The 57,488-nt window shown below is 71.9% G+C and carries 49 protein-coding genes and 1 tRNA gene (1 of these 50 cut by a window edge); 28 read left to right on the top strand and 22 right to left on the bottom strand.

The features are described 5' to 3' along the window. The 4 genes from PS271_RS05835 to pepN all read left to right on the top strand — a co-directional run. Positions 1-426: the 3' portion of an endo-alpha-N-acetylgalactosaminidase family protein gene (locus PS271_RS05835; protein ID WP_398380671.1), read on the top strand. Its footprint begins 2,673 nt before the window's first position; the window shows 426 of its 3,099 coding nt (coding positions 2,674-3,099); its start codon lies off the left edge, out of view; its stop codon occupies positions 424-426. Between the two features lie 73 nt (positions 427-499). After that, entirely contained in the window at positions 500-1,390 is an 891-nt protein-coding gene (locus tag PS271_RS05830) for a helix-turn-helix domain-containing protein (protein WP_398380669.1), read from the top strand. A gap of 11 nt (positions 1,391-1,401) precedes the next feature. Continuing rightward, positions 1,402-1,707, top strand: a complete 306-nt coding sequence (locus PS271_RS05825; RefSeq protein WP_030364772.1) for a chorismate mutase — start codon at positions 1,402-1,404, stop codon at positions 1,705-1,707. 354 nt (positions 1,708-2,061) lie between these two features. After that, entirely contained in the window at positions 2,062-4,593 is a 2,532-nt protein-coding gene (pepN, locus tag PS271_RS05820; protein ID WP_398380667.1) for an aminopeptidase N, read from the top strand. 87 nt (positions 4,594-4,680) lie between these two features. Here pepN and atpF read toward each other — a convergent pair whose 3' ends face one another. After that, positions 4,681-5,235, bottom strand: a complete 555-nt coding sequence (gene atpF, locus PS271_RS05815) for a F0F1 ATP synthase subunit B (protein WP_120754170.1) — start codon at positions 5,233-5,235, stop codon at positions 4,681-4,683. A 220-nt stretch (positions 5,236-5,455) separates the two neighbouring features. On the opposite strand from atpF, the gene PS271_RS05810 reads away from it, so the two are divergent. After that, a complete protein-coding gene (locus PS271_RS05810) occupies positions 5,456-6,928 on the top strand; it encodes a pyridoxal phosphate-dependent decarboxylase family protein (protein ID WP_398380664.1) in 1,473 nt (490 codons plus the stop codon). Further along, positions 6,925-8,448, top strand: a complete 1,524-nt coding sequence (locus PS271_RS05805; protein WP_398380662.1) for a lysine N(6)-hydroxylase/L-ornithine N(5)-oxygenase family protein — start codon at positions 6,925-6,927, stop codon at positions 8,446-8,448. Before PS271_RS05810 ends, PS271_RS05805 begins: the two co-directional genes overlap by 4 nt. Here the strand turns inward: PS271_RS05805 and PS271_RS05800 are convergent. Next, on the bottom strand, positions 8,404-10,218 hold the full coding sequence (locus tag PS271_RS05800; RefSeq protein ID WP_398386693.1) for a bifunctional metallophosphatase/5'-nucleotidase: 1,815 nt from the start codon (positions 10,216-10,218) through the stop codon (positions 8,404-8,406). The genes PS271_RS05805 and PS271_RS05800 overlap by 45 nt on opposite strands. Positions 10,219-10,357: 139 nt before the next feature. On the opposite strand from PS271_RS05800, the gene PS271_RS05795 reads away from it, so the two are divergent. Then, positions 10,358-11,062, top strand: coding sequence for an SIMPL domain-containing protein (locus PS271_RS05795; protein WP_398380660.1), 705 nt, complete (start codon positions 10,358-10,360; stop codon positions 11,060-11,062). A gap of 120 nt (positions 11,063-11,182) precedes the next feature. Beyond that, positions 11,183-12,604: a pyruvate kinase gene (gene pyk, locus PS271_RS05790; RefSeq protein WP_398380658.1), complete on the top strand. Its 1,422-nt coding sequence runs from the start codon at positions 11,183-11,185 to the stop codon at positions 12,602-12,604. Positions 12,605-12,614: 10 nt separating this feature from the next. Here pyk and PS271_RS05785 read toward each other — a convergent pair whose 3' ends face one another. Both PS271_RS05785 and PS271_RS05780 read right to left on the bottom strand, forming a co-directional pair. After that, positions 12,615-13,376 carry a transcriptional regulator gene (locus PS271_RS05785; protein ID WP_398380656.1) on the bottom strand — a complete coding sequence of 254 codons (762 nt, stop codon included), beginning with the start codon at positions 13,374-13,376 and terminating at the stop codon, positions 12,615-12,617. 119 nt (positions 13,377-13,495) lie between these two features. After that, positions 13,496-13,570, bottom strand: a tRNA-Leu gene (locus PS271_RS05780). 95 nt (positions 13,571-13,665) lie between these two features. On the opposite strand from PS271_RS05780, the gene PS271_RS05775 reads away from it, so the two are divergent. Further along, positions 13,666-14,316 carry an ANTAR domain-containing response regulator gene (locus PS271_RS05775; RefSeq protein ID WP_398380654.1) on the top strand — a complete coding sequence of 217 codons (651 nt, stop codon included), beginning with the start codon at positions 13,666-13,668 and terminating at the stop codon, positions 14,314-14,316. Between the two features lie 57 nt (positions 14,317-14,373). Here PS271_RS05775 and PS271_RS05770 read toward each other — a convergent pair whose 3' ends face one another. The 8 genes from PS271_RS05770 to PS271_RS05735 all read right to left on the bottom strand — a co-directional run bounded on the left by PS271_RS05770 (position 14,374) and on the right by PS271_RS05735 (position 23,898). Beyond that, the gene (locus tag PS271_RS05770; protein ID WP_398380652.1) at positions 14,374-15,090 is read right to left on the bottom strand and encodes an ABC transporter ATP-binding protein; all 717 of its coding nucleotides are present in this window, start codon (positions 15,088-15,090) and stop codon (positions 14,374-14,376) included. Continuing rightward, a complete protein-coding gene (locus tag PS271_RS05765) occupies positions 15,087-15,965 on the bottom strand; it encodes an ABC transporter ATP-binding protein (RefSeq protein ID WP_398380650.1) in 879 nt (292 codons plus the stop codon). Before PS271_RS05765 ends, PS271_RS05770 begins: the two co-directional genes overlap by 4 nt. Beyond that, a complete protein-coding gene (locus PS271_RS05760; protein WP_398380647.1) occupies positions 15,962-17,785 on the bottom strand; it encodes a branched-chain amino acid ABC transporter permease in 1,824 nt (607 codons plus the stop codon). The genes PS271_RS05765 and PS271_RS05760 overlap by 4 nt, the downstream gene beginning before the upstream one ends. Before the next feature lie 5 nt (positions 17,786-17,790). Further along, complete coding sequence (locus PS271_RS05755) at positions 17,791-18,723, bottom strand: branched-chain amino acid ABC transporter permease (RefSeq protein ID WP_398380645.1); 933 nt, start codon at positions 18,721-18,723, stop codon at positions 17,791-17,793. 177 nt (positions 18,724-18,900) lie between these two features. Further along, positions 18,901-20,142: a branched-chain amino acid ABC transporter substrate-binding protein gene (locus tag PS271_RS05750; protein ID WP_398380643.1), complete on the bottom strand. Its 1,242-nt coding sequence runs from the start codon at positions 20,140-20,142 to the stop codon at positions 18,901-18,903. A 302-nt stretch (positions 20,143-20,444) separates the two neighbouring features. After that, positions 20,445-20,828: a hypothetical protein gene (locus PS271_RS05745; protein ID WP_398380641.1), complete on the bottom strand. Its 384-nt coding sequence runs from the start codon at positions 20,826-20,828 to the stop codon at positions 20,445-20,447. A gap of 239 nt (positions 20,829-21,067) precedes the next feature. After that, entirely contained in the window at positions 21,068-21,523 is a 456-nt protein-coding gene (locus PS271_RS05740) for a PaaI family thioesterase (RefSeq protein ID WP_398380639.1), read from the bottom strand. A gap of 86 nt (positions 21,524-21,609) precedes the next feature. Continuing rightward, positions 21,610-23,898, bottom strand: coding sequence for an FdhF/YdeP family oxidoreductase (locus tag PS271_RS05735; RefSeq protein ID WP_398380637.1), 2,289 nt, complete (start codon positions 23,896-23,898; stop codon positions 21,610-21,612). A 299-nt stretch (positions 23,899-24,197) separates the two neighbouring features. Between PS271_RS05735 and polA the strand changes: the two genes are divergently transcribed. The 4 genes from polA to PS271_RS05715 all read left to right on the top strand — a co-directional run bounded on the left by polA (position 24,198) and on the right by PS271_RS05715 (position 28,406). Then, a complete protein-coding gene (gene polA / locus PS271_RS05730) occupies positions 24,198-26,855 on the top strand; it encodes a DNA polymerase I (protein ID WP_398386691.1) in 2,658 nt (885 codons plus the stop codon). Between the two features lie 166 nt (positions 26,856-27,021). After that, positions 27,022-27,156 (top strand): SPW_0924 family protein, encoded by a 135-nt coding sequence (locus PS271_RS05725; protein WP_398380635.1) that lies wholly within the window; start codon positions 27,022-27,024, stop codon positions 27,154-27,156. Positions 27,157-27,171: 15 nt separating this feature from the next. Then, on the top strand, positions 27,172-28,203 hold the full coding sequence (gene pgfA, locus PS271_RS05720) for a cell envelope lipid trafficking protein PgfA (RefSeq protein WP_398380633.1): 1,032 nt from the start codon (positions 27,172-27,174) through the stop codon (positions 28,201-28,203). Continuing rightward, a complete protein-coding gene (locus PS271_RS05715; protein ID WP_398380631.1) occupies positions 28,200-28,406 on the top strand; it encodes a hypothetical protein in 207 nt (68 codons plus the stop codon). The genes pgfA and PS271_RS05715 overlap by 4 nt, the downstream gene beginning before the upstream one ends. A 193-nt stretch (positions 28,407-28,599) precedes the next feature. Here the strand turns inward: PS271_RS05715 and hrpB are convergent, their stop codons facing one another. Continuing rightward, positions 28,600-31,134, bottom strand: coding sequence for an ATP-dependent helicase HrpB (gene hrpB / locus PS271_RS05710; protein WP_398380629.1), 2,535 nt, complete (start codon positions 31,132-31,134; stop codon positions 28,600-28,602). Positions 31,135-31,211: 77 nt separating this feature from the next. After that, a complete protein-coding gene (locus PS271_RS05705) occupies positions 31,212-32,015 on the bottom strand; it encodes a class I SAM-dependent methyltransferase (RefSeq protein ID WP_398380627.1) in 804 nt (267 codons plus the stop codon). Positions 32,016-32,458: 443 nt separating this feature from the next. Here PS271_RS05705 and rpsA point away from each other — a divergent pair, with 443 nt between their 5' ends. The 7 genes from rpsA to PS271_RS05670 all read left to right on the top strand — a co-directional run bounded on the left by rpsA (position 32,459) and on the right by PS271_RS05670 (position 38,010). Further along, entirely contained in the window at positions 32,459-33,961 is a 1,503-nt protein-coding gene (rpsA, locus tag PS271_RS05700; protein WP_058044905.1) for a 30S ribosomal protein S1, read from the top strand. A gap of 187 nt (positions 33,962-34,148) precedes the next feature. Beyond that, entirely contained in the window at positions 34,149-35,093 is a 945-nt protein-coding gene (locus PS271_RS05695) for a PAC2 family protein (protein ID WP_398380625.1), read from the top strand. A gap of 25 nt (positions 35,094-35,118) precedes the next feature. After that, entirely contained in the window at positions 35,119-35,724 is a 606-nt protein-coding gene (coaE, locus tag PS271_RS05690) for a dephospho-CoA kinase (RefSeq protein WP_398380623.1), read from the top strand. A 261-nt stretch (positions 35,725-35,985) separates the two neighbouring features. After that, positions 35,986-36,576 (top strand): hypothetical protein, encoded by a 591-nt coding sequence (locus PS271_RS05685; RefSeq protein WP_398380621.1) that lies wholly within the window; start codon positions 35,986-35,988, stop codon positions 36,574-36,576. A gap of 9 nt (positions 36,577-36,585) precedes the next feature. After that, entirely contained in the window at positions 36,586-36,906 is a 321-nt protein-coding gene (locus tag PS271_RS05680; RefSeq protein WP_398380619.1) for a WXG100 family type VII secretion target, read from the top strand. Continuing rightward, a complete protein-coding gene (locus PS271_RS05675; RefSeq protein ID WP_398380618.1) occupies positions 36,903-37,634 on the top strand; it encodes a hypothetical protein in 732 nt (243 codons plus the stop codon). Before PS271_RS05680 ends, PS271_RS05675 begins: the two co-directional genes overlap by 4 nt. Positions 37,635-37,659: 25 nt before the next feature. Then, positions 37,660-38,010 (top strand): HMG-box domain-containing protein, encoded by a 351-nt coding sequence (locus tag PS271_RS05670; RefSeq protein WP_398380617.1) that lies wholly within the window; start codon positions 37,660-37,662, stop codon positions 38,008-38,010. 84 nt (positions 38,011-38,094) lie between these two features. On the opposite strand, the gene PS271_RS05665 is transcribed toward PS271_RS05670, so the two are convergent. The 4 genes from PS271_RS05665 to PS271_RS05650 form a co-directional block, all read right to left on the bottom strand. Beyond that, entirely contained in the window at positions 38,095-38,409 is a 315-nt protein-coding gene (locus PS271_RS05665) for a DUF6343 family protein (protein ID WP_398380615.1), read from the bottom strand. Positions 38,410-38,508: 99 nt separating this feature from the next. Beyond that, a complete protein-coding gene (locus PS271_RS05660; protein WP_398380613.1) occupies positions 38,509-39,939 on the bottom strand; it encodes a WGR domain-containing protein in 1,431 nt (476 codons plus the stop codon). Positions 39,940-40,064: 125 nt separating this feature from the next. Then, a complete protein-coding gene (locus tag PS271_RS05655) occupies positions 40,065-40,646 on the bottom strand; it encodes a methylated-DNA--[protein]-cysteine S-methyltransferase (protein WP_398380612.1) in 582 nt (193 codons plus the stop codon). Between the two features lie 123 nt (positions 40,647-40,769). Then, positions 40,770-41,735 (bottom strand): glycerophosphodiester phosphodiesterase, encoded by a 966-nt coding sequence (locus tag PS271_RS05650; RefSeq protein ID WP_398380610.1) that lies wholly within the window; start codon positions 41,733-41,735, stop codon positions 40,770-40,772. Positions 41,736-41,959: 224 nt separating this feature from the next. Between PS271_RS05650 and uvrB the strand changes: the two genes are divergently transcribed. The 4 genes from uvrB (at position 41,960) to PS271_RS05630 (ending at position 47,998) form a co-directional block, all read left to right on the top strand. Continuing rightward, entirely contained in the window at positions 41,960-44,104 is a 2,145-nt protein-coding gene (uvrB, locus tag PS271_RS05645; RefSeq protein WP_398380608.1) for an excinuclease ABC subunit UvrB, read from the top strand. 187 nt (positions 44,105-44,291) lie between these two features. Beyond that, entirely contained in the window at positions 44,292-44,870 is a 579-nt protein-coding gene (locus tag PS271_RS05640; RefSeq protein ID WP_398380606.1) for a TerD family protein, read from the top strand. Between the two features lie 107 nt (positions 44,871-44,977). After that, positions 44,978-46,852, top strand: a complete 1,875-nt coding sequence (locus PS271_RS05635) for a TerD family protein (RefSeq protein ID WP_398380604.1) — start codon at positions 44,978-44,980, stop codon at positions 46,850-46,852. A 111-nt stretch (positions 46,853-46,963) separates the two neighbouring features. Beyond that, positions 46,964-47,998 (top strand): TerC family protein, encoded by a 1,035-nt coding sequence (locus tag PS271_RS05630; protein WP_398380602.1) that lies wholly within the window; start codon positions 46,964-46,966, stop codon positions 47,996-47,998. 38 nt (positions 47,999-48,036) lie between these two features. Here PS271_RS05630 and PS271_RS05625 read toward each other — a convergent pair whose 3' ends face one another. From PS271_RS05625 to PS271_RS05615, 3 genes are all read right to left on the bottom strand, one after another. Continuing rightward, positions 48,037-49,320: an MFS transporter gene (locus PS271_RS05625; protein ID WP_398386689.1), complete on the bottom strand. Its 1,284-nt coding sequence runs from the start codon at positions 49,318-49,320 to the stop codon at positions 48,037-48,039. Between the two features lie 324 nt (positions 49,321-49,644). Further along, positions 49,645-50,301, bottom strand: coding sequence for an MBL fold metallo-hydrolase (locus PS271_RS05620; RefSeq protein ID WP_398380600.1), 657 nt, complete (start codon positions 50,299-50,301; stop codon positions 49,645-49,647). Between the two features lie 39 nt (positions 50,302-50,340). Next, a complete protein-coding gene (locus PS271_RS05615; protein WP_398380598.1) occupies positions 50,341-51,033 on the bottom strand; it encodes a maleylpyruvate isomerase family mycothiol-dependent enzyme in 693 nt (230 codons plus the stop codon). 252 nt (positions 51,034-51,285) lie between these two features. Between PS271_RS05615 and uvrA the strand changes: the two genes are divergently transcribed. Both uvrA and PS271_RS05605 read left to right on the top strand, forming a co-directional pair. Further along, the gene (gene uvrA / locus PS271_RS05610) at positions 51,286-54,198 is read left to right on the top strand and encodes an excinuclease ABC subunit UvrA (RefSeq protein ID WP_398380596.1); all 2,913 of its coding nucleotides are present in this window, start codon (positions 51,286-51,288) and stop codon (positions 54,196-54,198) included. A 127-nt stretch (positions 54,199-54,325) separates the two neighbouring features. Continuing rightward, entirely contained in the window at positions 54,326-54,778 is a 453-nt protein-coding gene (locus PS271_RS05605; RefSeq protein WP_398380594.1) for a Rieske (2Fe-2S) protein, read from the top strand. 18 nt (positions 54,779-54,796) lie between these two features. Here the strand turns inward: PS271_RS05605 and PS271_RS05600 are convergent, their stop codons facing one another. Further along, a complete protein-coding gene (locus PS271_RS05600) occupies positions 54,797-55,759 on the bottom strand; it encodes a hypothetical protein (RefSeq protein ID WP_398380592.1) in 963 nt (320 codons plus the stop codon). Between the two features lie 236 nt (positions 55,760-55,995). Here PS271_RS05600 and PS271_RS05595 point away from each other — a divergent pair, with 236 nt between their 5' ends. Continuing rightward, positions 55,996-56,622 carry a papain-like cysteine protease family protein gene (locus tag PS271_RS05595; protein WP_398380591.1) on the top strand — a complete coding sequence of 209 codons (627 nt, stop codon included), beginning with the start codon at positions 55,996-55,998 and terminating at the stop codon, positions 56,620-56,622. 16 nt (positions 56,623-56,638) lie between these two features. After that, a complete protein-coding gene (locus PS271_RS05590; protein ID WP_398380589.1) occupies positions 56,639-57,481 on the top strand; it encodes a hypothetical protein in 843 nt (280 codons plus the stop codon). Positions 57,482-57,488: the final 7 nt, after the last annotated feature.

Below are 57,488 nucleotides of genomic sequence, written 5' to 3'. Positions count from 1 at the left end.
CACATCGCCCAGCGGCACGCCCCGTACACGCAGCGGGGCTGGAACGGCAAGGCGATAGACGACGTCATCGACGGCACGCAGTCCCTGAAGTCCCGCGGCGAGAACACCGGGCTCGTCTACCGCACCGTGCCCCACACCGTGCGCTTCCGGCCCGGGCGGCGCTACCGGATCGCGTTCCGCTACGAGAACGAGGCCGACGGGCAGTACGCGTGGATCACCGGCGTGGACGCGCCCGAGGGCCGCGAACTGCACCGCACGCCCCTGCCCGCCGCCCATGCCCCGGCCACGCACACGTACGAGTTCACGGCGCCGGAGGCGGGCGAGGCGTGGGTCGGGCTGCGCAAGACCGGCGACAGCGGGACGGCGGAGTTCGTCCTGGACGGCTTCACGGTGTACGAGACGGGTGAGGCTCCCGGACTCTCGTGAAGCACTCTGGTGAAGCACACCCCCATGCGCGAAGATCGGCCCACTGCGCCGACACCGCGGGAGGCCGGGACCCATGTACCAGACATGGATGCGCTACTTCACCCCCGGCCCCGTCCACCACCGCCTCGGCCTCGTGTGCCTCGGCGTCGGCCTCCAGCACGGCGCGCTGCCGGCCGTCGGGCCCCGCACCCTCGACCACCACGTCGCCGTCGTCATCCACGCCGGCAGCGGGTGGCTGTGCACCCCCGACGGCCACCACCGTACGGTCACGGCCCCCGCGCTGCTCTGGCTGGCCCCCGGCGTCCCCCACCACTACGGCGCCGCCGACGGCACCGGCTGGGACGAGAGCTTCGTCGACTTCACCGGCCCCGCCGTCGCCGCCTACACGGAACTCGGCTGCATCGAACCCCACCGGCCCCTCGTGCCCCTCACCGACACCACGGCCGCACGCACCGCCGTCCACCGCATCGCCCGCGCGGCGCGCCGCGGCAACCCGCTCCTGGAGATCGAGACGTCCGCGGCCGTCCACGAACTCCTCGTCGCCCTGCGCCGCGCCCGTGCCGACACCACGCCCGGCGGCGAACCCGTGCTCCAGGCCCTCGCCCGGGACGCCTTCCTCCCCCTGACCGTCGCCCAGCACGCCGCCCGGCACGGCATGACCCCCGCCGAACTGCGCGCCGCGGTGCGCCGCGGGGCCGGGTGCAGCCCCAAGGACTACCTCCTGAACATCCGCCTCGGCCGCGCCAAGGAGCTCCTCGCCGCCACCGAACTGCCCGTCGCCGCCGTCGCCCGCCGCGTCGGCTACGCCGACCCCGCCTACTTCAGCCGCCTCTTCACCCGCCGGGTCGGCACCGCGCCCGTCCGCTTCCGCGCCCGGCAGGGGCGCGCGGTGCCCGGCGGGTGGAGCGCGCGGATCCCCGATCCGGACCACCCGCCGGTGATCGCACCCCGTCCGTCCGCATAGGCTCGGTGACCATGAGCAACAGTTCCATGGACGAGTCCGTACGGGCCGAGCTGGGCCGGCTGCGCGACAGCATCGACAACATCGACGCGGCGGTGATCCACATGCTCGCCGAGCGCTTCAAGGCCACCCAGCAGGTCGGCCACCTCAAGGCCGCCCACAAACTGCCCCCCGCCGACCCCGCGCGCGAGGCCCGCCAGATCGCCCGCCTCCGCGAACTGGCCGAGAACGCCAAGCTCGACCCCGCGTTCGCGGAGAAGTTCCTGAACTTCATCATCGCCGAGGTAATCCGCCACCACGAAACGATCGCCCGCGCGTAACGCTTCCAGCGCGGCAGCCCGACAACGGCGCTCACCGGCCCCGCGGTGCCCCGGCTTGCCCTTCCTCCCGCCGCAGCGGTGCTCAGCCCCCATGGCGCGTGTCGGCGGTGCCGGACTGACCTGCGCCCCGGCCGGGCACCGCCGGTTTCCGCCGCGGTGGTTGCGCGCCGCTGCGGCGGGGGTGAGGGGGCGATCCGCGTCCCCTCCTTCCGCCGCAGCGGTGATCAGCGCCCATGGCGCGTCCCGGCGGGGGAGAAGGGGCGAGGCCCCCTCATCGGTGAGGTGAGGCGAACGGCGGACGCACCCCGGAATCCAGCCTCGGCACAGCGCCCAGCGACCCGGCAGGATGTGGCCATGCCCGTACTCACCCGCGCCGAAGCCCGTACCCGCGCCCGCCTCCTCGACGTGCACCGTTACGCCGTCGCCCTCGACCTCACCCGCGGCGACGAGCTCTTCGCCTCCACCACCCGCATCCGCTTCACCGCGCGCGAAGCCGGCGACACCTTCGTCGAGGTCAAGCCCGCCGCCCTGCGCCGCGCCGTCCTCGACGGCCGCCCCCTCGATCCGGCCGCGCTGGACGGCAACCGGCTGCCGCTCTCCCTCACCGCCGGCGAGCACGAGCTGCTCATAGAGGCGGACATGCGCTACTCCCGTACGGGCGAGGGCATGCACCGCTTCACCGACCCCGCCGACGGCGAGACGTACGTCTACACCCAGGCCTTCCTCGAGGACAGCCAGCGCGTCTTCGCGTCCTTCGACCAGCCCGACCTGAAGGCCGTCTTCGACGCCACCGTCACCGCCCCGCCGCACTGGACCGTCCTCGGCAACGCCGTGGCGACCCGCACGCGCGACCCGGCCGGAGGCGACGGCCGCTGGGAGTTCGCCACGACCCAGCCCCTCAGCACGTACTTCGTGGCGTTCGCCGCCGGCCCCTGGCACACCGTCCGCACCGAGCACGCCGGCCTGCCGTTCGCCCTGCACTGCCGCCGCTCCCTCGCCCCGCACCTCGACGCGGACGCCGGCGAGCTCCTGGACATCACGCGCCGCTGCTTCGACCGCTTCCACGAGATCTTCGACGAGCCGTACCCGTTCGACTCCTACGACCAGGCGTTCGTGCCCGAGTTCAACGCCGGCGCCATGGAGAACCCGGGCCTGGTCACCTTCCGCGACGAGTACGTCTTCCGGTCGGCCGTCACGGACACCGAGCGCGAGACCCGCGGCGTGACGATCGCCCACGAGATGGCCCACATGTGGTTCGGCGACCTCGTCACCCTCCGCTGGTGGGACGACATCTGGCTGAACGAGTCGTTCGCCGAGTACATGGGCTACCAGGTCCTCGCGGAAGCGACCCGCTTCGGCGGCGCCTGGACCGACTTCGCCTGCGCCCGCAAGGGCTGGGGCTACGACGCCGACCAGCGCCCCTCGACCCACCCCGTCGCCCCCGACCCCGCCGCCGTCCCGGACACCGCCTCCGCGCTCCTGAACTTCGACGGCATCTCGTACGCCAAGGGCGCCTCCGCCCTGCGCCAGCTCGTCGCGTGGCTGGGTGAGAAGGACTTCCTGGCGGGCATCAACGACCACTTCGCCCGCCACCGCTTCGGCAACGCCGCGCTCGCCGACTTCCTCGACTCCCTGGCCCGCCGCACGGACCGCGACGTCCACGCCTGGGCGGACCGCTGGCTGCGCACCAGCGGCGTCGACACCCTCACCGCGGTCACCGGCGAGGCCGGCGGACACTGGCAGCTCACCGTCGGCCAGGACGGCACCCGCCCGCACCGCATCGCCGTCGGCGCGTACGACCGGGACCCGGCGGACCCCGCGCGCCTCACGCTCCGCGACCGCTTCGAACTGGACGTGCCGCAGACGGGACCCGCCAAGTCCTTCCCCGGCGCCCGCCCCGACCTGCTCCTCCTCAACGACGGCGACCTCACGTACGCCAAGGTCCGCCTCGACGCCGCGTCCTGGGACACCGCCCTGCGCTCCCTGCACGGCCTGCCCGACCCGCTGAACCGCGCCGTCCTGTGGAACGCCGCCCGCGACATGGTCCGCGACGGCGAACTCGCCCCCGCCGCCTACCTGAACGCCGCCCGCACCCACCTGCCCCACGAGAGCGACGTGGCCATCGCCGGAGCCGTCCTCACGTTCGCCCGCGGGCAGGTCGCCGACCGCTACGTCACCCCCGCCGACCGCCCCGCGGCCCTGGCCGGCCTCACCGCCCTCGCCCAGGAGCTCCTCGACCGCACCCGGGACCGGGGCGAGGACACCGCCGCACAGGGCCTGCGCCTGACGGCCGTCCGCACCTTCATCGACAGCACCACCGCCCCGGACACCCTCCACGCCTGGCTCCGCGACGGCACCGTCCCCGGCGGCCCCGCCCTCGACCCCGCCCTGCGCTGGCGCGCCCTCGCCCGCCTCGCTGTCCTCGGCGCCACCACCGCCGAGGAGGTCGGCGCCGAGCTCGCCCGCGACCCCAGCGCCACCGGCCAGGAGGGCGCGGCCCGCTGCCGCGCCGCCCTGCCGGACCCGGCCGCCAAGGAAGCCGCCTGGCAGGCCATGTACGACCCGGGGCACCGCCCCGAACTCTCCAACTACCTCTTCACCGCCACCGCCCAGGGCTTCTGGCAGCCCGAGCAGCACTCCCTCGTCCGCCCCTACCTGGACCGCTACTACCCCGCGGCCGTCGCCCTCGCCGCCCGCCGCGGCCCGGCCCTGGCCACCGCCGCGGGCGCCGCCGGCTTCCCCCGCCCCCTCGTCGAGCAGCGCACCCTCGACCTCGGCGAGGAGTGCCTGAGCGCCGCGGACCCCGTCCCCGCCCTGCGCCGCAGGCTCACCGACGAGCTCGACGACCTGCGCCGCGCCCTGCGCATCAGGGCGATCGGGGCGTAGGAACGCCGGAACGCCGAAGGCTCCGCACCCCGGAAAGGGGAGCGGAGCCTTCGGCGTCCGAGAATGTCCCAGCGGCGGCGGCCTGCGTCAGCCGCGCGCCTCGCGGGCGGCGTCGGAGGCCTGCGCGGTGCGCAGCTCCTCCATGAAGCGGTCCACCGTGCCGTTGTCGCGAGCGGACTGGGCGACGTCCTCACCGACGATGCGGCCCGCCAGCTCCGTGGCCAGCACGCCGACCTGCTCGCGCAGCTCGGCCTCGGCGACCGCGCGCTCGGCGTCGATCACCGCGTGACCCGCGGAGATGATCTCCTCGCGCTGGCGCTGGCCCTCGGCCCGCAGCTCGGCGACGATCGCGGTGCCCTGCTCGGTCGCCTCCTGGCGCAGGCGCGCGGCCTCGTGCCGGGCCTCCGCCAGCAGCTCCTGGTACTCGGCGTGGACGCGGGCCGCCTCGGCGCGCGTCTCCTCCGCCTCGTCGAAGCGGCCCTCGGTGGCCTTCTCGCGCTCGACGAGGACCTTGTTGATCCGGGGCAGCAGCACCTTCGCCATCAGGGCGAAGGTGATGAAGAACAGCACCGCGCCGAGGACGAGCGGCGCGGGCTCGGGCTTGAGCGGCCCTACGTCGAGAGCGAGAAAGTTCATGGCCATGGGGTGCAGATTAGTCGACGGAAGAGGGTGCGTCCGCCCCGGACCCCATTAGCAGACACAACTCACGCCCGTCGCACGGCCGTACCACCATCGAGCGAAACCCGCCCCTACGCCGGTCACCGACCGTGCGCCGAACGTAACTTGTTGCAGTTGCTGCTCGTCACCGCCCGCAAGCGACCGCACAGCACGCGCACGAAGTCAACCCAAAAGGGGCAAAGTCATGCCTGCGTCCGCCGGCCCCACCGTCGCCTCACCCCGCGAGGCCGCGGAGGACACCCCTGTCCCACTCGCCGGCGGATCCCACGGCCCGCACGCCCTCCACCCGCTCCTGGACACCACCCTCGACGCCCTCGCCCAGGGCGCCGCCACCCGCGCAGGCCCCTTCCCGGCCGGCGGCCCCGAAGCCGTCACCGCCCGCCTGCGCGCCCTGGCCGCCCCCGCCCTCCCCGAGAGCGGCACCGGCGCCCACGAAGCGCTCCACACCCTCGTCAGCGCCCTCGCCGAAGGCGCCGCCGACCCCGCGCACCCCCACTGCGCCGCGCACCTCCACTGCCCGCCGCTGGCCCTGGCCGCCGCGGCCGACCTCGCGGCCGCCGCCCTCAACCCCTCCCTCGACTCCTGGGACCAGGCCCCGGCGGCCACCGCCCTCGAAGCGCTCACCACCCGCGCCCTGGCCGCCCTCGCCTACCCGGGCCGCCCCGCCCCGGACGCCCTGGTGACCACCGGCGGCACCGAGTCCAACCAGCTCGCACTGCTCCTGGCGAGGGAAGCGGCCGGGGGACAGGCCGAGGGGCAGGCCAAGACGCAAGCCCCCGCGCCCCTCCGCGTCGTCTGCGGCGCCAACGCCCACCACAGCATCCACCGCGCCGCCTGGCTCCTCGGCCTCCCCGCCCCCCTCACCCTCCCCACCCCCACCGGCGTCCTCGACCCCGCCACCCTCCGCACAGCCCTCACCGAGCTCACCGCCACGGGCACCCCCACCCTCGTCGTCGCCACCGCCGGCACCACCGACACCGGCCGCATCGACCCCCTGCCCGCCGTCGCCGAGCTCTGCCGCACCCACGGCGCCCGCCTCCACGCCGACGCCTCCTACGGCGGCCCGCTCCTCTTCAGCGACACCCTCCGCCCCGCCCTCGACGGCCTCGACCAGGCCCACACCATCGCGATCGACCTCCACAAACTCGGCTGGCAGCCCGTCGCCGCCGGCCTCCTCGCCGTCCCCGACACCACCGCCCTCGCCCCCCTCGCCCACCACGCCGACTACCTCAACGCCCCCGACGACACCCGCGCCGGCCTCCCCGACCTGCTCGGCCGCTCCCTGCGCACCACCCGCCGCCCCGACATCCTCAAGATCGCCGTCACCCTCCGCGCCCTCGGCCGCCGCGGCATCGGCGAGCTCGTCGAGCGCGTCTGCGCCGCCGCACAGCACCTCGCCGACCTCATCGAGGCCCACCCCTCCTTCGACCTCCACGCGCGCCCCGCCCTCAGCACCGTCCTCTTCCGCCCCACCGGCACCGACGACCGCACCACCGCCGCACTCCGGCGCACCCTCCTCCACCACGGTCACGCCGTCCTCGGCCGCACCACCACCCCCGAGGGCCTCTGGCTCAAGGCCACCCTCCTCAACCCCCACACCACCCCCGACGACCTCCGCACACTCCTCACCCTCGTGGAAGGCCAGGTACGCCGATGAAGACCCCGCCACCCCCCAACAACCCCCCGGAGAACACCCCCGGCACCCCGCCGCCGCCCCCGTCCGACCCAGGACGCCGGGCCCAGGCGTCCCCCTCGCCGGCGGAAGCGCCCCAGACCACCCCCGACCAGCCGCTCGACATCGCCGGCATCGGCATCGGCCCCTTCAACCTCTCCCTCGCCGCCCTCGCCCACGGCGTCCCCGGCCTCCGCACCGCCTGCTACGACCAGAACCACACCTTCCGCTGGCACGCCGGCCTGCTCATCGACGGCACGACTCTCCAGGTCCCCTTCCTCGCCGACCTCGTCACCCTCGCGGACCCCACCAGCCCCTGGAGCTTCCTCAACTACCTCAAATCACGCGAACGCCTCTACCCCTTCTACTTCGCCGAGCGCTTCCACATCCAGCGCGCCGAATACGACGCCTACTGCCGCTGGGTCAGCCAGCACCTCCCCGGCCTCCACTTCGGCCACCAGATCGACGCCATCCGCTGGAACCCCGAGCGCAGCCTCTTCGAAATCGACTTCACCCAGCTCGACTCCGACGGCGAGGCCGAAGCCCTCGGCCGCACCTACACCCGCAACCTCGTCCTCGGCGTCGGCACCGCCCCCCACGTCCCCGACCCCCTGCGCCCCCTCGTCGACGCCCCGGCCGTCCCCGTCATCCACTCCGCCGACTACCTCGACCACCGCGAGCGCATCCTCGCCGCCGAGCACATCACCGTCATCGGCTCGGGCCAGTCCGGCGCCGAGGTCTTCCTCGACCTCCTCCGCAACCGCCCCGCCGGCCGCGAGAAGCTCCACTGGCTCGCCCGTACGCCCGCGTTCGCGCCCATGGAGTACAGCAAGCTCGGCCTCGAACAGTTCACCCCCGACTACACCCGCTACTTCCACGCCCTCCCCGAAGCCGTCCGCAACCAGCTCCTGCCCCAGCAGTGGCAGCTCCACAAGGGCATCGCCGCCGAGACCCTCGCCGACATCCACGACGAGCTCTACCGCCGCAGCCTCCACGGCGGCTGGCCCGACACCGTCCTCACCCCCGGCGTCTTCGTCCGCACCGCGGGCCGCGTCGGCACCACCCGCGTCGAGCTCCACCTCGAACACGCCCAGCAGGGCACCCGCTCCCGCATCACCACCGACGCCGTCATCCTCGCCACCGGCTACCGCGAGCGCCCCGTCGACACCCTCCTCGCCGCCCTCGACCCCTACATCCGCCGCGACCACAGCGAGCGCCCCCGCATCGACGAGAACCACCGCCTCGTCCTCGACCCCCTCGTCCGCGGCGCCATCCACGTCCAGAACGCCGAGCGCCACACCCACGGCGTCGGCACTCCCGACCTCGGCCTCGCCGCCTGGCGCAGCGCCACGATCCTCAACGCCATCACGGGAAAGGCGGTCTACCCCCTCCCGGAGCGGACCGCCTTCACCACGTTCGGCCTGGAGCCGCGGTCTCAGCCGCGACCCCGCAGCGCGGGATCAGAAGACCGGCGCACCATCCCGCGTCAGCTTCCAGTCCACTGATGCGAAGCGCGCCACGTCGATCGACCCCTGCGCCTTCACCCAGGAAATGATCGTGTTACGGATCTCCTCCGAGTTGGCCCACACCTGCTTCGCCCGCGCCACATGCGGGAAATTGCCCCCGCCACTGGCCCGGTAATTGTTCACCGCCAGGACGAACTCGGCCGCGTCGTCCAGCGGCTTCCCGTCGAACATCAGCTTCGTGACCCGCGCGCCCGGCGCCTTCGCGATGTCGATCTCGTACGAGAGGCCGCTGACCACGTCATAGTTGTAATCCGGAATGCTCTCCGCATTCGTCAGCTTCGCCGGATCCACCGGAGCACCGGCCGCCGTCCGCACGTAATAGTGCGCCGAGAACTCCAGATAATCCCGCAGCTGCGCGCCCGTCAGCACCCGGGCCTCCAGCGTGTTCTCGAACGGATACAGCCCCGCCACCTCACGGATCGTGACCTTCCCCGCCGGCACCGCCGCCGTCCGCGAGAAGCACGACGCCTGCGACAGCACGGGCAGCGCCGCGTGGGCCGTTCCGGCCAGCGCCGCCTTCACGGTCTCCTTCTGCACGTGGTTGATGAAGTCGATGACCGGAGTGTCCTTGTACGCCGCCTCGGCCGCGCTCATCGCCGCCGTCGACGTACCGATCACCTGGTTGACGTACGTCACGACCTTCTCGTGCTCGTCCCGCAGCAGGCGGGTGATCTTCTTGTCCTCGGGCACCGTGTTCGAGTTCAGCACCTTCGCCGACACCGACTCCACCTGCCAGCGGCCCCGCTCCCACACCAGCCCGAAGTCGAAGAGCGTCAGCCGCTGCCCCCACTTCAACGGCTCGGACAGCACCACCTGCTTGCCCGTCTTCTTGTTCGCCACCCGGTACTCCGGGATCTCCGTGTGCGCGTGGCCCACCAGGATCGCGTCGATCCCCGGCACCTGCTCCGCCACCAGCGCCGCCGCGTTCTCGACGTACGGCAGCTGATCACCGTACGAAGACGTCCCGCTCGAACCCGAATGCGCGGAGACGATCACCACGTCCGCACCCATCGAACGCAGCCGCGGCACCCACTTCGCCGCCTGCTCCTCCAGGCCCGGGAACACCATCTTCCCCTGGACATTCGCCTTGTCCCAGATCGCAATGCCCGGATTCGTCAGCCCCAGGATCGCGACCTTCACATCACGGCCGAACGGCGTGCACACCCGCTTCATCACATACGGCGCGAACGCCGGCCGCAGCGACTTCGCATCCAGCGCGTTCGCCCCCAGCAGCGGGAAGTCGCACTGCTCCTCGAACTTCCGCAGCACCGGAATGCCGTAATTGAACTCGTGGTTCCCGAGCGCCGCCGCGTCGTACCCGATCGCGTTCATCGCCTGCGCCATCGGATGCACCGGGCCGTGCGCCTTGGTGATCGGATCCACCTTGGCGTAGTAGTACGACAGCTGGGTGCCCTGGATGGTGTCGCCCGCATCGATCAGCAGGGTGTTCCGGCGCCCCTTCTCCGCCCGCACCTGATTCACCAGCGTCGAGATCTTCGCCAGACCCACGTCGTTGTGCGCCTTGTCGTCGAACTCGGCGTCGGTGAAGTAATCCCAGTTGAAGACGTTCCCGTGCAGATCCGTCGTCCCCATCACGGTGAAGGAGTACTTCCGCTTCCCCCGGCCGCCCGCGAGACCCGCATCCACCCCCTGCGCCTCGGCCGTCCCGGCACCCACCGCCCCCACGAGCGCGACCCCCGCGCCCGTCGCGGCGGTACGCTCCAGAAAGTTCCTCCGGTTCAGCGGCACTTCTTCTCCCCAAGTCGCAATGCTGACAACGCGCGTAGATTCTGACCCGGCCCACCCCGGCCGCGACACCCTCCCAAGGTTGCGATCCGGTGACTCCCGGGTAACCCCGGCCGGAGGGCCGCAAGGCCACACTGGAGCCATGACCACACCCGAATCCGCCGCCCTGCCCTACGGCACCCCCGACACCCCCCGCGTCTCCGTCCGGGGCGAAGCCCGCCTCGAAGTCGACCCCGAAATCGCCCTCATCCACATCGCCGTCACCGCACGCAACACCGACCGCACCACCACCCTCGAAGAACTCACGCTCCGCAACACCCGGGCCCTCGACCTCGTCAAGTCCTACGGCGACGCCGTCGAGAAGCTCGAAACGGGCCTGGTCACCGTGGCCCCGCAGTTCGCCGACAAGGGCCGCCACGAGCGCGTGCGCTCCTACCACGGCAGCGTCTACGTCACCGCCACCCTCAACGACTTCACCGTTCTCGGCGAACTCACCACCCGCATCGCCGACCTCCCCCTCACGAGCATCACCGGCCCCTGGTGGTCCCTCCGCCCCGACTCACCCGCGCACCGCGAAGCCCGCCGCCTGGCCGTGCAGGAAGCCGTGCAGCGCGCCCGCGAATACGCCGAGGCCCTCGGCGCCCGCCTCACCGCCCTCCTGGAACTCGCCGACGACGGTGCCGAGAGCTTCGGCTACCCCGCCCCGGCCGGCATGGCCGGCGGCATGGCCCGCGGCGGCTACGGAGCCGCCGCCGCCCCCGAGCCCGAACTGGATCTCGAACCCCAGCGCCAGACCGTCCACGCCCAGGTCAACGCCCGCTTCACCATGACGCCGCCCCGGCTCTGAACCGCTCATCGGAGCGCGCACGCGCACGTTCATGCGTTGTCAAAAACCTTTTACCGAAAGGCCGTTGGGCTGTCGCCGGCGACGGATCCACTACCCACCGGTAGGTCATAAGGTCGAGCCATGCGCCGAGCAAAAATCGTCTGCACCCTCGGGCCCGCCACCGACTCGTACGAGCAGATCAAGGCACTCGTCGACGCCGGCATGGACGTAGCCCGCTTCAACCTCAGCCACGGCACCTACGCCGACCACGAGGCCCGCTACCAGCGCGTACGCAAGGCGGCCGAGGAGGCCGGCCGCAGCGTCGGCGTCCTCGCCGACCTTCAAGGCCCGAAGATCCGCCTCGGCCGCTTCCGCGAAGGTCCCGTACTCCTTGAACGGGGCGATGAATTCACCATCACCGTCGAGCCCGTCGAGGGCGACCGCCACACCTGCGGCACCACCTACGACGGCCTCGCCGCCGACGTCAGCCGGGGCGAGCGCATCCTCGTCGACGACGGCCGCGTCACCCTGGAGGTCACCGAGGTCGACGGCCCGCGCGTGCGGACCATCGTCATCGAGGGCGGCATGGTCTCCGACCACAAGGGCCTCAACCTCCCCGGCGTCGCCGTCTCCGTCCCCGCCCTCTCCGGCAAGGACGTCGAGGACCTGCGCTGGGCCCTGGGCATCGGTGCCGACATCATCGCCCTGTCCTTCGTCCGCAGCGCGGACGACGTCGCCGACGTCCACCGCGTCATGGACGAGGAGGGCCGCCGCCGCCCCGTCATCGCCAAGATCGAGAAACCGCAGGCCGTGGAGAACCTCGACGGCATCGTCGCCGCCTTCGACGGCATCATGGTCGCCCGCGGTGACCTCGGCGTCGAAATGCCGCTGGAAACGGTCCCGATCGTGCAGAAGCGCGCCATCAAGCTGGCCAGGCGCAATGCGAAGCCGGTCATCGTGGCGACCCAGATGCTCGACTCGATGATCGACGCCTCCCGCCCCACCCGCGCGGAGGCCTCCGACGTCGCCAACGCCGTCATCGACGGCACGGACGCGGTGATGCTCAGCGGCGAGACGAGCGTGGGCAAGTACCCCGTCGAGACGGTCAAGACCATGGGCCGCATCGTGGCCGCGGCGGAGGAGGACCTCCTCGCGAAGGGCCTCCCGCCCCTGACCGAACGCAGCAAGCCCCGCACCCAGGGCGGCTCCGTGGCCCGCGCCGCGGCCGAAATGGGTGACTTCCTGGAGGCGAAGTTCCTGGTCGCCTTCACCCAGTCCGGCGACACGGTCCGCCGCCTGTCCCGCTACCGCTCCCCGATCCCCCTCCTGGCCTTCACGCCGGAGGCGTCAACGGCGGCTCAGCTGAGCCTGACGTGGGGAGTGGAGACGTTCCTGGGCCCGATGGTGCAGACGACGGACGAGATGGTCGACCAGGTCGACGAGTACCTCCTGAGGATCGGCCGCTGCCGGAGGGGAGACCGGGTGATCATCACGGCGGGCTCGCCCCCCGGGACCCCGGGCACGACGAACATGGTGCGGGTCCACCACATCGGGGAGGAGTAGGACGACTACGTCAGTGCTTGGGGCCGATGTGGGTGTCCATGAGGGCTACGGATGCCTTGCGGGCGACGGAGATGTTGAAGGCGTTCGGCTGCTTCCACTCGACGCCCACGGCGTCGAGCGTGTCTGTGTAGAGCTTCCGGATGTCCGCGGACTTGTTGGTGAAGAAGTATCGCGGGTACTCGTAGCGCTTGGGCGCTCCGTTGACGAGGCGAGTCGTCCAGTTAGTGATGCGGCATCCGTCAGAGTGGATGAGTCCGCGTAGCAACTCCCAGGGGTAGGAGTCCACGAGACGTTGCTGCCAGGGCTCCAGCGCGATCGCCCGTTCGTGCTTCTTTCCCGCTCCGTGCTGGGGGAAGAGGCAGGGCCAGTGCTTGCTGGTGCTGGTGACCATCACGCAGCCTTGCCTCTGCGCGATGAACACGCTGTTCTCGGGCCGGACTCTCTTGATCGCCTCTCGGCAGGATGTGATGAGCCCGGGCCAGTCGTTTGCGCACGCGATGCGTAACGCGTAGACGCCGCGCCGGCCAGCACTCAGGCAGCCATCCCCGAGGTAGAGGCCGAGCAGGTAGACGTATGTGGCGGGGCTGTGGGGTGGCTGGAAGGTTGGGCCGCATCTTTCACATGGTGCGGCCGTGCGTGACAGGGGTTCGATCCTGGCCTGCCATGAGCGGATCGCATACCGGGATATCCCGGTCTCCTTGCTCACGGAGTTGAGACTGCGTCCTTGGCGGACGAGGGCCAGTGCGCGATGCCGCGTTTCGAGGTCGTACACACCTGCGAGCGTGTGGGAGCGCTTGCAGCGGACGGGTGGATTCGGAGAAATGTTCACCGTGGTGAGTGAAGATCGCCAACGGTTTGGCGCCTTAGGTGACCTTCGAATCGAAGGTAAAGTGCCCCGGGTCGGACTCGAACCGACACTGTATGGGTTTTGAATCCATTGCCTGCTGCCAATTGGGCTACCGGGGCCTTGTAATCCAAGGGAAGTCTATACCCCCTCAGTGCTCAAAACTACATGACGTAGGTAGGCTCATGCAGCAGCACCTGCCCTACCGAGGAGACCCGTGACCGCCGCCGAGCCCACGCCGCCCGTCGACGACGAGCCGCAGCACACCCCTCCCCACATCACCCGCGTCGTGATCGCCGAGGACGAGGCCCTCATCCGGCTCGACCTCAAAGAGATGCTCGAGGAAGAGGGCTACTCCGTCGTGGGCGAGGCGGGCGACGGCGAGACCGCGGTCGCGCTGGCCCGGGAGCACCGGCCGGATCTGGTGATCCTCGATGTGAAGATGCCCGTCCTGGACGGGATCTCCGCCGCCGAGCAGATCGCCCGCGACTCGATCGCGCCCGTGCTGATGCTGACCGCGTTCTCGCAGCGCGAGCTCGTCGAGCGGGCCCGGGACGCCGGGGCCATGGCGTATCTGGTGAAGCCGTTCAGCAAGAGCGACGTCGTCCCGGCCATCGAGATGGCCGTCTCCCGCTTCACGGAGCTGAAGGCCCTGGAGAAGGAGGTCGCGGACCTCTCGCAGCGGCTGGAGACGCGGAAGCTGGTCGACCGGGCGAAGAGCGTCCTGCAGACGCAGTACGGCCTGACCGAGCCGGCGGCCTTCCGCTGGATCCAGAAGACGTCGATGGACCGCCGCCTGTCGATGCAGCAGGTCGCCGAGGCGGTCATCGAGGACGCCGAGGAGAAGAAGGCGGCGAAGGGGCAGTAGCCCCGTCCGTTTCCTGAGAGGGGCCCGTGTCCGGTTCGCGCCGGCGCGGGCCCCTCGTCAGTCCTCGCCCAGGTACGCCTTGCGCACCGACTCGTCGTGGAGGAGGTCCGCCCCCGTCCCGGAGAGGACGATCTTCCCGATCTCCATCACGTGGCCGTGGTCGGCCAGGGAGAGCGCGGCCCGGGCGTTCTGCTCGACGAGCAGGATGGTCGTCCCGGAGGCCTTGAGCTCGGTGATCGTGGCCATGATCCGCTGCATCATGATCGGCGAGAGACCCATGGAGGGCTCGTCCAGCATGAGGAGCTTGGGGCGGGACATCAGGGCGCGGCCCATGGCGAGCATCTGCTGTTCGCCGCCGGAGAGGGTGCCGGCGGCCTGGCGGGCGCGTTCGCCGAGGATGGGGAAGAGGTCGTAGACGCGTCGTACGTCGTCGGCGATGCCGCCGGTGTCCTTCCGGAGGAACGCTCCCAGCTGGAGGTTCTCCGCGATGGTGAGGCGGGGGAAGATGTGGCGGCCTTCGGGGGAGTGGGCGAGGCCGAGGGCGACGATGCGGTGGGCGGGGACGCCGGTCAGGGGGCGGCCGTCGAAGCGGACGGTGCCGGCGAGGGGCTTGAGGAGCCCGGAGAGGGTGCGCAGGGTGGTGGTCTTGCCCGCGCCGTTGGTGCCGATGAGGGTGACGATCCGGCCCGCCTCGACGCTGAAGCTGATGCCTTTGACGGCTTCGATCTTGCCGTAGGCGACGCGGAGGTTCTCGACTTCGAGGAGGGCGGTCACCGGTTCTCCTCCCCTTCTTCGGTGCGTGCTTCGGCCGCGGCGACTTCCGCCGCTTCTTCTTCTCCCGGCGCGCCTTCGAAGGGCGTGCCGAGGTACGCGGCGATGACGCGTTCGTCGGCCTGGACGGCCTCCGAGGTGCCTTCGGTGAGTTTTTCGCCCTGGACGAGGACGGCGACGCGGTCGCAGAGGGCGAAGATGAAGCGCATGTCGTGCTCGATGACGAGGACGGCGGTGCCCTGGGCGCGGATGGCGTGGACGAGCGTCTCGGTGGCGCGGGTTTCCTGGGGGTTCATGCCGGCGGTGGGTTCGTCGAGGAGGAGGAGCCCGGGGTCGCTGGCGAGCGCGCGGGCGATTTCGAGCTTGCGCTGTTCCCCGTAGGGGAGGTTGCGGGCGAGGTGGTCGCGTTTGGCGGCGAGCCCGGTGAAGGCGAGGAGTTCCATGGCGCGTTCTTCGGACGCCTTTTCGGCGCGGCGGAAGGCAGGGCCGCGGAGGAGGGCGGAGAAGAGGCCTTCTTTGGTGCGGGTGTGGCGGCCGACGAGGACGTTTTCGAGGACGGTCATATTGGCGAAGAGGCGGATGTTCTGGAAGGTGCGGGCGATGCCGGCCTTGGTGACGAGGTGGGGTTTGGCGGGCAGGGCGGCGCTCTTGTAGGCGACGGTGCCGTGGGTGGGGACGTAGAGGCCGGTGAGGCAGTTGAAGAAGGTGGTTTTTCCAGCGCCGTTGGGCCCGATGAGGCCGACGATTTCGTTGGGGTGGACGGTGAGGTCGACGTCGCGTACGGCGGTGAGGCCGCCGAAGCGCATGGTGACGCCGGTGGCGGTGAGGACGGGCACTTCTGCGGGGGCTTCCGCGGGTGCGGCGGCGGTGGTGGTCATGGGGTGGTCGCCTCCGCTGGCGTGAGGGTGCTGCCGGTGGCGGCTCCGTCGTGGAATTCGAGCTGCCGGCGGCGGTTGGGGATGAGGCCTTCGGGGCGGAAGCGCATGAGGAGGATGAGGGCGGCGCCGAAGGCGAGCAGTTGGTAGTCCTGGAGGAACTGGAGCTTGGCCGGGATGAGGTAGAGGAGGGCGGCGCCGAGGAGGGGGCCGCTGATGGTGCCCATGCCGCCGAGGATGACGGCGGCGAGGAGGAAGGCGGAGTTGGGCGGCACGGGCCCGGCGAAGACGTACTGCTCGGGGACGACGGTGTAGGCGACGTGGGCCTGGACGGTTCCGGCGAGCCCGGCGAGCGTGGCCCCGAGGGCGAAGGCGAGGAGCTTGAGGCGGAAGCCGTTGATGCCCATGGCGGTGGCGGCGGTTTCGTCCTCGCGGATGGCGATCCAGGCGCGTCCGATGCGGGAGTTGCCGGCGCGGCTGAAGACGAGGACGACGATGACGGTGAAGAGGAGCATCAGGAGGTAGTAGTTGGCGAAGGGGTTGAGGGTGACGCTGCCGAGGTGGTGGGTCTTGCCGAAGGAGTAGCCGAAGAGGACGAGGTCGGGGATGTTGGGGATGCCGTTGGGGCCGTTGGTGAGGGAGGGGCCGGATTCGCCGTTGAGGTTGCCGACGGTGATGCGGAAGATCTCGCCGAATCCGAGGGTGACGATGGCGAGGTAGTCGCCGCGCAACCGGAGGGTGGGGGCGCCGATGACGACGCCGAAGACGAGTGAGGCGGCGGCGCCGGTGAGGACGGCGGCCCAGAAGGGGAAGCGGACGTCCAGCGTGGATGCGGTGGTGCCGGAGACGAGGGCGGCGGTGTAGGCGCCGACGCCGAGGAAGGCGACGTAGCCGAGGTCGAGGAGGCCGGCGAGGCCGACGACGACGTTGAGGCCGAGGGCGACGGTCGAGAAGATCAGGATGTTGACGGCGATGAGCGTGTACTGGTCGGTGTCCTGGGTGAGGGGGAAGAGGGCCGCGGCGACGAAGGCGGCGGTGACGGTGGGCGTGCGGTGCTTGGCGGTCAGGGCGGTGAGCCGGCCGAGGAGCCCGGCCCGGGCGAGGCCCGCGGTGCCGAAGCCGGCGAGGAGCAGGAAGCCGGTGAAGAGTTCGCCGTACGCGGTGCCGATGCCGTACGTGACGATGCCGAGGGCCAGGCCGAAGGCGGCGGCGATGACGAGGATTTCGGCCCAGGCGGGCAGGGGCCGGGGCGGGGGCGGCTGCTTGCCGGTCCGGCCGGGGCCGAGGGTGCGCAGGACGGAGCGTACGGCTGCCGCGGCGCGGGTCCCGCTCAGGCGGCCGGTGGCCGGGGCGGGGTCGGCGGGGCTCCGGTCGAGGGGGAGGGCGAGGGCGCCGAGGAGGGTGAGGAGCGTGGTGAGGGCGGCCGCGTAGCCGCCGGGTTCGAGGTTGGCGAGTCCGCCGAGCTGGGCGGCGATGGCGATGAGGGTGTACCAGGTGGTGGCGAGGGTGGCGACGGCCAGCAAGGCGGTGGCGTTGTGGCTGCCGGCGGGGTTGAGCGGGCGGAGGCCCGGGATGTTCCAGGAGGTGAGGGCGTAGGCGAGGGTGAGGAGGGCGCCGGTGAGAGTGAGGAGCTGGAGGCCGCCGGGGTAGCCGTTGACGGTGAGGTTGCCGGGGAAGCGGGTGGTCCAGGTCCAGGAGAGGAAGGTGGAGGCGGCACTGAGGAGGGCGCCGGCGGTGGTGAGGGCGCGTGCGGTGCCGAGGGGGAGGGGGATGAGAGGGGTGGCTTCCGTGGCGGGTGCTTCTGGTGTGGTGTGTGGGTTCATTGCTCTCACGCCCGATCCGCGACGCGTTCGCCGAGCAGCCCTTGGGGCCTGATGAGGAGGACGAGGATGAGGAGGGCGAAGGCCCAGACGTCCTTCCAGCCGCCTCCGCCGAGTTGCTGCATTCCGGGAATGTGCTGGATGTAGGTGGATGCGGCGGCTTCGGCGATGCCGAGGACGACTCCGCCGAGCATGGCGCCGTAGATGTTGCCGATGCCGCCGAGGACGGCCGCGGTGAAGGCCTTGAGGCCGAGGATGAAGCCCATTTCGAAGTTGATCTGTCCGGCGCGGAGCCCTTGGGCGACCGCGGCGACCGCGGCGAAGGCGCCGCCGATGGCGAAGGCCAGGACGATGATGCGGTCGGTGTTGACGCCCATGAGTTTTGCGGTGTCGGGGTCCTGGGCGGTGGCCTGCATGGCGCGGCCGGTGCGGCTTTTGGCGACGAAGAAGCCGAGGGCGAGCATGCACAGGGGGGCCGCGATGAGGACGAAGAGGTCGTCGCGCTGGATGTGGAGGTTGCCGGCGAGTTCGAAGGCGTCGCCCTGGAACTGCGGGAATCCGCGGGATTTCTTGGCGTCGGGGTAGAAGGCCCAGACGATTTGCTGGAGGGCGATGGAGAGGCCGATGGCGGTGATGAGGGGGGCGAGCCTGGGGGCGGTGCGCAGGGGCCGGTAGGCGAAGCGTTCGGCCGCGGTGGCGACGGCCACGGAGGCTATGGCGCCGCCGGCGAGCATGAGGGGGAGGGCGGCGGGCAGGGGGGTGCCGCCGGGGAGCCAGAGGTGGATGGTGAGGGCGCCGAAGGCTCCGATCATGACGATCTCGCCGTGCGCGAAGTTGATGAGCTGGACGATGCCGTAGACCATGGTGTACCCGATGGCGATGAGGCCGTAGAGGGCACCGAGGGCGAGTCCGTTGACCAGCGTTTGCGGCAGTTGGTGCACCGCTGGGCCTCCGTTGCGGGTGGTCGGATGCGGGTCCGCGCGAGGGCGTGGGTCGCTTCCTCGCGCGGTGGGCCGGGGTCCGGGTGGGTGCTCGGTCGGTGAGGGTGCGCGGTCCTTGACGAGTGCTCGGCGTGTGAGGGGACTCGGTTCTTGAGAGTGCTCAGTCCTGGAGAGTGCTCAGTCCTTGAAGGTGGCGCTCTTGACGGACTTCCAGGCGTCGCCCTTGACCTGGTAGACGGTCAGTTGTTTGTTGGTGGTGTCGCCGAATTCGTCGAAGGAGACCTTTCCGGTGACTCCTTCGAAGGACACCTTGCCCATGGCTTCGGTGACTTTGGCGCGGGCGTCGGCGGGGAGCTTTCCGTTGCTGGCGGTGACGACGCTCTTGACGGCCTGGATGATGGCCCAGGCCGCGTCGTAGGAATAGCCGCCGTACGCCGCGTAGGGGTCTTTGTAGTCGGCGGCCTTGTAGTTCTGGACGAAGGCCTTCGCGGAGTCGAGGTCTTCTACGGGATAGCCGACGGAAGTGCCGAGGTCGCCGTCGTTGCTCTCGCTGGAGGCCTTGATGAAGGCGGGGTCGTAGATGCCGTCGCCGCCCATGAGCGGGATGTGGGCGCCGGCCTTCTTGACCTGGTCGGAGACGAGGCCGCCTTCGGGGTACTGGCCGCCGTAGTAGACGATGTCGGCGCCGCTGTTCTTGACCTTGTCGGCGACGCTGGAGAAGTCGGTCTCCTTGACGGTGATGTGGTCCGTACCGACGACTTCGCCGCCGAGGCGTTTGAATTCCTGGCCGAAGATGGAGGCGAGGCCGACGCCGTAGGTCTGTTTGTCGTCGATGACGAAGGCCTTTTTCTTCTTGGCGTCGTTGTACGCGTACTGCGCGGCGAAGCGGCCTTGGATGATGTCGGTGGTGGCGGTACGGAAGTAGGTCTTGAAGGGGCGTTTCTTGTCGCCCTTGAGCCAGCTGTCGCCCTGACTGAGTTCGGGGCTGGTGTTGGCGGGGGAGACCTGGGTGAGGTCGGCGCGGGCGAAGACGCCCTGCATGGACTGGGAGACGCCCGAGTTGAGGGGGCCGACGACGCCGAGGACGGCCTTGTCGGCGACGAGTTTGGTGGCGTTCTGCTGGCCGGAGGCCGGGACGGCCTGGTCGTCGAGGGATTCGGTGCGGAAGGTGACGCCCTTGACTTCCTTGTTCTTGTTGGCGGTGCGGGCGGCGAGGTCGACGGAGTTCTTGATGCCCTGGCCGAGGGCGGAGAGAGAGCCGGTCAGCGGGGCGTCGACGCCGATGACCACGGTGGTCTGCGCGCCGCCGCCGTCGTTGTCGTCGCTCTTGCCGCCGTCGTCGCGTGAGCCGCAGGCGCTGAGGGTGAGGGCGCCGGCGGCGAGGGTGCTGGTGAGGAGGAGCAGGGGACGATGGCGCACGGTGTGTCCTTTCCCCGGCGGGGTGGTGACTGGCCGTGACTCTAAGGGGGTGCGGCGGCGGGGGGCAGAGGTGCTGGCCATGATGTGACTGTCTTGTTATGACGCAGCTCACTTCTGGGGAATTCTGTGTAGCAGCGCTGATCGAATGATCTTCGCGGATGGTGATTTGTCCCCCGAGTGCGGAGCCAGAAAGTGCAGTTCCGCTAAGCGGTCGGGGGTGCGGAAGGGGGATGTCAGGCCACGTCGGCGATGCTTGCGCCGCCGTCCCTACGCTTCCCGCCCTGCCCTGTGGTTACACAACGTTACGTCGGGGGCCGCCAGTTCTCGGAGCTGCCGGTCGCTCCGTTCGCGGCCTTGCAGCGCTCGGCGGATCGGCGCCGGATCAGTGCGAGCGCCGCGTCCGTCCCGTGCCGGTGCTGCTCGGCGCGCGCTGCCTGCACGATGTCGCTGTAGAGGGCGTACTGCTCGTTCGACAGGCCCTTCTGCTCCCAGTCGAGCCCGGCCCACTTGCCGCCGGTGAGGTCCTGCTCGGCCCAGTACGAGATGAGCGTGGTGCACAGCTGCACGGGGGAGGCGGGCGAGGGGGATTGCGGGGCGGGGCCGGCTACGGATCCTCCGCAGCCGGAGAGGAGGGCGGCTGCCAGCAGCGAGGCGCAGGCCGGCCGGCCGCGTAGGGGTGCCCGCATGCTGCGAAGGTAGAGCGCATCCGTAGCGCCGGGAAGCCGCCTTGCGCTCGGTCGGCACCGCCGGGCTGCCACGTTGTGGTGTTTCGCCGTTGCGGCGGAGGGACATGCCTGCCGTGACGGTAGGGGGACCGCGTTGCGGCGGAAACAAAGAGCCCGCCGCAACGGCGAGAAGCCCCGACGGCGAGGGACCGGCGGAATGCCGGGTCGGCCCCGCCAGGGTCACGCTCCGGCGACGCCGGTCACCCCGCGTCGCGGATGACGCACGTGAGCCGCGCCGAGCACACCCGCTTGTCCTGCTCGTCGGTGACGACGACCTCGTACGTGGCGGTGGTGCGCCCCCGGTGCACCGGCGTGGCGACGCCGGTCACCAGCCCGGAGCGGACGCCCCGGTGGTGGGTGCAGTTGAGGTCGACGCCGACGGCGACCCGCGAGGGGCCACCGTGCAGCATCGCGCCGACGGAGCCGAGCGTCTCGGCGAGCACGGCGGAGGCACCGCCGTGCAGCAGCCCGTACGGCTGGGTGTTGCCCTCGACGGGCATGGTGCCGACGACGCGGTCGGCGGAGGCCTCGACGACGCGCACGCTCATGCGCTCGCCGAGATGCCCGGCCGAGAAGAGGGCGGGCAGGTCGACCCCGCTGCCGGCCCACTGGTCCAGGACCTCCTGCGGGAACGTGGTCTTGCCGTGCTCGCCCATGCGTCGTGCTCCGATCACCTTCGGCCGTTGTGGTGTGAAAGTTTTTTCAGTTCAACGGCCTTGCCGTCAACCGTCGTCAGCCGCCGTCAGCCGGCCGGGGCGTCCTTCCGCTCGATCCTGATGACCAGCGACTTGCTCGCCGGGGTGTTGCTGGTGTCGGCGGTGTGGTCGAGCGGGACGAGGACGTTCGTCTCGGGGTAGTAGGCGGCGGCGCAGCCGCGGGCCGTGGGGTAGTGGACGACGCGGAAGCCGGGGGCGCGGCGCTCGCTGCCGTCGGTCCACTCGCTGACGAGGTCGGCGTAGCTGCCGTCGGCGAGGCCGAGTGCGGCCGCGTCGTCGGGGTGGACGAGGACGACGCGGCGGCCGTTCTTGATGCCGCGGTAGCGGTCGTCGAGGCCGTAGATGGTGGTGTTGTACTGGTCGTGCGAGCGCAGGGTCTGGAGGAGCAGGCGGCCCTCGGGGGCGCGCGGGTATTCGACGGGCGCGGCCGTGAAGTTGGCCTTGCCGGTGGCCGTGGGGAAGCGGCGCTCGTCGCGGGGGGCGTGGGGCAGGGTGAAGCCGCCGGGGCGGGCGACGCGGGCGTTGAAGTCCTCGAAGCCGGGGATGACGCGGGCGATGCGGTCGCGGATCGTGCCGTAGTCCCGCTCGAAGTCCTCCCAGGGGGTGGGGGAGGCGTCGCCGAGCACGCGGCGGGCCATGCGGCAGACGATGGCGGGTTCGGAGAGCAGGTGGGGGCTCGCGGGCTTCAGGCCGCCGCGGGAGGCGTGCACCATGCCCATGGAGTCCTCGACGGTGACGAACTGTTCGCCGCCGGCCTGGCGGTCGCGCTCGGTGCGGCCGAGGGTGGGCAGGATGAGGGCGCGGGCGCCGGTGACCACGTGGGACCGGTTGAGCTTGGTGGACACGTGGACGGTGAGGCGGGCGCGCCGGACGGCGGCCTCGGTGACGTCGGTGTCGGGTGTGGCGGAGACGAAGTTGCCGCCCATCGCGAAGAAGACCTTGGCCTGTCCGTCGCGGAGCGCGCGGATGGCGCGGACGACGTCAAGGCCGTGTTCGCGCGGCGGGGTGAAGCCGAACTCCTTCTCCAGGGCGTCGAGGAAGGCGGGTGCGGGGCGTTCGAAGATGCCCATGGTGCGGTCGCCCTGGACGTTGCTGTGGCCGCGGACGGGGCAGACGCCGGCGCCGGGCCGGCCGATGTCGCCGCGCAGGAGCAGGAGGTTGACGACCTCCTTGATGGTGGGCACGGCGTGCTTGTGCTGGGTGAGGCCCATGGCCCAGCAGACGATGGTGCGCCGGGAGGCGAGGACCATGGCGAGGGCCTGCTCGATCTCCGCGCGGCCCAGGCCGGTGGCTCGCAGGGTCTCGTCCCAGTCGGCGGCGAGGGCGGTGCGCCGGAAGTCCTCGAAGCCGTGGGTGTGCTCGTCGACGAACTCCGTGTCGACGGCGCCCTCGGTCTCCAGGACGAGCCGGTTGAGGATGCGGAAGAGCGCCTGGTCGCCGCCGAGGCGGATCTGGAGGAAGAGGTCGGTCAGGGCGGTGCCGTTGCCGGCGAGGCCGCGGGCGTTCTGCGGGTTCTTGAAGCGCTCCAGGCCCGCCTCGGGGAGCGGGTTGACCGTGATGATCTTCGTGCCGCCGCGCTTGGCCTTCTCCAGGGCGCTGAGCATGCGGGGGTGGTTGGTGCCCGGGTTCTGGCCGGCGACGATGATCAGGTCGGCCTTGTAGAGGTCCTCCAGGAGGACGCTGCCCTTGCCGATGCCGATCGTCTCCGAGAGCGCCGAGCCGGAGGACTCGTGGCACATGTTGGAGCAGTCGGGCAGGTTGTTGGTGCCGAACTCGCGGGCGAAGAGCTGGTAGAGGAAGGCCGCTTCGTTGCTGGTGCGGCCGGAGGTGTAGAAGACGGCCTCGTCGGGGGAGTCCAGGGCGGCGAGGTCCTCCGCGATGATGCCGAAGGCGCGCTCCCAGGTCACCGGCTCGTAGGTGTCGGAGCCCTCGGCCAGGTACATGGGCTCGGTGAGGCGGCCCTGCTGGCCGAGCCAGTAGCCGCTGCGCCCGGCCAGGTCGGTCACGGTGTGGCGGGCGAAGAAGCCGGGCGTGACGCGGCGCAGGGTGGCTTCTTCGGCGACGGCCTTGGCGCCGTTCTCGCAGAACTCGGCCGCGTGCCGCTTGTCGGGCTCGGGCCAGGCGCAGCCGGGGCAGTCGAAGCCGTCCTTCTGGTTGACCTTGAGGAGGGTGAGGGCGGTGCGGCGGGCGCCCATCTGCTGGTGGGCCATGCGCAGGGAGTGGGCGACGGCGGGCAGTCCGGCGGCGGCGTGCTGCGGGGCCGTGACGTCCGGTGCGTCCTGAACGGGATCGCCGGTGGGTGGCTTGCCTGCCATATCGCTCCCCCTTGAGCGGTCGGTGGTGCGCGGTGTCGCGTACGGGATCCCGTACGCACCTGACGTACGGGTCCGATCCTGTCACGGGGCCGCGGCGGGCGCCGGGGCGAGGTCGGCGCGGCGGGCAGGGCGAGGCCGGCGAGGCGGCCGGGGTCGCCGGGGGGGGGCCGGTCAGGTCGCCGTGGCCGGGATTGTCAGTGGTCCGTGGCAGGATCGGGGGCGTGGCAGCAAAGGCAGTGAAGACGAACGGACCGACCGGCACCGAGGCAGCGGAGGGAGGTCGCCCCCGCCTGCTCCTCATGGACGGGCACTCGATGGCGTACCGGGCGTTCTTCGCGCTGCCCGCGGAGAATTTCACGACGGTGGCCGGGCAGACGACGAACGCGGTGTACGGCTTCGCGTCGATGCTGGCGAACACCCTGCGTGACGAGGCGCCCACGCACTTCGCGGTGGCGTTCGACGTGTCACGCAAGACGTGGCGCTCGGAGGAGTTCCCGGAGTACAAGGCGACGCGGTCGAAGACGCCGGACGACTTCAAGGGCCAGGTCGAGCTGATCGGCGAGCTGCTCGACGCCATGCGGGTGCCGCGCTTCGCGGTGGACGGCTTCGAGGCGGACGACGTGATCGCCACGCTGGCCACGCAGGCCGAGGCCGAGGGCTTCCACGTCTCGATCGTCACCGGCGACCGGGACTCCTTCCAGCTGGTGTCCGACGACGTCACGGTCCTGTATCCGACGAAGGGCGTCTCGGAGCTGACGCGCTTCACGCCGGAGAAGGTCCAGGAGAAGTACGGCCTGAGCCCGTCGCAGTACCCGGACTTCGCGGCCCTGCGCGGCGACCCGTCGGACAATCTGCCGGGCATCCCGGGCGTGGGCGAGAAGACCGCCGCGAAGTGGATCAACCAGTTCGGTTCGTTCGCCGAGCTGGTGGAGCGCGTCGAGGAGGTCAAGGGCAAGGCCGGGCAGAACCTCCGCGATCACCTGGAGGCGGTCAAGCTGAACCGCCGCCTGACGGAGATGGTGCGCGATGTGGAGCTGCCGGTGGGCCCGGAGGGCCTGGTGCGCGCGGCCTACGACCGCACGGCGCTGATCGCCTTCCTGGAGGGCCTGGAGATCCGCAACCAGGGCCTGCGGGACCGGCTGCTGGCCGCGGACCCGGGCGCGGAGGCCGAGGAGGAGGTCGTCCCGGCGGCCGGCGCCGAGGTGGACGGCACGGTGCTCGCGGCGGGTGAGCTCGCCCCGTGGCTGGCGGAGCACGGCACGTCCCCGCTCGGTGTGGCGACCGTCGACGCGTGGTCGCTGGGCAGCGGCCGCGTCGCGGAGATCGCGCTGGCCACGGGCGAGGGCCCGGCCGTGTGGTTCGACCCGGCGGAGCTCGATGAGGCCGATGAGAAGGCGTTCGCCGCGTGGAGCGCCCACGCGGGCGCGCCGAAGGTCATGCACGACGCCAAGGCGGCGATGCGGGTCTTCGCCGAGCACGGCTGGTCCGTCGAAGGCGTCAGCATGGACACGGCGCTGGCCGCCTATCTGGTCAAGCCCGGGCGCCGCTCCTTCGCGCTGGACGCCCTGTCCGTGGAGTATCTGGGCCGCGAGCTGGCCACGGCCGCCGCGGGCGACGGGCAGCTGGCCTTCGGCGCCGACGAGCAGGCCGAGGCCGACGCCCTCATGGGCCGGGCCCGCACGGTCCTCGACCTGGGCGCCGCGTTCACCACGCGCCTGGCGGAGGTCGGCGCGGCGGACCTCATGCGCAATGTGGAGCTGCCGACGAGCGCGCTGCTGGCCCGTATGGAGCGGGCGGGCATCGCCGCCGACCGCGGCTGGCTGGAGCGCATGGAGCAGCAGTTCGCCGCCGCGGTGCAGCAGGCGGTGCAGGAGGCGCACGCGGCCGCGGGCCACGAGTTCAACCTCGGTTCGCCCAAGCAGCTCCAGGAGGTGCTCTTCGGCGAGCTCGGCCTGCCGAAGACGAAGAAGACCAAGACCGGCTACACCACGGATGCCGACGCCCTGGCGTGGCTCGCGGCGCAGACCGAGAACGAACTCCCGGTGATCATGCTGCGGCACCGCGAGCAGTCGAAGCTGCGGTCCACGGTCGAGGGTCTGATCAAGTCCATCGCGCCCGGCGGCCGGATCCACACCACCTTCAACCAGACCGTGGCGGCCACGGGCCGGCTGTCCTCCACCGACCCCAACCTGCAGAACATCCCGGTGCGGACGGACGAGGGCCGGGCCATCCGCCGCGGCTTCGTCGTCGGCGAGGGCTACGAGTCCCTCATGACCGCCGACTACAGCCAGATCGAGCTGCGGGTCATGGCGCACCTCTCCGAGGACGAGGGTCTCATCGAGGCGTTCGCCTCCGGTGAGGACCTGCACACCACCGTCGCCTCCCAGGTCTTCGACGTGGAGCGGACCGAGGTCGACCCGGAGATGCGCCGGAAGATCAAGGCGATGTCGTACGGCCTGGCCTACGGCCTGTCGGCGTTCGGCCTGTCCCAGCAGCTGAACATCGCCCCCGGCGAGGCGGGCAAGCTGATGGACACCTTCTTCGAGCGCTTCGGCGGCGTGCGGGACTACCTCCAGCGGGCCGTCGTCGAGGCCCGCGCCACGGGCTACACCGAGACGATGCTCGGCCGCCGCCGCTACCTCCCGGACCTCAACAGCGACAACCGCCAGCGCCGCGAGATGGCCGAGCGGATGGCGCTGAACGCCCCGATCCAGGGCACCGCCGCCGACATCGTCAAGATCGCGATGCTGCGGGTGGGGGAGGCGCTGGAGGCCGAGAAGCTCTCGTCCCGGATGCTGCTCCAGGTCCACGACGAAATCGTGCTGGAGATCGCGCCCGGCGAGCGCGAGGCCGTCGAGGCGCTGGTCCGCCGCGAGATGGCGGGCGCGGTCACGCTGCGCGCACCGCTGGACGTGTCGGTCGGCGTCGGGCGGGACTGGGAGTCCGCCGCGCACTGACCGGCGCCCGTGACGTCCGTACGGCCCCTCTCCCTCGCGTCCGCCGCGCGGGAGAGGGGCCGTGCGCGTGGTTCTCATCTGCGCCGTGCGTTGCTACCGTGCCCTGCCTGCTCCTGACTGGGCGTCAGATGCCTTGGGTCCGGGGCGATCCGCCGGGAGGCTTCACATGCGCGCACTCGCCGCCGCGGCCGTCGGACTGGCCGCCGCCTTCGCCCTCGTCTTCACCGTCACCGCGATCGGCCCGCCCGAGGGCACGACCTCCCCGAAGCCCCTGCTCACCTCCGTCCCCGCGCACCCCTGACGGGCCGGCCGCGCCGTGCGCCGCAGAGCGAGCCTCGTCCTTCTCGCGGTGGCCGTGTTCCTCGCGGCTCTCGCCCCGCTGCTGCGCTGGTACGCCTTCCCCCGCCTGGCCAAGGTGCCTGCGGGCACGTACCAGACCGCCGTCCTGGAGGCGAAGGACGCGACGCTCGTCGACTACGCCCGCATGGAGCCGCGGACCGTCCCCAAGGTGACCCTCGTCCAGACGCTCAAGGGCAACGTCGAAGAGGCCCGCAAGGTCAGGCGCGGGACCGGGCGCGACGTCGTCGTCTGGGACACCCTCACGTACATGGCCGGGCCCGACGGGGCGATGATCTCCCGGATCCCCGAGCGGTACGTGTTCGACGCCCACGGCCAGCAGCCCGTGCACGCCGGCGGGGAACACGTCGACGGCACGCCCGTACGGCGCGACGGCATCGAGTACAAGTGGCCGTTCCTCGCCGAGAAGCGCGACTACCGCTACTTCGACATGCAGACCCGCACCTCCGCGCCCATCCACTACCGCGGCACCCGCACCTTCCGGGGGCTCGACGTCTACTACTTCGAACAGACCGTCCCCTGGACCCGCGTCCCCTTCCCCAAGACGCTGCCCCTCGGCGTGACGCCCGAGGCCCTCGGCGGGATGGGCCTGGAGCGGTGGTACACGACCCGGCGCATGTTCTGGGTCGACCCCGTGACCGGCGCGCCCGTCAACGGCGAGGAGATCCACCGCGAGGAGCTGCGGTGGACCGGGCAGCCGGACAAGAAGCCGGTCACCGCCTTCGCCGGGCACGTGAAGATGCGCGCCGACTACGTCGACTCCACCGTCGCCATGGTGACCTCCCAGCGGCGGCTCGTCCTCCTGCTGACCTCCTGGCTGCCCTGGGGGAGCGCGGGGCCGGCCGGTGCGCTGGCGGGCCTCGCCCTGTACCTGGAGGCCCGCGCCCGCCCTCGTCGTGCATTTACCGGACAAAAGGCACACGATGGAGGGAAAACCGAGCGGCAGGCCCCGGCGACGAGGGCCGCGCGGAGCAGAGGAGGCTCGCCGTGAAGGAGAAGACCACGAAGGAGAAGACGGACGACGGATCCACCACGTCCCGGCCCAGGGAGCTCTACACCGGGGGCGAGCGGCCGATCGACCCCGAGGACCTGGTCATGGCCTCCGGCCGGGACGTGACACCGGAACGGGTGGAGCGCGCGAAGCGGCTCATCGAGGAGAAGGGCTGGGCGGCGGTGGAGCGGTACCTCCCCTGAGGCGAGCCGCGGCCGGACGTGGCGGCCCGCCGTCGCGGCGGAAGGAAAGGTGCGCGGGAACGGGACCTCTTCCGCCGCGACGACGGGCTGTCGCATGTACGCGCGAGCGCGGCGCGCCCGCTCCCTTCCGCCGCGGCGGTGAGCAATCGGATACACGCTGTCCGGCGGTGCCGGGCGCTCGCCGCCGTACCCCTCAGTGCCCGCCCGTCGCCCGGCGGGTCGGAAGGGCCGCGGTCGGGTCCTCCGGCCAAGGGTGGCGGGGGTAGCGGCCCCGTAGTTCCGCCCGCACCGCGCGGTAGCCGTCGCGCCAGAACGACGCCAGGTCCGCCGTGACCGCCGCGGGCCGCCCCGCGGGCGACAGCAGGTGGACCAGCACCGGGACCCGCCCGCCCGCGAGCCGCGGCGCCTCTTGCCAGCCGAACAGCTCCTGAAGCTTCACGGCCAGTACCGGCTGCCCGCCCCCGTAGTCCACCCGGATCCGGGACCCGCTCGGCACCCGGATCCGCTCCGGAGCCAGCTCCTCCAGCCGCGCCGCGTCACCGGACGCCCACGGCAGGAGCCGCTCCAGCATCCGCCCGCCGTCCAGCCGCTCCAGGTCGGCCCGCCGCCGCGCCCGGCCGAGCTCCAGCCCCAGCCAGTCGTCCAGCCGCTCCAGCAGCGCGGCGTCGGAGACGTCAGGCCACGGCTCGCCCAGCTCCCGGTGCAGGAACGCCAGCCGCTGCCGCAGCCCCGCCCCGTCGGCCGTCCAGCGCAGCAGCGCCAGGCCCTCCCGCCGCAGCCCGTCCTCCAGCGCCGCCCGTACGAGCCCGGGGCCGGGCTCCGGCAGCGGACGGGAGGCCAGCTCGACCGCACCGAGCCGCTCGACCCGCCGCGCCACGACGTCCCGCCGCTCCTCGGACCAGCCGACCTCCTCGCCCTCCGCGTACAGCGCCCCCGCGGCCGCCCGCGCCGTGCCCTCGTCGATCACCGCGCCGAGCAGCACCCGCGCCGAGGCCGCCGCGACCGGCCGGTCGGCGACGGCCACTGCCAGCCAGGGCGCGCTCCGCAGCCGCGACCCGTCCCCGAGCTGCGCCCCCGTGCCGGACACCATGAGATACGCGCCCTCGCCGCGCAGCCGGGCCACCCGCTCCGGGTAGGCGAGCGCGGTGACGAGCCCCGCGACGGCGTCGTCCGACAGCGCGCCCGAAGCGCCCGCCCCGCCGCCCTCCTCCAGCACGCCCTTCAGCGCACTCTCCAGCCGCCGCGCCTCTGTACGCCACCGCGCGCCGTACGCGTCCCCGCCGCGCCGCGCCGTGCGCCAGGCCGCCGCCAGATCGTCCCCGTACTCCCGCGGCGGTTCCTCGCTCAGCAAGGCGACCACTTCCGCCGCACGGCGCGCACCGGCCTCACCGGCCCCGTCCAGGAGGGCGCGCGCGAGCCGCGGATGCACCCCCAGCCGCGCCATGCGCCGCCCTCGCTCGGTGACCCGGCCGTCCGCCGACACCGCGCCCGTGGCCGTCAGCACTTCGCGGGCCGCGGCCATCGCACCGACCGGCGGCGGGTCGAGCAGGGCCAGCCCGGATGCGCCGGGGTCGCCCCAGCACGCCGCCTGGAGTGCGAAGGCCGTCAGATCGGCCACGAGGATCTCCGCCGCCGGGAACCCCGGCAGCCGCACGTCGTCGGCCTCCGACCAGCAGCGGTACACCGCCCCGGGCGCCTCGCGCCCCGCCCGCCCGGCCCGCTGCCGTCCCGCGGCCCGCGAAGCCCGTACGGTCGTGAGCGCGCTCAGCCCGCGCGCGTGATCGGTACGGGGCTCGCGGGCCAGCCCCGCGTCCACCACGACCCGCACCCCGGGCACCGTCAGGCTCGACTCCGCCACCGACGTCGCCAGGACCACCCGCCGCCCCCCGGACGAGCCCGCCAGCACCGCGTCCTGCACGGCGGCCGGAGCCCGCCCGTGCACCTGGAGCACCTCGGCCCCCAGCGCCTCCGCGCCGCCCAGCCGGCCCGCCACGCGCGCGATCTCCCCGACGCCGGGCAGAAAGCACAGGACGTCCCCCTCCCGCTCCCGCAGCGCCCGCCGCACCACCGCGGCGACGTGCTCCAGCAGGGCCGGGTCCACCCGCATCCCGTGCGGCGGCCGCACGGGCCGCTCCGGCGGCGCCCACACGACCTCGACCGGGTGCGAGACGCCCTCCGCCGTCACCACGGGCGCATCGCCCAGCAGCCGGGCCCAGCCCTCGGCGTCCGTCGTCGCGGACGCCGCCACCAGCCGCAGCTCGGGCCGCAGGGCAGCCCGTACGTCCAGGAGGAAGGCGGCCGCGGTGTCCGCGTCGAGGTGCCGCTCGTGGCACTCGTCCAGCACCACCGTGCCCACGCCCGCGAGCTCGGGATCGCGCTGCAACCGCTGGAGCAGCACACCGGTCGTCACGACCTCGACCACCGTCCGCGGCCCCACCCGCCGCTCCCCGCGCACGGTGAAGCCCACCCGCTCGCCCACGCCCTCCCCGAGCAGCCACGCCATGCGCCGCGCCGCGGCCCGCGCGGCGATCCGGCGCGGCTCGGCCACCACGACGCGCTGCCGCGGCCCGTCCCCGACGAGCCCGGCGAGGACCAGCGGCACGAGCGTGGTCTTGCCCGTGCCGGGCGGCGCGCACAGCACCGCCGCGCCGTGCGTGCCGAGCGCACGGTCGAGGGCGGGCAGGGCGGAACGGACGGGTAGCCGGTCGAGGGCGTCGCTGTGGATCACAGCCCAAGTCTCACCCAGGCGTCCGGATGCCTGTCCGGAGGACCTGCGCCGGTCACCGCACCCGGCGCGTGAGGGATCTAGTCGCGGTCGCAGACGAAGATCGCCGTACCGGGGATGAGATTCCCCCGCAGCGGAGACCAGCCGCCCCACTCCTGCGTGTTCCAGGCGGGCCACTCGGGCTCGACCAGGTCGGTGAGCCGGAAGCCGGCCGCGACGACGTCCCGCACGCGGTCACCGAGCGTGCGGTGGTGCTCCACGTAGATGGCGCGGCCCTGCTCGTCCTGCTCCACGTAGGGCGTGCGGTCGAAGTAGGAGGCCGCGACGGAGAGGCCCTCGGGGCCCGGCTCGTCGGGGAACGCCCAGCGTATGGGGTGGGTGACGGAGAAGACCCAGCGTCCGCCGGGCCGCAGCACGCGCCGGACCTCGCGCATCACGCGCACCGGGTCCGCGACGAAGGGCACGGCCCCGTAGGCGGAGCAGGCCAGGTCGAAGGAGCCGTCGGCGAAGGGGAGGGCGCCCGCGTCGGCCTCGACGAGGGGGATGTCCCCGCCGATGCGCAGGGCGTGCTGGAGCTGGCGGTGGGAGAGGTCCAGGGCCACCGGGCGGGCGCCCTGCGCGGCGAGCCAGCGCGAGCACTGGGCGGCGCCGGCCCCGATCTCCAGGACGTCGAGCCCCTTGAGGCCGTCCGCCGGGCCCAGCAGGCCGGCCTCGGCCTCGTCGAGCCCCTCGGGGCCCCAGACGAAGCGGTCGTCGCCGAGGAAGGCGCCGTGCTCGGTCTGGTACTCGTCGGCGTTGCGGTCCCACCAGCCGCGGCTGGCCCGGCTGCTCTCGGTCTCGCCCGTGACGCGCCGGGTCGCTTCCGGTTCGTACTCGTGGATCATCGGCGGTCGTGCCCCCGGCAGTAGTGTGGTGCGGCCCGGACGGGCCGCTGCGGTGTGCGGCCGGGGGCGGCGAGACGCCCGGGCGAGGTGCCCGGAAGAGGCGCTCGGCGCGGCGAGGCGCTCGCGTGCCGGCAGCCCCGCAGCCTCGCCAAACATAAGTTGTGCCCGATATGACGGCATTCGTCCCGGGTGTGCGCCTTCGCGCATTGACCGTGCCCGGCTGCCCCCGTATGCTACAAGTTGCGCTGCGGGCCTGCGCGCCTCAGACGGAGCAGGCCGCGCTCGCACTTGTTGTATGTCCCCTCGGTTGTACGAGGCGCGTACGGCGGTCCCCGGATCGCCGGATTGCGCGTCTCCAAGGCTGTCCGGCTTCGGCGGTGCGATACGGGCTCTCGGCGTAGCAGTACCTACGACTCAATGTCCGTACCGGAGCCCTTTCCCACATGACGAGCAGCACCGAGACCACCGCCACCACCCCGCAGGTTGCGGTCAACGACATCGGTAACGAGGAAGCCTTCCTCGCCGCGATCGACGAGACGATCAAGTACTTCAACGACGGCGACATCGTCGACGGCGTCATCGTGAAGGTCGACCGGGACGAGGTCCTGCTCGACATCGGTTACAAGACCGAGGGTGTTATCCCCTCTCGCGAGCTCTCGATCAAGCACGACGTCGACCCGAACGAGGTCGTCAAGGTCGGCGACGAGATCGAGGCCCTGGTTCTCCAGAAGGAGGACAAGGAAGGCCGCCTGATCCTCTCGAAGAAGCGCGCCCAGTACGAGCGCGCCTGGGGCACCATCGAGAAGATCAAGGAAGAGGACGGGATCGTCACCGGTACCGTCATCGAGGTCGTCAAGGGTGGTCTCATCCTCGACATCGGCCTCCGTGGCTTCCTCCCGGCCTCCCTGGTCGAGATGCGCCGCGTCCGCGACCTTCAGCCCTACGTGGGCAAGGAGCTCGAGGCCAAGATCATCGAGCTGGACAAGAACCGCAACAACGTGGTCCTGTCCCGCCGTGCCTGGCTGGAGCAGACCCAGAGCGAGGTCCGCCAGACCTTCCTCACCACCCTGCAGAAGGGTCAGGTGCGCTCCGGCGTCGTCTCCTCCATCGTCAACTTCGGTGCCTTCGTGGACCTGGGCGGCGTCGACGGTCTCGTCCACGTCTCCGAGCTGTCCTGGAAGCACATCGACCACCCGTCCGAGGTCGTCGAGGTCGGCCAGGAGGTCACGGTCGAGGTCCTGGACGTCGACATGGACCGCGAGCGCGTCTCCCTGTCGCTCAAGGCCACCCAGGAAGACCCGTGGCAGCAGTTCGCCCGGACCCACCAGATCGGTCAGGTCGTCCCGGGTAAGGTCACCAAGCTCGTTCCCTTCGGTGCGTTCGTGCGCGTCGACGAGGGCATCGAGGGCCTGGTCCACATCTCCGAGCTGGCCGAGCGCCACGTGGAGATCCCGGAGCAGGTCGTCCAGGTCAACGACGAGATCTTCGTCAAGGTCATCGACATCGACCTCGAGCGCCGCCGCATCAGCCTCTCGCTGAAGCAGGCCAACGAGTCCTTCGGTGCCGACCCGTCCGTGGTCGAGTTCGACCCGACCCTGTACGGCATGGCCGCGTCCTACGACGACCAGGGCAACTACATCTACCCCGAGGGCTTCGACCCCGAGGCCAACGACTGGCTGCCGGGCTACGAGAAGCAGCGCGAGGAGTGGGAGCGCCAGTACGCCGAGGCGCAGCAGCGCTTCGAGCAGCACCAGGCGCAGGTCATCAAGTCCCGCGAGGCGGACGCCGAGGCTGCGGCCGAGGGTGCTCAGGCTGCCCCGCAGGCCGGTGGCGCCCAGGTCTCCGGCGGCTCGTACTCCTCGGAGTCGGCCGACAACTCCGGCGCCCTGGCGTCGGACGAGGCGCTGGCCGCCCTCCGCGAGAAGCTCGCCGGCGGCCAGAGCTGAGGCTCTGCACCACGGCAGCTGACAGCTGACTGAGTAAGGCCCGTTCCCCTTGGGGAGCGGGCCTTACTCGTGCTGTCGTTCCGTCATGCGAGATGCGCCGGCGGCCGCCGGTCCGATCCGGAAGGCGGGAATGGCCGGGCCCTCCGGGCGCGTTCCCCGGTACGGAACATGAGGAGGAGCGGTCACTGTGTTGGATCCGCAGGGTTTGTACGAATGGGAGCCCAAGGGGCTCGCCGTGGCCGACCTGGCCCTGGCCCAGGAGACGGCCGGCCTGGTCATGCTCTATCACTTCGACGGCTACATCGACGCGGGGGAGACCGGCGAGCTGATCGTCTCGCGGCTCCTGGACACCCTGCCGCACCAGGTCGTGGCCCGCTTCGACCACGACCGGCTCATCGACTACCGGGCCCGCCGGCCGCTGCTCACCTTCCAGCGGGACCGCTGGAGCGCCTACGAGACCCCGGCGATCGAGCTGCGCGTCGTCCAGGACGCGACGGGCGCGCCCTTCCTGCTGCTGTCCGGCCCCGAGCCGGACGTGGAGTGGGAGCGGTTCGCCGCCGCGGTCGGGCAGCTGGTCGAGCGGCTCGGCGTGCGGCTGTCCGTCAACTTCCACGGCATCCCCATGGGCGTCCCCCACACCCGCCCCGTCGGCATCACCCCGCACGGCAACCGCACCGATCTGATGCCCGGTCACCGCAGCTTCTTCGACGAGGCGCAGGTGCCGGGGAGCGCCGAGGCCCTCGTCGAGTACCGCCTGGCGGAGGCCGGCCACGCCGTCCTGGGCGTCGCCGCCCACGTCCCGCACTACGTCGCCCGCTCGCCCTACCCGGATGCCGCCCTCACCGCCCTCGAAGCGGTCACGGCCGCCACCGGCCTGGTGCTGCCCAACGCCGCGCACGCCCTGCGGTCGGAGGCGCTGCGCACCCAGGAGGAGATCGAGCGGCAGATCGCCGAGGGCGACGACGAGCTCGTGACGCTCGTCCGCGGTCTTGAGCACCAGTACGACGCGGTGTCCGGCGCGGAGACCCGCGGCAACCTCGTCGCCGAGCCCGTCGAGCTGCCCTCCGCCGACGAACTGGGCGCGGAGTTCGAGCGCTTCCTCGCCGACAGGGAGGGCGACAGCGGTCACTGACCGCCCGCCCTATACCGTGGGGCCCATGCTGAGAGTGGGCCTCACGGGCGGAATCGGAGCCGGCAAGAGCGAGGTGGCGCGGCTGCTCGCGTCGTACGGCGCGGTGATCGTGGACTCCGACCGGATCGCGCGCGAAGTCGTCGAGCCGGGCACGCCCGGACTGGCCGCGGTCGTCGCCGAGTTCGGTGCCGCGGTCCTCACCCCCGAGGGCGCGCTCGACCGGCCCGCACTGGGCGCGATCGTCTTCGCCGACCCCGACCGCCTCGCCGCCCTCAACGCCATCGTGCACCCCCTCGTCCGGGCCCGCTCCGCCGAACTGGAAGCCGCCGCGGCCCCGGACGCCGTCGTCGTCCACGACGTCCCCCTCCTCGCCGAGAACGGCCTGGCCCCCCTCTACGACCTGGTCCTCGTCGTCGACGCCGGCACCGACACCCGCCTGGACCGCCTGGTCCGCCTCCGCGGCATGACCCCCGACGAGGCCCGCGCCCGCATGGCCGCCCAGGCCACCCGCGAGGCCCGGCTCGCCGTCGCCGACATCGTCATCGACAACGACGGCCCGGTCGAGGCGCTGGAACGGCAGGTGGCGAAGGTCTGGGAGGACCTGCGCGAGCGCAGCGCGGGTGGCCGCTAGGACCCCGTACTTGGTGTTCCCTCGAACGGGACCTGACCCTCGGGACGCCGTCCGGAGCGTGCCACCGTCACATGAGGCGACACCTTGGTCATCACGGCTGTTAGCCCTATCGGGTGAGCGTCGGCGGGGCCTGAGCCGGCCGTGGGGGCAGGTGGGACAAGGGCTTGGGGCCGGCGCACGTGGTGCGTGGCGCGCTTTCGTGTGACGGTCAGTTGTTGCTGTGTGCATAAGGTCCCCTCATCCGATGTGAGGAGACCTTTTATGGCCGTGCCCGAGTTAGCCGCCACGAGCCCCTTCACCGCGCTGCCTGCGCCGCGCATACTGCCGCGCCTCGCCGGTGTCGGCATCGTTGTGCTTTCGCTGGCCTGCATGGGGTTCATGGCCCGTCAGGCGGAAAAGTCGGCCGGGTTCGTGGCGAACAAGGGCACGCTGGTCGTGAAGCGGTGTGAGGAGAGCCGGGCTTACGGCGGGCACCGTTCCTCAGATGCGTACGACGTCTGCTTCGGCTCTTTCCACGCGGACAGCGGCCGGGTCGTGCGGGACGGCGCCGGGCTCCGCGGCTGGTATGCCGCGGGCGAGAAGGTGCGGGTCTATCGCGAGGGACACCGCTATCAGCCGGTCAGCTGGCGGTTCTTCTGGGGGCGGCTGGCTTTCTTCTTCGCCGGGCTGATGATGGTCGCTTTCGGCGTGATGACCACGGTGGTCGGCTACGGCGCGAGGACCGCCGGGGAGATCAGGGCCTCGTGGGAGGCGCTGCGCCGGAAGTCCGCAGGGCCGTACGTCTCCTGGCTGCTCCGGGCCGGCGGCGCCGGGACCGCCGCGTGCGCCGTGCTGGCGCTCGTCGGGTCCTGAGGAGGAATCGTGGATCTGAGGGTCGAGCCCGGACAGCTCGAAGCGTTTGCGCGGCAGGTCGGCCGGGGTGCCGAGGACATGCGGGAGGTCCTGGCGTACGCCCGGCGGCATACCGTTCTGCCGCCGGGGGCAGCCGGGTTGTACGGAGAGACGCGCGTCTTGCACGACGCCTTGCGCAGCAATGTCCTGAGCGCTGTGAAGCGTATGGCCGAAGTCCTGCAGAGTTCCTCGGAGGAACTGGCCGCGGCGGCCGTCTACTACCGTCGTACCGATCGCGGCTCTGCCGCCGCATTCGACGCACTCGCCGGGCGAAAGGGAGGCGAACGGTGACGGGTTTCGCCGACGTGGTCGAGCCGGCCGCGTATCTCGTCCCGCCCGCAACACCCGCGGACTACGTCGATCCGCTGGAGCCGTTCAACGTGGTGGCGGATTTCCTCAGTCCGAACCAATGGCTCCTCAAAATGACCGAGTTGATTACCGGGACCGATCCGGTGAAGTGGGTCGGCGAGAAACTCGCCGGCGACTGGAAGTCCTATGCCGCGTGCGCCTCCGCTTGGGAGGCAATGGGGCACGCCTGTGACGCGATCGCCCGCAATCTCCGTTCCGGCAATGTACGCATCGACGCCGTCTGGGACGGAAACGCCGCCGGATCGGCTGCCCAGTACTTCGCGACTCTGCACGCAAATCTTGAGGCGTTCCACGGCTCCTTCGACGCAATGGGCACCGAATACCTCGCCATTGCCAGGTCGGTCACCTTCGCCGGGGCGGGCATCGCCGACTGCCTCACGGCGATGCTCGATGCGCTGATCACCACCTCCATCGAGGTCGCCGCCTCGGCCGCCACGGGCGGTGGCGCCGCAGCCGTGGCCGCCGCGCTGGGCACCCAGGAGCTGATGACCATCCTGAGGGAGTGGGAGCACATGAACGAGTTCTTCAGCGCGGCCCAGACGGCGATGCACGCCGGCAGCGCCGCACTGATCCGGACCGGTGCGGAAGCCCTGACCGCGCTCAACACGTTCCCCGTGCCGCGCACGGCCTACGACCACCCCGCGGTCTGAGACGGGAAGGGCAGGAGGGGAACGCGTGAGTGACGTGCATGACGCGAGCGAGCAGTACGTGGGATTCGAAGAGTTCGTGACCCGCGGACGCAGCGCCGACCGGGCGCGCGCCCTCCACGGGGCGCTGCAGCGACTCGCCACCGGCAGCGCCGGCGACGTACTTCAGGAGATGGCCCGCGACGTGCTCACCGGCCGGGTCGGCCTGCGGGACGCCGTGCGCGTCGGGGCGTACGCCGAGGCCCTGGGCGAGGGCACGCGGGCCCTGCGGACGGCATGGCAGGCCCTGCCGGAAGAGGAACGCGCGCGGTACGTGGAAGAGGCCCGGCGCGCGCTCGCGGCGCGCGGGGGCGACGGGGACGCGCCGTCCCTGTACTGACCGCCCGCCTCCCCCTCCTCCCCAGCCTCCGGAGGGGGAGGGCATGGGGGGCGGTGGGGTGCCACGGATCCGGGCCCGGGTCCGCTACGGATCCGGTCCGCGCCCGTCGTCCGCCGGGCTCCGGTGCTCCCAGGGATCCCGGCGGTCGCTGACCGGCCGGTACGGCGGGACGTCCCGGCCGGGCTGGAAGTGCGGGCCCTGCCGGATGTGCCGGATCACCAGAGTGAGGTCGAGGGCCGTCACAGCGACCAGCACCCCGCAGGCCAGGGCCCAGCCGGGGTGGCCGGTGATCGCGAAGAGCACGGTCCCCGTGACGGCCCAGAACAGGCCCCAGGAGGCCAGCCCGCAGCGCAGCCGCAGGGGGCTGCGGGCCGTGGCGGGTTCGTTGCCGGTACGCATGGCGATGCACCTCTGCCTCCAGGATCCACCCGGACGGGTGAAGGACGCCGCCCGGCCGGTCCGCCGGGCTCAGGCCGGGCGCCCTCAGGCCGGTCGCTCTCAGATCAGGCGCCGGATCTCGCCCCGCACGCGGTAGAAGCCGCCGGCCGCGGGCGCGAGGGCGTCGATGACGTAGCGGGCGCCGGCCTCGCGTATGTGCCGGGGGAACTGGACCTTCCAGCTGGGGTCGTAGCCCTCGGAGACGACGTGGACCCGCAGCCGGCCGCCCTCCTGGACGCACTCGACGACGACGCCCGTCGCGGGCGCGGCGCTCACCGTGGCGAGGGTGCGGGACGGGGTGTACGTGGGCACGGCCGCGGCCGACTTGACGTCCACGGGCACCGGGACGTTGCCCGCCTGCGCCGCGGCGACCGCGCCGTCACTGGCGTCGACGCAGACCAGCGCGCCGTCCGTGGTGACCATGTACAGCTTCTCGTTCAGGTACTGCATGGAGAGCGCCGAGCCGCCGCCCGTGCCGAGCTTCCACAGCCGGGTGCCGTCCGCCGCGAAGCAGTACACCGACGACGAGGAGTCGCCCGCGAAGACGTAGCGGCCGCCGGGGGAGGTGGCGCAGGAGTAGACCACGGTGTCGCACGGGTAGGTGGCTTCGACGGCGCCCGTGGCCTTGGACAGGCGCTGGACGACCCGGCGGTTGGTGCCGGCGTAGACGGCGTGGTCCTCCTGCCAGCCGAACAGCACCGCGCCGGACGTGGGGGTGTGCCACAGCTCGCCGCTGCCGTCCTGGGCGTAGGCGGTCACGCCGTGCGCGTGGCCGTGGTAGACGGCGCGTTCGTCGCGGCGGACCATCCAGGCGTGGTCGCCGCTGCTGTTGCGCGACCACTGGTGCTCGTCTTCGTGGTCGATGACGGTCAGCCTGCCGTTGCGATCGGCCACGTCGAGGACGCCCTCGCGGATGTCGAGCCAGAAGATGTCGACGTCGGAGGAGATCTCGTAGGCGGCGAAGGGCAGCTTGGAGGACAGGTCGTAGACCGTGCCGTCGTCGCACCCGGCGTAGATCCAGAAGTCGTCCGCGACCAGGCACTTGACGCCGGCGGGCAGCTGGTAGCGGGCGAGCACCTCGCCGTCGTGGCCGAGGGTGTGGACGTGCCCCGCCTGGTTGCCCACCCAGCAGCGGTCCTCGTCCACGTGGATGCCGAAGGCGGCGGAGCCGGTGTCGAAGCGCCACAGCACCGGCGCCACGGCCCGCGCGGTCGACGGCGCGGAGGAGACCTGGCGGTGCGTCACCGGGCGGGCGGCGCGCTGCCCGGCCACGGCCGGGGCGTAGCCCTTGCGGACCTTCTCGCCGACCTTCTTCGCCGCTGCCGCCCGGGCCTTCTCCGCGGTCGGGAACGAGGACGTCTGGCTCTGGCCCGGGGCGCCGATGCGGCCGTAGCGGACCGTGACGGCCGTGCCGGCGACGGTGACCTCGTAGAACTTGTGCGCCCCGCCGCCGTCCTGCGAAAGCTCCAGGTACGTCGTCTCTCCCGCCATGGCAAAGCCCCTCTTCCCCGTCCGTCGGCCACGCCGGCCGATCTCCGTGCCGAGCACGCTAGGGGCTGCCACTGACAATCAGCGCTCGCTCACCTGCCCGAGCGCCACGGCCAACAGACGAACCGTTAGAAAAGGGGCTCGGGAAGCACACCTTCGAGGGACAGGAGCGCGCGCTTGATCTCCAGCCCGCTGCCGAACCCGCCCAGGCCGCCGTTGCTCTCGATGACGCGGTGGCACGGCACGACGACCGGGAGCGGATTGCTGCCCATGGCGACGCCCACGGCCCGGGCCGCCCCGCGCTCGCCGACGCGGTCGGCCAGGTCCTGGTAGCTGACCACGGTCCCGTACGGGACGCCGGCGGCCAGCTCGCGCAGCACGCGGCGGTTGAACCCGGAGGTCAGCGACCAGTCCAGCGGGACCGAGAAGGTCTCCCGGCGGCCCGTGAAATAGGCCGTGAGCTCGGCCGACGCCCGGTCGAGGACCTCCTGTGCGGCGCACGGCCCGCTCGCCGGGCCGGTACCCATGCGGCGCGTGAGGCCGGCCACGGCCTCCGCCGTCTCCGCCGCACCGGCGCGGAAGACCACCTGGAGCAGCCCCCGGGGCGTCGCGGCGATCCCCAGCGGGCCGATGGAGGCGCCGACCGTCGCCCACGCCCACTCCTGCGGCCGGGGCGGCGCGGCCGCAGCGGCCGTTTCCAGGTCCATCATGAGGCCAGCGTAGGCCGTCCGGGGGATCCGCCGGGTCCGGACCGCACAAGTGATCCACGATCATGCGAGCAGGCAGGTCTCCGGCGGAGCCGGGCGCAGGCCTCGGCCTGAGGCCGGAGCCCGCTAGAACCCCAGGAAGCTCAGGAACGACAGGGGGTCGTCGTCCTCGTCCTCCTGCTCGTCCGCCGCCCCTTCCAAGGCCTCCTCGATCACCTGCGGGGCGTTGCTGATGATCCCGTCGACCCCCATGCGCGCCAGCGCCACGGCCCGGTCGCCGTTGTCCACCGTCCACGCGGACACCTCCAGTGGCCGCCCGTGCGCTCCCCGTACGGCGTGCACCGCCCGCACGTAGGCGGCGGTGACGCTCTTGTGGCTCGGGTTGACCTGGTCGGCGAACGCCGCGTACGAGCGCAGCTCCGAGGGCTTCGGAGCGCCCAGGAAGCCCGTCTTCACGTCCGGCCGCACGCGGTGGAAGGCCTTGAGGGAGGGCGCGCTGAAGGACTGCACGACGAGGGCGCTGCGCACGTGCCGGGCGTTGAGCCACCCGGCGCGCTGCAGCTCGGCCGCCAGCTGCCGCTCGATGCCCGGGTACAGCTCGGGCGCCTTGACCTCCAGCAGCAGCTTCTGCCGGTTGTGGTCCACGCGCTGGAGGTAGCGCCGCAGCGTGGGCACTCGCTCGCCGGCGAACCTGCGGTCGTACCAGCTGCCCGCGTCGAGCTTCTGGAGCTCGGCGAGCGTGAAGTCGGCGATCTTCCAGGGGGCACGGCCGGGGAAGCGCCGTCTGACGTCGGTGGTGCGCTCCAGGGTGGTGTCGTGCATGACGATCAGGGCGCCGTCCTTGGTGCGCTGCACGTCGTTCTCCACCCAGGTGATCCCCAGGTCGGCCGCCTCGTCGATCGAGGCCAGCGTGTTCTCCGGGGCCCGGACCGGCACCCCGCGGTGGCCGATCGCCAGCGGCGTGCCCGCCCGCAAGGTCTTCGTGGCGGGTGCGGCCTCCAGGGCGGCCCCGGCCGGGGGAGCGGCGGCGAGGAGGAGCGCGGACAGGCCGAGCAGCGCGCTGGTCACGGCGGAGACGGGGCGGATGCGCATGGGGGCTCCTCGCGGCGGCTGGACACGGACGGTCGCGGACGCCCGGGGCGCCCCGACCCCTGGTGTACGGGATGGGCCTGCCTCAGACAAGTACGCGACGGGAGCGTGCCGGGCGCACGCCGACGGGTGTTCTTCGCCGGATCGCCGCCTGCCGTTCGCCCCGGGAACAGGGGCCGGACGGCGGGTGTCCGGCCGTTGTCAGTGGCGGGTCGTACCGTGGTCCCATGCGGCCCGTATCGAAGATCGAACGCAAGGTGGCACCTTTCGAGGTCGTCAGCCCCTTCCAGCCCAGCGGTGACCAGCCCGCGGCCATCGCCGAGCTGGAGCGACGCATCCGCGCAGGTGAGAAGGACGTCGTCCTCCTCGGTGCCACCGGCACCGGCAAGTCCGCGACCACCGCGTGGATGATCGAGAAGCTCCAGCGGCCGACGCTCGTCATGGCGCCGAACAAGACCCTGGCGGCCCAGCTCGCCAATGAGTTCCGCGAGCTCCTGCCCAACAACGCCGTCGAATACTTCGTCTCGTACTACGACTACTACCAGCCCGAGGCGTACGTTCCGCAGTCGGACACGTACATCGAGAAGGATTCCTCGATCAATGAGGAGGTGGAGCGGCTGCGCCACTCCGCCACCAACTCCCTGCTCACGCGGCGTGACGTCGTGGTGGTGGCCTCGGTCTCCTGCATCTACGGCCTGGGTACCCCCCAGGAGTACGTCGACCGCATGGTGCCGCTGAAGGTCGGCGAGGAGATCGACCGCGACGACCTCCTGCGCCGCTTCGTGGAGATCCAGTACACCCGCAACGACCTCGCGTTCACCCGCGGCACCTTCCGCGTCCGGGGCGACACCATCGAGATCTTCCCGGTCTACGAGGAGCTCGCCGTCCGCATCGAGATGTTCGGCGACGAGATCGAGGCGCTCTCCACGCTCCACCCCCTCACCGGAGAGGTCCTCTCCGAGGACCAGGAGCTGTACGTCTTCCCCGCCAGCCACTACATCGCCGGTGCCGAGCGCATGGAGAAGGCCATCGCCGGCATCGAGAAGGAGCTGGAGGAGACCCTCGCCCGGATGGAGAAGCAGGGCAAGCTCCTGGAGGCGCAGCGGCTGCGCATGCGCACCACGTACGACATCGAGATGATGCGTCAGATCGGCTCCTGCTCCGGCATCGAGAACTACTCGCTGCACATGGACGACCGCGAGCCCGGCTCCCCGCCCAACACCCTCATGGACTACTTCCCGGAGGACTTCCTCCTCGTCATCGACGAGTCGCACGTCACCGTCCCGCAGATCGGCGCCATGTACGAGGGAGACGCCTCCCGCAAGCGCACGCTGGTCGAGCACGGCTTCCGGCTGCCGTCGGCCATGGACAACCGCCCGCTGAAGTGGGAGGAGTTCACCGAGCGCATCGGCCAGACGGTGTATCTGTCGGCCACGCCCGGCAAGTACGAGCTCTCGCGCTCCGACGGCTTCGTCGAGCAGATCATCCGCCCCACCGGCCTCGTCGACCCCGAGGTCGTCGTCAAGCCGACCGAGGGCCAGATCGACGACCTGGTGCACGAGATCCGCAAGCGCACCGAGAAGGACGAGCGGGTCCTGGTCACCACCCTCACCAAGAAGATGGCCGAGGACCTCACGGACTACTTCCTGGAGCTCGGCATCCAGGTCCGCTACCTCCACAGCGACGTCGACACCCTGCGCCGGGTGGAGCTGCTGCGCGAGCTCCGGGCCGGCGAGTACGACGTGCTGGTCGGCATCAACCTGCTGCGCGAGGGCCTCGACCTGCCCGAGGTGTCCCTCGTCGCCATCCTGGACGCCGACAAGGAGGGCTTCCTGCGCTCGGGGACGTCCCTCATCCAGACCATCGGCCGCGCCGCGCGCAACGTCTCCGGCCAGGTGCACATGTACGCCGACAAGGTCACCCCGGCCATGGAGAAGGCCATCGAGGAGACCAACCGCCGCCGGGCGAAGCAGATCGCGTACAACAAGGAGCGGGGCCTCGACCCCCAGCCCCTGCGCAAGAAGATCGGGGACATCGTCGCGACCCTCGCCCGCGAGGAGATCGACACGCAGGAGCTGCTGGGCTCGGGCTACCGCGACAAGGGCGCCAAGGGCAAGGCTCCGGTGCCCACCGCCCCTGTCGGCAAGGCGGCCGGCAAGGGGGCGAAGGCGGCCAAGGGCGCCAAGGCGAAGGGCGCCGTCGCGGTGACGGACAAGCCCGCCGCCGAACTGGCGCAGCAGATCGAGGACATGACCGACCGCATGCGGGCCGCGGCCGCGGAGCTGCAGTTCGAGGTCGCCGCCCGGCTGCGCGACGAGGTGAGCGAGCTCAAGAAGGAGCTGCGGCAGATGAAGGAGGCCGGGCTGGCCTGACGCACCGGGCCTCGGCCTCCGCACGCCTGACGCTCCGGCACCACCCGCCGCGGTGCCGCGGGCCGGATGTTGCAAGACCGCCACAAATCCCGCCCGGATTCGTGTGCGGTCCGGGTCCGTGCGTAGGGTCGGGGCGGAGGCCGTGCGGACGCCCGGCCCACGGGGATAGAACGAGAAGGGACTGCGCGTGACGGTCAACTTGTCCAAGGGCCAGGGCATCAGCCTGCAGAAGGCGGACGGGGGCACTCTGACCGCCGTGCGGATGGGGCTGGGCTGGCAGGCCGCCCCCCGCCGCGGACTGTTCGGGTCGCGCACGAGGGAGATCGACCTCGACGCTTCGGCGGTGCTGTTCGCCGGCGGCCAGCCGGTGGACGTGGTGTTCTTCCGCCACCTGGTCAGCGACGACGGCTCGGTCCGCCACACCGGTGACAACCTGGTCGGCGGCGCCGGCACCGGCGGCGACGACGAGGCCATCCTCGTCGACCTCCAGCGCGTTCCCGTGCACATCGACCAGATCGTCTTCACGGTGAACTCCTTCACCGGCCAGACGTTCTCCGAGGTGCAGAACGCCTTCTGCCGCCTCGTCGACGAGACCAACGGCCAGGAGCTCGCCCGCTACACCCTGGACGGCGGCGGCGCGTACACCGCGCAGATCATGGCGAAGGTGCACCGTTCCGGCAGCGGCTGGGCGATGACCGCCATCGGCACGCCGGCCAACGGCAAGACCTTCCAGGACCTCATGCCGTCGATCCTGCCGAGCCTGTAGGCACACGCGTCCTGACAGCACATCCCGGGCCCGGCGGAGAGCGCTTCCGCCGGGCCCGCGGGCACGACAAGCGCAGAACGAGCACGAACACCTAGGGGGCGCAAGCAATGACGGCCGAGCTGGTGCGGGGGCAGAACCACCCGCTGTCCGGGACCCGCTTGGAGATCCGGGTCTCCGCGGGAGGCCCCGTCATCGCGGGCGCCACGCTCGCCGGTGCGGACGGCACGGTGTCCGGCGCCGACCGCATCGCGCACCCCGCCTCCCACCGCCTGCCCGGCCTGGAGGTCTCCCGGCAGGCCGCGGCCGACCACCGGCTCGCCGTCGACCTGGACGCCCTCCCCGACGGCGTGCACCGGGTCCACGTGCTGCTCGCGCTCCCCACCGGAGCCGGCGGCCCCACCTCCTTCGGGGCGCTGGCCGCCCCGTTCGTCGCCGTCACCGAGCTCGACGGGGCGGAGATCGCCACGTACACGATCACGGACCTCGGCGCCGAGTCCGCCGTCGTCGCCGTGGAGCTGTACCGCAGGCAGGACGCCTGGAAGGTGCGCGCCGTCGGCCAGGGCTACGCGGGCGGCCTCGCCGCGATGCTCCAGGACCAGGGCCTGGAGCGGGCCCTGGAGACGGCCGCCGCCATCAACGAGGCCGTCACCCGCGGCATGGCCCGCGCCGTCGCGCCGCCGCCCCCGCGCACGGCTCCGGACGCCGCGCCCCCGCGCCCCGCCCCGGAGCCGGCGCCGCAGCGCCCCGCGGCCGGGAGCGGGCCCGTCGACTACCGCCACCCCCGCCGCGCCACCGCCACGCCCCCCGCGCCCGCCCCGGCCGCCCCGCCCGCCGAGCCCGGGCAGCCGCCGCGCCCCGTGGCCGGCGACGCCAACGGCTGGACCATGGACGAGCGGCTCTACAACCAGGTGTGGGGCATGTTCGAGGACCTGGCCCGCTCCGCCGCCGCCTACCGCAGCGCCGTCGACTTCGCGGAGTCCCGCCTGGAACAGGAGCTCGACAAGGTGCTCTCCGACCCGGCCACCCGGGTCGGCCCCGCCGCCGACGCGGCCCGCGCGGAGGCCCGCGCCCGGCAGGCGAGCCTGGTGGAGCAGGCCCGCGCCGTCCTCGACCGGGACCTGACCCAGCTCACCGCCGAAGCCGAGGTCGTCGAGCACGCCCTGCCGCCCGCCTTCGCCCGCTGGGACAACCCCGTCTGGCACGGCTACCAGGTGCCGCTGGAGACCCCCATGGCCCTGCGCCTGGGCGATCTGCACCTGCCGGAGAGCACCGGCCTGCGCATCCCCATGCTGGTGCGGCTGCCCCTGGAGCGCGGCCTGTGGATCGACAGCGGCCGCCCCACCGGGTTCGAATCGGCGGTCCTGGACACCACCGAGCTGCGCCGCCTCGCCATGGAGACGGCGGTCGCCCACGCGGCGCGGCTGCTGGCCGTGTACCCGGTCGGGGACTTCACCGTGCACGTCATCGATCCGGCGGGCTCGGCCGGCACGGCCCTTGCGCCGCTGTTGCAGACCGGCGCGCTCAAGGAGCCGCCCGCGGCCGGGGCGCAAGGCGTCTCCACGCTGCTCCAGCGGCTGACGCGCCGCGTCGACCTGGTGCAGATGGCCGTGCGCAGCGGCGCCGCCGACTCCCTCCCGCCGGACGTGGACACCGCCGAGCAGCTGCTGATCGTCAACGACTTCCCGCACGGCTTCGACGACCGCGCGGTCAACCAGCTGCGCTACCTCGCGGACGAGGGCCCCTCCGTCGGGGTGCACCTGATGATGGTCGCCGACCGGGAGGACGCCCGCGGGTACGGGCCGGTGCTCGATCCGCTCTGGCGCGCCCTGCTGAGGATCACACCGGTCCCCGACGACCACCTCGCCGACCCGTGGGTCGGGCACACCTGGACGTACGAGCCGTCGCTCGTGCCGGCCGGCAGCGACGTCGTACGGCAGGTGCTGCAACGGGTGGGGCAGGCGCGGCAGGCATACGGCATTTAGCAGGTAAAGCGGCGCCGAGCTGGGCTTTTGGTATTTCCTTTACTGTTCCTTGGGTCTTCCTGTACCGTTTTGAGGACTGCCGTACGCCCCGTACGACGTACCGGAGGAACAGTGGACGTCTCCCTGACCCTGTGGGCGCTGACCATCCTTGGTCTCTGCGCCCTCGTCGCCGCCGACTTCTTCATCGGAGGCCGCAAGCCGCACGAGGTCTCCCTCAAGGAAGCCGGTATCTGGACGGCGGTCTGGGTCGCCCTGGCCGGCCTCTTCGGTCTCGGCCTGCTGGTCTTCGGCGGCGGACAGCCGGCCGGCGAGTTCTTCGCGGGCTTCATCACCGAGAAGTCGCTGAGCGTCGACAACCTCTTCGTCTTCGTCCTGATCATGGCGAAGTTCGCGGTGCCGCCGATCTACCAGCAGCGCGTCCTGATGGTCGGCGTGCTCATCGCCCTCGTGCTGCGGGCCGTGTTCATCGCCGGTGGCGCGGCGATCATCGCCAACTTCTCCTGGGTCTTCTACCTCTTCGGCGCCTTCCTGATCTGGACCGCCTGGAAGCTCATCCAGGAGGCGCGCGCCGGCGAGGAGGACGAAGAGTTCGAGGAGAATCGTTTCCTCAAGCTGGTCGAGAAGCGCTTCCCCTCCACCGACCGCTACCACGGCACCAAGCTCTTCGTCGTGGAGAACGGCAAGCGCCTGATGACGCCGATGCTGATCGTCATGCTGGCGATCGGCACCACCGACGTCCTCTTCGCCCTGGACTCGATCCCCGCGATCTTCGGCCTGACCCAGGACCCGTACATCGTCTTCACCGCCAACGCCTTCGCCCTCATGGGCCTGCGCCAGCTGTACTTCCTGATCGGCGGCCTGCTGAAGAAGCTCGTCCACCTCTCGTACGGCCTGTCGGTCATCCTCGGCTTCATCGGCGTCAAGCTCGTCCTGCACGCCCTGCACGAGAACGGCGTGGCCGTCCCGGAGATCAGCATCCCGGTGTCCCTCGGCGTCATCTGCGCGGTGCTGGTCGTCACCACCCTCACCAGCCTCCGTGCCTCGCGGAAGCAGGCGGAGGCGGACGCCCTGGCAGCCGAGGCCGCTCCGGAGGGCAAGGGCGACGCCGAGGGCGCGGGCGACGCCAAGGACGCCGCCCGCATCTGACGGCGCCGGCGCCGCGTGCCTCAGGAGGCCGTCCCCGCTCAGGCGGGGGCGGCTTCCGGCGCTGGTCCGGGCGCCGTGTCCGGCCGGGTCTCGGGCAGCCGGGCGAAGCACCCCAGGCTGACGAGGGAGACGGCCACGAGATAGCCGGCGACCGCCCAGGGCGGCCCGGAGCCCTGCGCCAGCGCCGTCGCCACGACCGGCGTGAGGCCGCCGCCCACCACCCCGGCCAGGTTGTAGCCGACCGCCGCCCCCGTGCAGCGCACCCGGGTCTCGAACAGCTCCGGGAGGTAGGCGGCGACGACGCCGACCACCGCCGAGAACGGCACCGCCGCCCCCGCGAAGCCCAGCGTCATCCACACCGGCCGCCCGGTGTGCAGCAGGCCCATCAGCGGGACCATCCACAGCGCGAGGCCCGCGCTGCCGGCCAGGCACAGGGAACGCCGCCCGTAGCGGTCGCCCAGCAGCGCGAAGAGCGGGATGAGCAGGGTGGAGACGGCGACGCCCGCCATGATGCAGCCGAGCATGACCGTGCGGCCCACGCCCAGCCGCTCGGTGCCGTAGGCCAGGGCCCAGGTGCTCATCGCGTAGTGGACGGCGTAGACGAGGGAGAGCCCGCCCGCGATGAGCAGGACCGGCCGCCAGTGGCCGCGCAGGAGCTCGGCGAGCGGCAGGTCGGCCCGCGTGTCCGTGGCCTCCAGCGCGCGGAACTGCGGCGTCTCCGGGAGCCGGGAGCGCAGCAGCAGGCCCGCCGCCGCCATGAGGCCCGCGCCCCAGAACGGCACCCGCCAGCCCCAGGCCAGGTAGCCCGCCTCGGAGAGCCCCGCCGACAGCGCGAGGGCGAGGCCGTTGGCCAGCAGGAACCCCACCGGCGCGCCGAGCTGCGGGAAGCTGGTCCACAGGGCGCGGCGGTGCGCCGGGGCGTGCTCCCCGGTCAGCAGCACCGCCCCGCCCCACTCGCCGCCGAGTCCCAGCCCCTGCGCGAAGCGCAGGACGAGCAGGAGCAGGGGCGCGGCGACGCCGATGGTGTCGTAGGCGGGGACGAACCCCACGCCGACCGTGGACACGCCGGTCAGCAGCAGGGAGGCCATGAGGACGGGCCGGCGGCCGTGCCGGTCGCCGATGTGCCCGAAGAGCATCGCGCCCAGCGGGCGGGCGAGGAAGCCGATGCCGAAGGTGCCGAAGGCGGCGAGGGTGCCGAGCAGCGGCGACGCGGTGGGGAAGAACAGCGGGCCGAGGACGAGCGCGGCGGCGGTGCCGTAGACGTAGAAGTCGTAGAACTCGATGGCGGTGCCGGTCATGGCGGCGAGCGCCAGGCGCGGCATGGACGGCGCGCGGTGCGGCGCGGTGTGCTGCGGGTGCATGTAATAACCAACATCCAGCCGGCAGGGAGGCAACGGGCGTATGGGCGCGCTACGGGGGGCGCGGGGGAGTCGCAAAGTTTTTTCGTCCGGATTTGCGTAGGTATAGCCATCCGGCTCGAAGGGGAGTAGCTTAAGAGATGAGGCCGCCGCATCCGGAGGAATTTGGATGGACGGCCTCACTGCATGCCCCCTCACTCGTGCCCCGCGGCCCCCGGCCCGGGGCACCACTCGTTCCGGGGCCCATGCCCGGGGCTTCCGGGGCTCGTGTCCGGGGAGCGCCAAGCGTCACCAGCCGCGTGCGCGCCACTCGCCGAGGTGGGGCCGCTCGGCGCCCAGCGTGGTGTCCGCGCCGTGGCCGGGGTAGACCCAGGTCTCGTCCGGCAGCTGCCCGAAGAGCTTCGTCTCCACGTCGTCGAGGAGGCGCGCGAACGCCTTCGCGTCGTTGTGGGTGTTGCCCACGCCGCCCGGGAACAGGCAGTCCCCGGTGAACACGTGGGCGTGGCCGTGCGGGTCGTCGTAGACCAGCGCGATGCTGCCCGGCGTGTGGCCCACGAGGTGGCGGGCGGTCAGCTCCACGCGGCCGACGCGGATGACGTCCCCGTCGCTCACCGGAACGTCCGTCGGCACGGGGATGCCCTCGGCGTCCTCGCGGCCCGCGTAGGTGGTGGCGCCGGTGGCGTCGACCACCTCGCGCAGGGCTCCCCAGTGGTCGGCGTGCCGGTGCGTGGTGACCACGGACGCGATGCCGCTGTCACCGATCAGGCTGATCAGGGTGTGCGGCTCGGCCGCCGCGTCGATCAGCAACTGCTCGTCCGTCGCGCGGCAGCGCAGCAGATAGGCGTTGTTGTCCATCGGGCCGACCGCGACTTTCGAAATCATCAGGTCGGTCAGCTCGTGCACGTCCGCCGGTCCGCCGACCTTCACCGCTCCGCTGTACGTCATGTCGCCAGCCTATGCCTTCACCCTCTTCCTCCACCCCCGCTAAAGCGGGGGAAGGGCGGGCAGCGCGGCGCCGCCCGTGTCCAGCGCCGCACCCTTGTCGCCGCGGCCCGCGAGCCACCCCAGGAGGGCCGCCGGGGGGCCGGTGAGGGTGACCGATGTGCCCTCCGCGGTGCCGCCCGTGCGCCAGCTCCTGCCGTCGTCGGCGACGAGCGTGACGGCGGGGACCTCCGGATGGCCCGACCAGCGCTCGGCGAGGAAGGCGATCTCCCGGCCGGTGAACTCCTCCGGCAGGTCCGCCAGCTCGTAGCCGGCGTCCAGGTCCACCAGGTGCAGTTCCAGCTCGATCCAGCGGCGGAAGGGGACGCGGGCGGCCTGGTCGGTCACGCCGTTGCGCATGACGACGGTGCGGGTCCAGTCGGCGGGAACGGCGGCCTGGGCGCTCAGCCGCGCGGCGCTCTCGCGCAGGTCGGCGAGATGGACGTCCAGGGGCCGGTCGGCGTCCCGGGCGATGTCCGCGTCGCGGGCCTCGCTGCTCGCGTACATGGGGCGGTCCGCCAGGACGTTGACGAGCGCGTCGGCATTGCGCGCGATGTGTGCCAGTACATGGCCGCGGGTCCAGCCCGGGAGCCGGGACGGCCCGGCGACGGCTTCGTCGTCGAGCTTTCCGGCTGCGCTCAGGAAGCGGTCGGTCGCTTCGCGTACAGATGCCAGGTCGCGCACGTGATCGATCATGCGGCAGACGATAGCGCCGCCACTCGTCCGGGTGAAGGTCTCGCACTCCGGCCGTAAATCGAATGTGCGTGCTATAGGCTCGGTGGGGCATCGCATCCGACATCAACGCGGCGGCCCCCCTACCCTGGACCGGGGGCGCGCGCCTCACCGCCCCAGGATCCGCCCGCAAGAACCGCTCCCGGGAAGCGCTCCCGAAGGCGACCGCAGGAGCGGACCCCATCGATATCGTTCTCAAGAAAGGTGCCGACCGGCGTGGCTGACCGTCTCATCGTCCGTGGCGCTCGCGAGCACAACCTCAAGAACGTCTCGCTCGACCTCCCCCGCGACTCCCTGATCGTCTTCACGGGGCTCTCCGGCTCGGGCAAGTCGTCCCTCGCGTTCGACACGATCTTCGCCGAGGGGCAGCGCCGCTACGTCGAGTCGCTCTCCTCCTACGCACGGCAGTTCCTCGGGCAGATGGACAAGCCCGACGTGGACTTCATCGAGGGCCTGTCCCCGGCCGTCTCCATCGACCAGAAGTCGACCTCGCGCAACCCGCGCTCCACCGTCGGCACGATCACCGAGGTCTACGACTACCTCCGGCTGCTCTTCGCCCGCATCGGCAAGCCGCACTGCCCCGAGTGCGCCCGCCCGATCTCCCGCCAGTCGCCGCAGGCGATCGTGGACAAGGTGCTGGAGCTCCCCGAGGGCAGCCGCTTCCAGGTGCTCTCGCCGCTGGTGCGCGAGCGCAAGGGCGAGTTCGCCGACCTCTTCTCCGACCTCCAGACCAAGGGCTACAGCCGGGCCCGGGTGGACGGGGAGACGATCCAGCTCTCCGAGCCGCCCAAGCTCAAGAAGCAGGAGAAGCACACGATCGAGGTGGTCATCGACCGCCTCACCGTCAAGGACAGCGCCAAGCGCCGCCTGACCGACTCGGTCGAGACGGCCCTGGGCCTGTCCGGCGGCATGGTCATCCTCGACTTCGTCGACCTCCCCGAGGACGACGCCGAGCGCGAGCGGATGTACTCCGAGCACCTCTACTGCCCCTACGACGACCTGTCGTTCGAGGAGCTGGAGCCGCGCTCCTTCTCGTTCAACTCGCCCTTCGGCGCCTGCCCCGAGTGCACCGGCATCGGCACCCGCATGGAGGTCGACCCCGAGCTGATCATCCCGGATCCGGAGAAGTCGCTGGACGAGGGTGCGATCAGCCCCTGGTCGCACGGCCACACCAAGGACTACTTCAGCCGCCTGGTCGACGCCCTCGCCGACGCCCTCGGCTTCCGTACGGACATCCCCTGGGCGGGGCTGCCCGCGCGCGCCAAGAAGGCCCTCCTCAACGGCCACAAGACCCAGATCGAGGTGCGCTACCGCAACCGCTACGGCCGCGAGCGCGCGTACACCACGGCCTTCGAGGGTGCGGTGCCGTTCGTCAAGCGGCGCCACTCCGAGGCCGAGAGCGACGCCAGCCGCGAGCGCTTCGAGGGCTATATGCGCGAGGTCGACTGCCCGACCTGCGAGGGCACGCGCCTGAAGCCGATCGTCCTGGCCGTCACCGTCCAGGGCCGGTCCATCGCCGAGGTCTCGGCGATGTCGATCAGCGAGTGCGCCGACTTCCTGCGGGACATGAAGCTCACCGGCCGCGAGAAGAAGATCGCCGAGCGGGTCCTCAAGGAGGTCAACGAGCGCCTGAAGTTCCTCGTCGACGTCGGCCTGGACTACCTCTCGCTCAACCGCGCCGCGGGCACCCTCTCCGGCGGCGAGGCCCAGCGCATCCGCCTCGCCACCCAGATCGGCTCCGGCCTCGTCGGCGTGCTCTACGTCCTGGACGAGCCCTCCATCGGCCTCCACCAGCGCGACAACCACCGCCTGATCGAGACCCTCGTCCGCCTGCGCGACATGGGCAACACCCTCATCGTCGTCGAGCACGACGAGGACACCATCAAGGTCGCCGACTGGGTCGTCGACATCGGCCCCGGCGCCGGCGAGCACGGCGGCAAGGTCGTGCACAGCGGCCCCTTGAAGGAGCTCCTGCGCAACAAGGAGTCGATGACCGGGCACTACCTCTCCGGCAAGAAGGCCATCGCCATACCGGACGTCCGCCGCCCCGTCGACCCCGGCCGCCGGATCACCGTCCGCGGCGCCCGTGAGAACAACCTCCAGGACATCGACGTCTCGTTCCCGCTCGGTGTGCTCACGGCCGTCACCGGCGTCTCCGGCTCCGGCAAGTCCACGCTGGTCAACGACATCCTGTACACCCACCTCGCCCGCGAGCTGAACGGCGCCCGGGCCGTGCCCGGCCGCCACACCCGCGTCGACGGCGACGACCTGGTCGACAAGGTCGTCCACGTCGACCAGTCGCCCATCGGCCGGACGCCGCGGTCCAACCCGGCCACGTACACCGGCGTCTTCGACCACGTCCGCAAGCTCTTCGCGGAGACGATGGAGGCCAAGGTCCGGGGCTACCTGCCCGGCCGCTTCTCCTTCAACGTCAAGGGCGGCCGCTGCGAGAACTGCTCCGGCGACGGCACCATCAAGATCGAGATGAACTTCCTGCCGGACGTGTACGTGCCGTGCGAGGTCTGCCACGGCGCGCGCTACAACCGGGAGACCCTGGAGGTGCACTACAAGGGCAAGTCCATCGCCGAGGTGCTGGACATGCCCATCGAGGAGGCCCTGTCCTTCTTCGAGGCCGTGCCCACCATCGCCCGCCACCTGCGCACGCTCAACGAGGTCGGGCTCGGCTACGTCCGCCTCGGGCAGTCCGCGCCGACGCTCTCCGGCGGCGAGGCCCAGCGCGTGAAGCTCGCCAGCGAGCTCCAGAAGCGCTCCACGGGCCGCACGGTCTACGTCCTGGACGAGCCCACCACGGGTCTGCACTTCGAGGACATCAACAAGCTCATCTCGGTGCTGTCCGGCCTGGTCGACAAGGGCAACAGCGTCATCGTCATCGAGCACAACCTCGACGTCATCAAGACCGCCGACTGGGTCGTGGACATGGGCCCCGAGGGCGGCAACGGCGGCGGCCTCGTCATCGCCGAGGGCACGCCCGAGGAGGTCGCGTCCGTGCCGTCCAGCCACACCGGCAAGTTCCTGCGGGAGCTCCTCGGGGACCGGGTCAGCGACGCGGTCCCGCTGCCGCGGAAGAAGCCGGCGGCCAGGAAGAAGGCCGCGGCGCGGCGGAGCTGATCACCTCCGGCGCCGGTGGCCGGGCGGGCCCTTCTCCCGAAGAGCCCGCCCGGCCACCCCGCGGGGAGGCTTCCGGCGCCGGGTAAGGTCGGTGCGCAGTCACCGTGAGTCCAGCGCTGGAGCCCCCATGAGCACCCCCTCGTCCCCGCAGAGCCCCGCCGAGCCCCCCTGTGCGTCGCGGCGCACCGTGCTCCGGGGCGCCGCGCTCGCGGGCGTCGCCGGGCTGGGCGCGGCCGCCTGCGACGGCAAGACCGGCTCCAAGGCCGCCGCGGTGCCCACGGCGCCGGTGGAGCTCGGCCCGGCGGCCGACGTCCCCGTCGGCCAGGCGCGGCTCTTCCGCGAGCAGCGGCTGATCGTCTCGCAGCCCGTGCAGGGCCAGTACAAGGCGTTCAGCGCGGTGTGCACGCACGCGGGCTGCGTGGCCGACAAGGTGGACAACGGCAAGGTCCGCTGCCCCTGCCACGGCAGCGAGTTCGACGCGAACACCGGCAAGGTCCTCCAGGGCCCGGCCGGCGACCCGCTGCCGTCCGTGCCGGTCCGCTCGACGGGCGGCAAGCTGATCGCGGGCCCGGAGGCGTAGTCCCTCGCCGGGCGGGCCTCACTCCCAGTCCCAGGCGATCCCCACGAGTCCCGGCCGTACCGACGGCTCCACCAGGTGGACCATGCGGTGGCGCCCGGCGAGCGTCAGCTCCTGGAGGCCGCCGCGGGGCGCCACCGCCGAGCTGCGGGTGAAGCGCAGGCAGCGCGCGGGCAGCGCGGCGGCGTCGAACCGCACCTGGAGCACGTACTGCCCGCCGGCGAAGCTGAAGCCGCGCACGTACTCGCTGCCCGGCCCGGCCGTGCCGTCGTCGAAGCCGTAGCCGAAGACGTGGGTGTCCCCGGCCCGCAGCCGGGTGTCGAACAGCAGCTCGGCCACCAGGACACCGGCCGCCGCGTGCCACCGCACGCGCCCCACGCGGCAGTTCTCGCTCGCCCGCACGGCCACCCGGCCGGGATCGCAGCCCTCGTCCCCGTGGTGGATGGCGAGGTAGCGGTCCACGCCGTCCCGGTGGGCGCGCACCACGTGGTGGGAGTCGCGCCCCCGCAGCTCCCGGCCGGCTCCCATGCGGACCCGCTCCAGGTGGCAGACGGTGTGCAGGCCGCCGTCGGCGGGCGAGTCCAGCTCGGCGAGGAGCCGCTCCAGCGCGCGGGACTCCTCGACCAGCGAGCGGTACGAGCGCGCGGCCGGCCGCTCGGCGCCGGTCCGCGGGGCGACCGGCTCCAGCAGCCGGGTGAGGGAGTGGGCGGGCAGCTCCAGGACCTCCTCCAGGACCCGCACCGCCCGCAGCGACTCCGGCCGCTGCGGCCGCCGCGCCCCCTGCTGCCAGTAGCTCAGGCTCGTCACGCCGATGTGCACGCCGCGCTGCGCGAGCCGGCGCTGCACCCGGTGCAGCGCGAGCCCCCGCACGCTCAGCGCCGTCCGCAGCGCCACGTGGAACGGCCCGGTGCGCAGGGCGCGGGCCAGCTCGGCCTCGGCCGCGTGGCCGTCCGGCGCGCCCCCGCCGTGCCGTGTGCGTGCCATCCGTTCCCACCCCTTGTGCTCTGTGAATATTCACAAGCGGTGAATGCGGCGGGGCCCGCCGGACCGCCGTGATCCGCATGGCCGGGCAACGGACGTTCACATCCGGTACGCCTCGTTCACACCGTCGGCTCACCGAGCATTGAAGCCGGTTGACCATTCACTGACAACTCCCTGATGCTCCTCACCAGCGTCCGGACGCGCCTCCATCACCACCCCCCGCCTCGGGAGGAACGTCCATGTCCCGTGCATCGGCACAACTGAACAAGCCCGGAAAGGCCCGCATACGCGGCAGACGGCTGTCCACCGCAGCCGTCGTCGCGGCCGCGCTGCTCGCCGTCCCCACCACGGCGTCGGCAGCCGGCGCGGACCACGCGTCCTTGCAGGCCTCGAAGAAGCTCAACATCACCATGCAGGCCCAGCAGAAGAGCAATTGGTGCTGGGCTGCCTCCGGCAACACCATCGCCACCTGGTTCGGGCGCAACTACACCCAGAACCAGTTCTGCAACGCGGCGTTCCGCCGCCAGCAGGGCACGGAATGCCCCAACAACCAGGCCACGCTGGGCAACGTGCAGACCGCCCTCCAGTGGGCCGGCATCAACCCCGGCTCGTACGTGACCGGTTGGCTGCGCTACCCGACCGTCCAGAGCGAGGTCAACGGCAACAGGCCGATCGAGACCCGCATCCAGTGGTCCTCCGGCGGCGGTCACATGCACGTCCTCTACGGCTACGACGACGCGAGCGGGTTCGTGTACTGGGGCGACCCCTGGCCCTCCAGCAACCGCTACAACTGGGCCTCGCACGACTGGTACGTGAACAACAGCAACTTCTCCTGGACCCACTCGCTCTACCGGATCGGGGCGTGACGACATGACCGACCGGATGACCCGTCAGGCAGCCCGGCAACACTCCCGGCGCAACGCGGCCCGTGCGGTGGCCGCGGGTGCCGTCACCGCCGCCGCCCTCGGCCTCGCCCCGCTCGCTCACGCCGCCACCCCGGCGCCTCCCGCGGCCCCCACCGCCGCCGGAGTCTCCGCCGCGCACGAGGCGGCCGCCTCCGCAACGACCCTCGGGACGCTGTCCCGCTTCTTCGCCCGCGACGGTGCGGTCGCCGCGGCGAAGGCGCAGCCGAGGATCGAGGGCGCGACCGTGCCCGTCTACACGCTCTCCCCGGAGTTCGTGGCGGGCAGGAACGGCGCCCCCGTCGCCACGCTGGAGTTCCTCGCCAGCAAGGCGGTCTCCTCCGACGGTCAGAAGGCGTCGGTGTGGACCGCGCGCACCGGGAGCGACTGGAAGGTCGTCAACATCGCCACCGGTGACGACGAGACGCGCTACGCCGCCGAAGGACAGCGGAAGCTCAGCGGCGGCACCGTCTTCCGTGAGCCCCAGATCGACGCGTGGTACGTCCAGCGCGGCGAGCGGGTCCTGCCGCTGGACGACGATGCCGTCCGGGCCGTGGGCGCGCAGGGCACTACGCTCGACGGCTACCGCGCCCGGGTCCACAAGGCGTACGGCGACAAGCTGCCGGGCTCCGCGTACGCGAAGAAGGGGGAGGCGGGCGGCTACGGACAGGAGCCGGCCGCGGCCACCGAGCAGCAGGCGGCCCCCGCGCCGCAGGCCGGCTCCGGCCCGCTGACCACGGCGTCCGCGGCGGCGGCCGGCGGCACGGCCCTGCTCCTGGGCGCGGGGGCGGTGGTGGCGCGCCGCAGGCTCCGGCGCCGCTGACCCGGCC

The organism is Streptomyces sp. SCA2-17 (assembly GCF_044336695.1).
This window is presented reverse-complemented; position numbering and strand designations above follow the sequence as displayed.

Excerpts from the sequence above, each read along its gene's own strand:
- PS271_RS05760 (WP_398380647.1), bottom strand. The coding sequence starts at position 17,785 with ATGAACCCACACACCACACCAGAAGCACCCGCCACGGAAGCCACCCCT.
- PS271_RS05615 (WP_398380598.1), bottom strand. The coding sequence starts at position 51,033 with ATGATCGATCACGTGCGCGACCTGGCATCTGTACGCGAAGCGACCGAC.
- PS271_RS05655 (WP_398380612.1), bottom strand. The coding sequence starts at position 40,646 with ATGATGGACCTGGAAACGGCCGCTGCGGCCGCGCCGCCCCGGCCGCAG.
- PS271_RS05765 (WP_398380650.1), bottom strand. The coding sequence starts at position 15,965 with ATGACCACCACCGCCGCCGCACCCGCGGAAGCCCCCGCAGAAGTGCCC.
- PS271_RS05745 (WP_398380641.1), bottom strand. The coding sequence starts at position 20,828 with ATGCGGGCACCCCTACGCGGCCGGCCGGCCTGCGCCTCGCTGCTGGCA.
- PS271_RS05825 (WP_030364772.1), top strand. The coding sequence starts at position 1,402 with ATGAGCAACAGTTCCATGGACGAGTCCGTACGGGCCGAGCTGGGCCGG.
- coaE (WP_398380623.1), top strand. The coding sequence starts at position 35,119 with ATGCTGAGAGTGGGCCTCACGGGCGGAATCGGAGCCGGCAAGAGCGAG.
- PS271_RS05600 (WP_398380592.1), bottom strand. The coding sequence starts at position 55,759 with ATGGCACGCACACGGCACGGCGGGGGCGCGCCGGACGGCCACGCGGCC.
- PS271_RS05740 (WP_398380639.1), bottom strand. The coding sequence starts at position 21,523 with ATGGGCGAGCACGGCAAGACCACGTTCCCGCAGGAGGTCCTGGACCAG.
- polA (WP_398386691.1), top strand. The coding sequence starts at position 24,198 with ATGGACGGGCACTCGATGGCGTACCGGGCGTTCTTCGCGCTGCCCGCG.
- PS271_RS05795 (WP_398380660.1), top strand. The coding sequence starts at position 10,358 with ATGACCACACCCGAATCCGCCGCCCTGCCCTACGGCACCCCCGACACC.
- PS271_RS05635 (WP_398380604.1), top strand. The coding sequence starts at position 44,978 with ATGACGGCCGAGCTGGTGCGGGGGCAGAACCACCCGCTGTCCGGGACC.
- PS271_RS05650 (WP_398380610.1), bottom strand. The coding sequence starts at position 41,735 with ATGCGCATCCGCCCCGTCTCCGCCGTGACCAGCGCGCTGCTCGGCCTG.
- pyk (WP_398380658.1), top strand. The coding sequence starts at position 11,183 with ATGCGCCGAGCAAAAATCGTCTGCACCCTCGGGCCCGCCACCGACTCG.
- PS271_RS05590 (WP_398380589.1), top strand. The coding sequence starts at position 56,639 with ATGACCCGTCAGGCAGCCCGGCAACACTCCCGGCGCAACGCGGCCCGT.
- PS271_RS05805 (WP_398380662.1), top strand. The coding sequence starts at position 6,925 with ATGAAGACCCCGCCACCCCCCAACAACCCCCCGGAGAACACCCCCGGC.
- PS271_RS05810 (WP_398380664.1), top strand. The coding sequence starts at position 5,456 with ATGCCTGCGTCCGCCGGCCCCACCGTCGCCTCACCCCGCGAGGCCGCG.
- PS271_RS05595 (WP_398380591.1), top strand. The coding sequence starts at position 55,996 with ATGTCCCGTGCATCGGCACAACTGAACAAGCCCGGAAAGGCCCGCATA.
- pepN (WP_398380667.1), top strand. The coding sequence starts at position 2,062 with ATGCCCGTACTCACCCGCGCCGAAGCCCGTACCCGCGCCCGCCTCCTC.
- PS271_RS05705 (WP_398380627.1), bottom strand. The coding sequence starts at position 32,015 with ATGATCCACGAGTACGAACCGGAAGCGACCCGGCGCGTCACGGGCGAG.
- PS271_RS05685 (WP_398380621.1), top strand. The coding sequence starts at position 35,986 with ATGGCCGTGCCCGAGTTAGCCGCCACGAGCCCCTTCACCGCGCTGCCT.
- atpF (WP_120754170.1), bottom strand. The coding sequence starts at position 5,235 with ATGGCCATGAACTTTCTCGCTCTCGACGTAGGGCCGCTCAAGCCCGAG.
- uvrB (WP_398380608.1), top strand. The coding sequence starts at position 41,960 with ATGCGGCCCGTATCGAAGATCGAACGCAAGGTGGCACCTTTCGAGGTC.
- PS271_RS05620 (WP_398380600.1), bottom strand. The coding sequence starts at position 50,301 with ATGACGTACAGCGGAGCGGTGAAGGTCGGCGGACCGGCGGACGTGCAC.
- PS271_RS05660 (WP_398380613.1), bottom strand. The coding sequence starts at position 39,939 with ATGGCGGGAGAGACGACGTACCTGGAGCTTTCGCAGGACGGCGGCGGG.
- PS271_RS05665 (WP_398380615.1), bottom strand. The coding sequence starts at position 38,409 with ATGCGTACCGGCAACGAACCCGCCACGGCCCGCAGCCCCCTGCGGCTG.
- PS271_RS05625 (WP_398386689.1), bottom strand. The coding sequence starts at position 49,320 with ATGCCGCGCCTGGCGCTCGCCGCCATGACCGGCACCGCCATCGAGTTC.
- rpsA (WP_058044905.1), top strand. The coding sequence starts at position 32,459 with ATGACGAGCAGCACCGAGACCACCGCCACCACCCCGCAGGTTGCGGTC.
- PS271_RS05605 (WP_398380594.1), top strand. The coding sequence starts at position 54,326 with ATGAGCACCCCCTCGTCCCCGCAGAGCCCCGCCGAGCCCCCCTGTGCG.
- PS271_RS05725 (WP_398380635.1), top strand. The coding sequence starts at position 27,022 with ATGCGCGCACTCGCCGCCGCGGCCGTCGGACTGGCCGCCGCCTTCGCC.
- PS271_RS05830 (WP_398380669.1), top strand. The coding sequence starts at position 500 with ATGTACCAGACATGGATGCGCTACTTCACCCCCGGCCCCGTCCACCAC.
- PS271_RS05735 (WP_398380637.1), bottom strand. The coding sequence starts at position 23,898 with ATGGCAGGCAAGCCACCCACCGGCGATCCCGTTCAGGACGCACCGGAC.